Source organism: Arenibacter troitsensis (assembly GCF_900177645.1).
GTDB classification, from domain to species: domain Bacteria; phylum Bacteroidota; class Bacteroidia; order Flavobacteriales; family Flavobacteriaceae; genus Arenibacter; species Arenibacter troitsensis.
Window position 1 is genome coordinate 519041 of the sequence record NZ_FXAO01000002.1, and the last position, 57671, is coordinate 576711.

The 57671-nt window shown below is 40.3% G+C and carries 29 protein-coding genes (2 of these 29 running past the window's edge); 18 read left to right on the forward strand and 11 right to left on the reverse strand.

Annotated elements, in window-relative coordinates:
- The 3 genes from B9Y87_RS06790 to B9Y87_RS06800 form a co-directional block, all read right to left on the reverse strand.
- Positions 1 to 272, reverse strand: partial view of a S9 family peptidase gene (locus B9Y87_RS06790; protein ID WP_085497414.1) — the 5' end (the start) only. The gene continues 1966 nt to the left of window position 1, outside the view; 272 of the gene's 2238 nt are visible here — the first part of the coding sequence; its start codon is at positions 270 to 272; the stop codon falls past the left edge of the window.
- Positions 273 to 504: 232 nt separating this feature from the next.
- On the reverse strand, positions 505 to 1371 hold the full coding sequence (locus tag B9Y87_RS06795) for an AraC family transcriptional regulator (RefSeq protein ID WP_085497416.1): 867 nt from the start codon (positions 1369 to 1371) through the stop codon (positions 505 to 507).
- Between the two features lie 39 nt (positions 1372 to 1410).
- Complete coding sequence (locus B9Y87_RS06800; protein WP_085497418.1) at positions 1411 to 2292, reverse strand: AraC family transcriptional regulator; 882 nt, start codon at positions 2290 to 2292, stop codon at positions 1411 to 1413.
- A gap of 219 nt (positions 2293 to 2511) precedes the next feature.
- Here B9Y87_RS06800 and B9Y87_RS06805 point away from each other — a divergent pair, with 219 nt between their 5' ends.
- From B9Y87_RS06805 to B9Y87_RS06860, 12 genes are all read left to right on the forward strand, one after another.
- Complete coding sequence (locus B9Y87_RS06805) at positions 2512 to 4098, forward strand: L-serine ammonia-lyase, iron-sulfur-dependent, subunit alpha (protein WP_085497420.1); 1587 nt, start codon at positions 2512 to 2514, stop codon at positions 4096 to 4098.
- Positions 4099 to 4622: 524 nt separating this feature from the next.
- A complete protein-coding gene (locus tag B9Y87_RS06810; RefSeq protein WP_085497422.1) occupies positions 4623 to 7976 on the forward strand; it encodes a SusC/RagA family TonB-linked outer membrane protein in 3354 nt (1117 codons plus the stop codon).
- Between the two features lie 40 nt (positions 7977 to 8016).
- Positions 8017 to 9468, forward strand: coding sequence for a SusD/RagB family nutrient-binding outer membrane lipoprotein (locus B9Y87_RS06815; RefSeq protein WP_085497424.1), 1452 nt, complete (start codon positions 8017 to 8019; stop codon positions 9466 to 9468).
- Positions 9469 to 10409: 941 nt separating this feature from the next.
- A complete protein-coding gene (locus B9Y87_RS06820; RefSeq protein ID WP_085497426.1) occupies positions 10410 to 13031 on the forward strand; it encodes a M60 family peptidase N-terminal accessory domain-containing protein in 2622 nt (873 codons plus the stop codon).
- A gap of 155 nt (positions 13032 to 13186) precedes the next feature.
- Positions 13187 to 15649, forward strand: a complete 2463-nt coding sequence (locus tag B9Y87_RS06825) for a glycosyl hydrolase family 95 catalytic domain-containing protein (protein ID WP_085497428.1) — start codon at positions 13187 to 13189, stop codon at positions 15647 to 15649.
- A 756-nt stretch (positions 15650 to 16405) separates the two neighbouring features.
- A complete protein-coding gene (locus B9Y87_RS06830; RefSeq protein WP_085497430.1) occupies positions 16406 to 18868 on the forward strand; it encodes a glycoside hydrolase family 95 protein in 2463 nt (820 codons plus the stop codon).
- Entirely contained in the window at positions 18865 to 19902 is a 1038-nt protein-coding gene (locus B9Y87_RS06835; protein ID WP_085497432.1) for an L-idonate 5-dehydrogenase, read from the forward strand. The genes B9Y87_RS06830 and B9Y87_RS06835 overlap by 4 nt, the downstream gene beginning before the upstream one ends.
- 6 nt (positions 19903 to 19908) lie before the next feature.
- On the forward strand, positions 19909 to 20871 hold the full coding sequence (locus B9Y87_RS06840) for an aldo/keto reductase (RefSeq protein WP_085497434.1): 963 nt from the start codon (positions 19909 to 19911) through the stop codon (positions 20869 to 20871).
- Positions 20872 to 20877: 6 nt separating this feature from the next.
- Positions 20878 to 22491 (forward strand): sodium:solute symporter, encoded by a 1614-nt coding sequence (locus B9Y87_RS06845; RefSeq protein ID WP_085497436.1) that lies wholly within the window; start codon positions 20878 to 20880, stop codon positions 22489 to 22491.
- Positions 22492 to 22577: 86 nt separating this feature from the next.
- Positions 22578 to 24107 carry a sulfatase family protein gene (locus B9Y87_RS06850; protein ID WP_085497582.1) on the forward strand — a complete coding sequence of 510 codons (1530 nt, stop codon included), beginning with the start codon at positions 22578 to 22580 and terminating at the stop codon, positions 24105 to 24107.
- Between the two features lie 19 nt (positions 24108 to 24126).
- Positions 24127 to 25677 carry a sulfatase family protein gene (locus tag B9Y87_RS06855; RefSeq protein ID WP_217807494.1) on the forward strand — a complete coding sequence of 517 codons (1551 nt, stop codon included), beginning with the start codon at positions 24127 to 24129 and terminating at the stop codon, positions 25675 to 25677.
- Positions 25678 to 25780: 103 nt separating this feature from the next.
- Positions 25781 to 27289: an alkaline phosphatase D family protein gene (locus B9Y87_RS06860; RefSeq protein WP_085497438.1), complete on the forward strand. Its 1509-nt coding sequence runs from the start codon at positions 25781 to 25783 to the stop codon at positions 27287 to 27289.
- 92 nt (positions 27290 to 27381) lie between these two features.
- Here B9Y87_RS06860 and B9Y87_RS06865 read toward each other — a convergent pair whose 3' ends face one another.
- The 8 genes from B9Y87_RS06865 to B9Y87_RS06900 form a co-directional block, all read right to left on the reverse strand.
- Positions 27382 to 29829 carry a glycoside hydrolase family 95 protein gene (locus B9Y87_RS06865; protein WP_085497440.1) on the reverse strand — a complete coding sequence of 816 codons (2448 nt, stop codon included), beginning with the start codon at positions 29827 to 29829 and terminating at the stop codon, positions 27382 to 27384.
- Positions 29826 to 32273, reverse strand: a complete 2448-nt coding sequence (locus B9Y87_RS06870) for a glycoside hydrolase family 95 protein (protein WP_085497441.1) — start codon at positions 32271 to 32273, stop codon at positions 29826 to 29828. The genes B9Y87_RS06865 and B9Y87_RS06870 overlap by 4 nt, the downstream gene beginning before the upstream one ends.
- Positions 32274 to 32298: 25 nt before the next feature.
- The gene (locus B9Y87_RS06875; RefSeq protein WP_085497444.1) at positions 32299 to 34788 is read right to left on the reverse strand and encodes a glycoside hydrolase family 2 TIM barrel-domain containing protein; all 2490 of its coding nucleotides are present in this window, start codon (positions 34786 to 34788) and stop codon (positions 32299 to 32301) included.
- Between the two features lie 141 nt (positions 34789 to 34929).
- Complete coding sequence (locus B9Y87_RS06880; RefSeq protein ID WP_085497446.1) at positions 34930 to 36609, reverse strand: RagB/SusD family nutrient uptake outer membrane protein; 1680 nt, start codon at positions 36607 to 36609, stop codon at positions 34930 to 34932.
- Positions 36610 to 36620: 11 nt separating this feature from the next.
- Positions 36621 to 39947: a TonB-dependent receptor gene (locus tag B9Y87_RS06885; protein WP_085497448.1), complete on the reverse strand. Its 3327-nt coding sequence runs from the start codon at positions 39945 to 39947 to the stop codon at positions 36621 to 36623.
- Between the two features lie 161 nt (positions 39948 to 40108).
- Positions 40109 to 41164, reverse strand: a complete 1056-nt coding sequence (locus B9Y87_RS06890; protein WP_085497450.1) for a FecR family protein — start codon at positions 41162 to 41164, stop codon at positions 40109 to 40111.
- Between the two features lie 405 nt (positions 41165 to 41569).
- Positions 41570 to 42160 (reverse strand): RNA polymerase sigma-70 factor, encoded by a 591-nt coding sequence (locus B9Y87_RS06895; RefSeq protein ID WP_085497453.1) that lies wholly within the window; start codon positions 42158 to 42160, stop codon positions 41570 to 41572.
- 88 nt (positions 42161 to 42248) lie between these two features.
- Positions 42249 to 43832 carry an arylsulfatase gene (locus B9Y87_RS06900; RefSeq protein ID WP_085497455.1) on the reverse strand — a complete coding sequence of 528 codons (1584 nt, stop codon included), beginning with the start codon at positions 43830 to 43832 and terminating at the stop codon, positions 42249 to 42251.
- A 520-nt stretch (positions 43833 to 44352) separates the two neighbouring features.
- Between B9Y87_RS06900 and B9Y87_RS06905 the strand changes: the two genes are divergently transcribed.
- The 6 genes from B9Y87_RS06905 to B9Y87_RS06935 form a co-directional block, all read left to right on the forward strand.
- Positions 44353 to 45903: a sulfatase gene (locus B9Y87_RS06905; protein WP_085497586.1), complete on the forward strand. Its 1551-nt coding sequence runs from the start codon at positions 44353 to 44355 to the stop codon at positions 45901 to 45903.
- 293 nt (positions 45904 to 46196) lie between these two features.
- On the forward strand, positions 46197 to 47654 hold the full coding sequence (locus B9Y87_RS06915; protein WP_217807495.1) for a sulfatase: 1458 nt from the start codon (positions 46197 to 46199) through the stop codon (positions 47652 to 47654).
- 24 nt (positions 47655 to 47678) lie between these two features.
- Entirely contained in the window at positions 47679 to 50255 is a 2577-nt protein-coding gene (locus B9Y87_RS06920) for an SGNH/GDSL hydrolase family protein (protein ID WP_085497458.1), read from the forward strand.
- Positions 50256 to 50270: 15 nt separating this feature from the next.
- The gene (locus tag B9Y87_RS06925; RefSeq protein ID WP_085497459.1) at positions 50271 to 52883 is read left to right on the forward strand and encodes a sialate O-acetylesterase; all 2613 of its coding nucleotides are present in this window, start codon (positions 50271 to 50273) and stop codon (positions 52881 to 52883) included.
- 82 nt (positions 52884 to 52965) lie between these two features.
- Positions 52966 to 55515 (forward strand): family 78 glycoside hydrolase catalytic domain, encoded by a 2550-nt coding sequence (locus B9Y87_RS06930; RefSeq protein WP_217807496.1) that lies wholly within the window; start codon positions 52966 to 52968, stop codon positions 55513 to 55515.
- An 83-nt stretch (positions 55516 to 55598) separates the two neighbouring features.
- Positions 55599 to 57671, forward strand: partial view of a hypothetical protein gene (locus tag B9Y87_RS06935; protein ID WP_139827176.1) — the 5' portion only. 330 nt of this gene lie beyond the right edge of the window; 2073 of the gene's 2403 nt are visible here — the first part of the coding sequence; its start codon is at positions 55599 to 55601; the stop codon falls past the right edge of the window.

Sequence of the window (57671 nt, forward strand, 5' to 3'; positions counted from 1 at the left end):
TGGGGTATTAATTGAGCTGCGGAAACCAAAACCGACCTAGCCCCACTTTTTGCATCATATTTAACAATATCCCTGCCCCCTATCTCTTTATTGGCCTCTAGGGTAGAGTATCCTTTGTTGTCCTTCATCCAGCGCACTGGACCAAACCCCTTTTGGCCGTAAATACTATTCCTGTATATATCATGTAACTGTAAAGTAGATCCAGTCTGTGCCAGACCATTCCCAATAAAAAACAAAAAGCACAGTATGCTTCCCAAAATCCCTTTTTTCATAATCCTTATTATTTTCTAAATACTATTCTCAGTAACCCGAACCAAAAATTACAGTTCCATAAAAATCTTACACGTTCGGGAACAACAATATTACAAAGTCCCATGGCAGCACATATTGCCCAAATTAGCAAATAGTGATACTATTTGAGCGGTGAATTTTATGAAATTATTGAACGGCCCTCTTATAAAAGGATCAAACAAAATATGAGGCTGCAGATTTTAACCAAGGCGTCTAATTATTATTGATATTTGACCTATATTCCATGGGGGACATCCCGGTGTATTTTTTAAATTGTTTATGAAAATTGGATAGGTTGTTAAAACCACTACCATATCCACAATCCGAAATACTATAATCGGCATCATGTAGCAGTTCACATGCGCTACCAATTCTCACCTCGGCCAAATATTGCGAAAACGTCTTCTTGGTCTTGGATTTAAAAAACCTACAGAAGCCCGTAGGGGACATATGGGCCAAATCCGCTATTTCAGAAAGCGTTATCAAATCCCTATAATTATCCTTCACAAAAGCACAAATCTTTGCAATTTTAGGATCATTTTCAACCCCAATTTTACTGGGCGCGGCCTTAGGAGATAATAACATTACATTATTATCCCTAGAAGCCACATTGAGCAATTTTAAAAACAATATAAACTTATTTAGACCGGAACTCGTAGTAAGTTCTTCAATATAATCCGTTAAATACCTTGCACTATCCCTGTTCACTTTAATTCCATAATGCGAAGATTCAATGAGCTTATTGATCCTATAGGCTTCAGGTACATTTCTGAAGGATTCCTTGATTTTATCTTGATCAAAAAACAATGAAATAGCCTTGGAGCCACTACGTGAATTCTCCATAGACTCATTATTAGTCTTTAAGGCATGAGGCAAATTCCTACCAAAAAAATAGACATCACCCTTTTCATAGGGAACAACTTTGTCCGAAACAAAAAGAAATCCACTTCCCTCCTGGATCATGGTAATTTGAAATTCCTTGTGAAAATGGATCTGCTGATAAAACTTGTTTACATTCCATTTTTCAACTACAGGCGTACCGCTTTCCGGTAACAAAACATTATAAGGATGTGCGTTCATATTATATGGATTATAAAAATTATCTGTAAAAATATTTGTCTAATTGAAATTGGATGAAACACGCAATTTATATTCCGTAGGGGTCATACCTTTAATAGATTTAAAATGTCGATGAAAACTGGAGATATTGGTAAATCCGGAATTAAAACAACTCTCCGTTGTATTATGGGTACCGGACCTAATAAATTCACAAGCTTTGGTTATCCGTAACTCAATTAGAAATTGTATATATGTTTTTTGTGTTCTGGACTTAAAAAACCTACTAAATGTGGGAGGCGTCATTTTAAAATGACCAGCCACATCGGCCAACGATATCCTTTTCTGAAAATGTGCTTCGGTAAAAGCAAATACCTCATTGATCTTATGAATATCCCCATCAATCAAATCCGCCCCTACTGCCTCACAGGCAGAAAGATAATTGCCTTGGGCGTCCTTGGAAATGCAATCCAAAATATCCAGCAATTCAAGTACTTTATCAAAATCGTCCACATTACGCAACCGTCCTATTTTAGAAAGAATTTCCTGGGAATTTCCTGCACTTAACTTATAACCTAAAGATGCATAATCCAGTAAATTCTTTATAGAGCTTGTTTCGGGATTCTGCTCAAACAGGGATTCAAAAACATTCCGATTAAAAAAAACACTGATCCTTCTAGCGCCGGTTACCAATTCGTCCCCTCCATTTCCACCCTCTGTTTTAAATCCATGAGGCAAATTACTGCCAAACAAATACACCTCCCCAGGCGTAAAATTAAAAGTGTTGGAACCTGCCAGAAGACAACCACTGCCTTGCATAATACAGGTGAGTTGACATTCCTCATGAAAATGGACCAAATCGTAATCATGATCGCCATCACATTCTTCAATGCGAATCGACATATTTTTCTGCATGGGCACCTTAAAAGCAACTACATTTGACATAAAATCACTTTCTAATATTAAATTAAAAAGTTAATTTACAAAAAAAGTCTTAACTTCAGCTATAATAATACATGAAAAAATATCAACGAATTGATAGATTTGAACAATAGATAAATAACTATGATCAAGTTTAACAAATTCTAGATTTCGGAATACTAAACTAAGAATATAAAAAAGCGCAAAACTACCATTTAGCTTAAGCTCTTATACATTACATTTATGAAAACATATCCTAGTATTTTTAATGACGTAATAGGCCCGGTAATGAGGGGTCCCTCCAGCTCCCATTGTGCAGCAGCACTGCGGATAGGACGAATTTGCCGAGATTTAATGAACAACAGTATTGAGGAAGTTTATATAGAATTTGACCCCAATGGCTCCCTGGCCACGACCCATTCCGGACAGGGTTCGGACATGGGGCTTTTTGGTGGACTATTGGGCTGGAATGCCGATGATGAGCGGCTAAAGGATTATGAAATGCACATTAAGAATGCGGGCATTAAAATAGATATAGACATTCACCCCATAGGTGCCAGCCATCCCAACACCTATAAAATTACCTTAAAAAACAAGAAAGAGACCCATCAAGTTATTGGCCTCTCTACAGGGGGTGGAATGATCGAAATAATAGAAATAGACCAAAGCCCGGTATCTTTGATGGGCGATTTTAACCTAACACTGATTTATAGTGATTCGGCTCCAGAACTTTTGGAATCAATTTCCAAAATGAACCTTGGAGAAGCATCGCTTCATTCTGGCACCATCAATTTTCTATTGGTCCAATCCAACGAAAAGGAACAAAGGCAACTCTTGGCGCATGTATCAGCAATGAAAATGCAATTAAAAATACGGACCTTAGATCCCGTACTCCCCATAAAATCAAGAAAAAACCTTACCGTTCCATTTATTACAGTGGAAGAGCTATTGGAATACAACAAGGACAAAAACCTAAATCTTTGGGAGCTGGCCGCCGACTATGAGAGCCAAAGGGGCAACATCTCCAAAAAAGAGGTTATGGACAAAATGGGACGTATTGTAGACATCATGGAAAACTCCATACACCTTGGCCTAAAAGGCACACATTACCAAGACCGTATTTTAGGAAGTCAATCCCTTATCTTCAAAAAAAATAAGGAAGAAAAAAAACTGGTACCCGGCGACGTTTTAAATAATTCCATAATGTTCACTTCGTCTATGATGGAAATAAAAAGTTCTATGGGGGTTATAGTGGCCGCTCCTACGGCAGGCTCCTGCGGAGCATTGCCCGGAACTATTATTGGCACCGCTACTACTTTAGGGTTTTCCAGGGACCAAAAGGTACAAGCCATGTTGGCCGCAGGATTGATCGGAGTATTCATTACGGCCCACGCCACCTTTTCAGCAGAGGTTGGAGGTTGTATGGGGGAATGCGGATCTGCCTCAGGTATGGCAGCCGCAGGGGTAGTTGTATTACAGAACGGAAGTCTTTCGCAGTCACTTGCGGCAGCCTCTATGGCACTACAAAGCTCATTAGGTTTAATATGCGATACCGTAGCCGACAGGGTGGAAGCGCCTTGTTTAAACAGAAACGTGATGGCCGCCTCAACAGCCATCTCCTGCGCAAACATGGCCCTATCCGATTATGACCAGGTAATTCCGCTTGATGAGGTAATAGAAACCATGAAAAGGGTCGGGGACGCAATACCCCACACCTTAAGATGTACAGGTCTTGGAGGGCTGGCCATAACAAAAACCGCAAAAAAAATAGAAGCCGCCCTTCAGAACAACAAAGTGGTCACTGGAGCAGTATCTTACAAGTCTTGTTAAATAAGTATACGCAAAGTCATTAGACGCTAATAAGGTTCCAACCATTTTTTCCTTTAAAATTATTTGTAAGGGGCTTAACTTTTGTACTATTCAAAGTTTTGCCCCTATAATTTTTACATAAAGCAAATATTGGAAGGTACCTTTTGCCATCCCTACAAATACATTGTTTATCAGGGTATTACTTCCAATAAAACCCTTCTTAACCTTTTGTTAATATAGTACATCAATACGCTAAGATACCGCCCTTTTTATTGGATTTAAAAAATTAATTTTATCCTATTATTAATAAAGGTTTAATAAGATTTTATTTTTACTTATACCAAACTGCAATTAGGAGCAATATAGCATTATAATATGTCTATTTATAAAGGTAATATGGTATTCCAACCCCAAGGATCCGTTGTACCATGCCTCCTAAACATTGGTCTAGGTATTAAACTATAAACTTGTTGAACCAAATAAAGCTGAAATGCAGCGATTCTAACCAACAACAGAACATTATCTAACATTAAACATTTCATGTAATGACAAAAAAAAACAAACTTAGGCAAGAACTGCCCCGGAAGTTTAAATTTGACATGGTGTTAAAGCCATCCTTAACACTTATATTAAGTGCCATGGTGACTTTACCAAGTGGTATTAATTATGCCTCTGAAACAATAGCGAACAATGCGTTAGAAAATTACAAGACCACGACTTTTTCCAGCGGCCTGACCAATCCACAACAACAAATCACCGGAGTGGTTTTGGACAGCAATGGACTTCCATTACCTGGAGCCAACATTTTGGAAAAAGGAACAGCCAATGGTACGCAAACAGATTTTGATGGGGCATTTTCCATTTCTGTATCCAATCCAAACGCCGTTTTGGTTGTTTCCTATTTAGGATTCGTCAGCAAGGAAATAAATGTTTCCGGACAATCCACTATATCAGTAGCCCTGGAGGAGGATGCCTCCCAATTGGAAGAAGTAGTTGTTACCGCACTAGGTATTACTAGGGAGAAAAAGGCTCTTGGATATGCAGTACAGGAGCTTTCCGGGGACGATATTAAAAACACCTCCGAGACCAATGTCATTAACGCTTTGGCCGGAAAGTCGGCCGGGGTTTTAATCAACAATTCCAATGGTAACGTTGGAGCTTCATCGAGAATTACCATTCGAGGAAACCAGTCGCTTACCGGCAACAATCAACCACTGTTTGTGGTAGATGGCATACCAATCGACAATACGATTGTATCTAGCACCCGAGGAGGTTACGACTTCACGGATATGGGTAATGGGGCAGCAGACATCAACCCCTCCGATATTGCCGAAATGACCATTCTTAAAGGTGGAAATGCCGCTGCACTTTACGGTTCCAGAGGAGCCAATGGCGTTGTATTGATCACCACTAAAACTGGAAAAGGAAAAGGCTTTTCTGTAGCAGTAGAGAATACCGTTACCCTTAGCAGCCCATTTTTACTTCCTGATTACCAGAATGAATACGGCCAAGGTGGTGGACAACAATTTTGGTATAAAGACGGTCTAAATGGAGGCAGCAATGACGGTGTAGATGAAAGTTTTGGTCCCCGTTTGGATTATACGGTCCAAGCCGAAGACATTGCTCCAGGCGGGAAATTATACTGGGCAGTAGAGGCCGGTTTTCCACAAACCCCTGGAGAAATTCTATCCCTACCTCAATTTAATTCCCCCATAGACCCCACAACCGGGGAACGTATACCAACCCCTTGGGTTTCTCACCCCAATAACATAAAGAACTTTTATGAAACCGGAATTACAAGAATTACCAACGTGGCTCTAACCAATGGTGGTGATTGGGGAAATATGCGCCTTTCCATAACCAATTCGGATCAAACAGGGATGGTACCAAATACCAACCAGGTTAAGAATACCATTAATTTTTCCGGTAATACCAATTTAACGGATAAGCTTTCATTTGAAGCCAAAGGTTCCTATATCAATTCCAATGGTAACTTGAACGGAGCAGGTTATACTTTTAACAACATCGGTATGCAGACCATATGGACAGCAAGGCAAGTGGATTGGGACTATATGAAAAACAACATAGAAAATCCCGATGGAACCCAAATTAGCTGGATCAACAGATGGCATAACAACCCTTATTGGATACAGTATAAAAACTTAAACCCACAGACCAAAAACAGACTTATTGGTTCAAGTTCCCTTAAATATCAATTTAATGACTGGTTAAGCCTATCTACGAGGGCGGGTATTGATTATTCCAATGAACAAGTGGAACTTATAAGAGCATATTATGGTAACAATGACCCAGAAGGACGATACGGTGTAAGTAATTACTTTAGACAGGAAATAAATGCAGATGTATTGCTTTCTGCCGTTAAGAACATCACAGATGACATATCATTGAACGCCAACTTGGGTGCCAATATCATGAACAACCAATATAGACTACAAACTTCATCCGTAGATAGATTGGTGGTACCCAATATATATTCCTTGTCCAATGCCAAGGAAACACCGACTACCACTTACTATCAAAGGGAAAAGGAAATCCAGAGTGCCTTCGCTTCCGTTTCATTAGGTTACAAGAGCCAGGTATATTTGGATTTGACCGGAAGGAATGATTGGTCCTCTACTTTACCCAGTAGCAATAGCTCCTACTTCTACCCCTCGGCCACCACGAGCTGGATATTTTCCGAAACCTTTAATACGGATAGGAACATTCTTAGCTTTGGTAAAGTAAGATTAAGTGTAGCTCAGGTCGGAAACGATACGGATCCATACAGATTAAATGCCACCTACAGCGCCGCAACACCATATGGAGAAAACCCTACCTTTAGCCTTAGCACTGCAATGCCCCCTGCCGATTTGGTAAATGAGCTAATTACCTCCAAAGAACTTGGATTGGATCTAAAATTCTTCAACAATAGATTGGGAATTGACGTAACCCTTTATAACTCGGTTGCAAAGAATCAAATTTTAAGCGCTCCTGTATCCCCTACTTCCGGATATAACACACAGGTTATCAATGCCGGTCAGGTAGACAACAAAGGAATTGAGGTAGTTTTGAACGGAACCCCAATACAGACCAAAAATTTCTCATGGGATTTAACCGCCAATTACGGCTCCAACACAAGTGAAATTGTTGCGTTAAATGGTGATATAAAACGCTTGGAACTGTTCAAAACGGAAGGTAATCAAATTAATGTAGTAGCAGATGTTGGTGGTTCTTATGGTGATATGTATGGAAAAGGATTTGTATACCATGAAAACGGAAAACCCATTGTGGATGCCAATGGTGTACCACTTACCAGTGAAATAAAAAAATTGGGAAATCTTATGCCCGATTGGATAGGTGGACTTAACAATTCCTTTACTTACAAAAACATCAATTTAAGTGTACTCATAGACGCTAAAATTGGAGGCGATGTATATTCAAGAACCAATCAAGATGGTTGGGCCACAGGAGCTTTGACCAGTACCGTAGGATTAAACCCTAATGGAGTAGACGTAAGGGACCCTCTATCAGATGGGGGCGGATATCTTTTTGATGGTGTATTTGAGGACGGTACCCCAAACAACGTGTACAAAGACTTGGATGGTTTTAGATGGAATTCCTTTGCTAGGGCGGAAAGATGGTTATATGACGCCTCTTATGTAAAACTAAGACAAATTACATTGTCTTATTCACTGCCCAGAACCTTGATCAGTAAGATTGGTCTTAAGGGTATGGATCTTTCTATATTTGGAAGAAACCTTGCGCTACTCTACAAAAAGAACGAAAATTTTGACCCAGAGGTAGCCAATAAAGATGCCAGTCTATCTTCCCAAGGGTCGGAATTTGCTTCTAATCCATCGGCAAGAAATATCGGATTCAGGGCAAAAATTACCTTCTAAAAATTAAATAAACTAATTGTAATCTTAAACTGAAAATGAGATGAACATACATATAAAATTAATATCAGCAATTATTCTAAGTTCTTTGATCTATGGTTGTACAGAGGATTTTGAAGAAATGAACACCAGTCCAAATGATTTGACATCGGTACCCTATAAAACCTTGATTACCAATGCCGAAATCAGTATCATAAAAACGTACAATCCAATACTTAATTTTGAGGTAAGTTGGGCCCGATATAATGTACGCGATGTATACGTTCAAAACGACCGTTATGAGCAAACCGGTGCCGGAACAAATTTTAACGTATATAGCGGACACCTAAAAAATCTACAGGTAGCTATTAATTTAGCCGAAGAGGCGGAAGATAACAATGCAATTGCCGTAGCTCAAATACTGAAAGCATATGCCTTTCAGAATATGACGGATTGGTATGGCGATATACCTTACTCCGAAGCGCTTATGGCTGATAATAGTGAAAGTCCGAACATATACCCAAAATATGATTCCCAGCAGAGCATATATATGGACATCATTGCCCAATTGAAGGCTGCCAACGCCATGATAGATACCTCTAAAAGTATGGGTACCGCAGATGTAATATTTGATGGTGATATGACCATGTGGAAAAAATTCACCAACTCTCTGCTATTACGTGTATATATGCGCATGTCATTGATAGACCCAACAACGGCCAAAGGCGGAATAGAGGAAATTATGGCCAACCCCAGTACCTTCCCTATTATAGACTCCAACAACAGTGCTGCCTTCAAATATTGGCTACCTGAGGATGCCACCTACCGTAGCCCTTATTATATGGATCCAACCCAAGCTGCCAAACAAGAAAACGTAACATCAGCTTATTTGGTAGATTTTCTAAAAACAAGAAACGATTTAGGCAGGCTTGCCGTTTATGCTGAGCCAGCTGCCACTAGCGGAGAATACGTGGGACTTCCCCTTGGAACACTTGGTCAGAACACTCCTGATCTCTCCATCATGGGAGTTGAGGAATTTCGATCTGCCGATTCGCCCACTAGAATTATGAGGTATTCAGAAGTACTTTTTATACTAGCTGAAGCCGCCTTAAATGGCTGGAATGTTGGTATGACAGCAGAGGAAGCCTATGAAGCAGCTATTACCGCCAGTTTTGATGAGTACGGTCTGGAAGTTGGGACCTATCTTTCGGAACCACTTGTAGATTTCAATGGAGGTGTTGATCAAAGGGAGTTGATCGGAGAACAAAAATGGTGCGCTCTTTACCCTGACGGTAACCAAGGTTGGGCAGAAGTACGTCGTACAGGCTACCCGGTCTATGTAGCCACTACAGAACCTGTAGAAACCTTGTATCCAGGAAAGGGTACTATTGTTAGAAAACCCTATCCACACAGTGAAGCCATATCCAATCCAGACGGATTTAATGGTGCCATAAGTGCCCAACCAGGAATCATAGAGGAAAAATTTGGCGCTGGTGTCTGGTGGGATGTTGATTAAACATAACCTCAGATAAACAATGTTGAGCTAACATTGCAACTCTATAAAAATAAATTATACAAGTTGAATTGAATTGAGTTTTTCAAAGCATTGAATTTACAAAGAGTAGCAATAGATTTATTTCTATGCTACTCTTTTTAATTTAAAGGACAATCCGTTACGGTGCTTAAAAATTATATCAGATTACAAAATCCTTAATATTGAAGATTAACAAAAGGTATTGAACCTTAAGGCTAGCCCTTAAACCAATAACAGGAATCGAACCAAGGGTCGAGGTACTGAACCTAGATTCCGCCAAAAAAAAAAAAAGGCGGGCTTGGTTCAACCTGCAATTTTAAGTGCGTTTTATTAACTTTTCAAAATTGAGGTTCACTAATAAATTTACACCTACAATGGTTCTTGTATTGAACTCCTTATATTGTCTGTATATGGCTAGGAAAAGGAATGGAAAAATGAACTTTTACTTTAAAGCCTGTTTACTGCCAGGGACACCCCTTCTAGCGACAGTAGAAAAATGAACGATTGGAAATATGTAAGAATATGGGCAACATCAATAGAGTTGGGAGGAGAATAATGTAGATTACAAAAGCAAAGAACGGAATTTAAACAATGGTTCAATTCAAAGGACCACCTTAGGGAAATGCCCAATTTAGCAAGTGAATACGAGAGCTCCAAAACTCTATTTGTTCCTGGGCCTGAAAAAATAATGACAAAAAGGATTTTCATAGAAATTATTAGAAATACAACTATTTATAAAAACGGTAACCTCCGTGAATTCTATTTTATTGAAATAGTATAGTATTGTGCCAATAAGTTATGCTTGTTTTATATCTTATAATTATAATATTGTACCTCTAAAACACCAAGGATTTTCTATAACGGAAGTTATTTAATAAACCAATTGTAAGCTTCTTAATCCATAATTTAAACAAAGCTTAGATATGCAAAACAACCTATGGCTCAAACAGTTGTTAACTTTGCACCTGTTTGCACTAACAACATCAATTTTTGCTCATGACTTGTTATTGGAGAAGGCCCATAGCACAGCAAACACATTCGGCCCATTGGCAAACATGGTCATTCTACCCGCAAAAACAGGGAATAGTTCCAATTCTTTGTGGACCAACAATAACAAGGTAAACCACGACACCCTTGAAGATCCCTATTTACTTGGTGCACCCATTTTTAATACACCAGACAATACTGGACTTTTAGTTGAATTAAAAAAAGTCAAAAAACATCTTTTAGGTAAAACCATATTATCGACAACCAATTTGGAATCATTGGGCAGTGCTATTGCCAAGGAAAGTGAATTATTTACTGATAATATTAAGGTTATCAAATTAGCCTTAGACGCAATTGCACTGTACGAATCCAAATACGGCGGTCTATTTACTACAAATAATAGAACTAAAGGAGGTTTTGACAGAACAGCATCGGGTTACGAACTTGAGAACTTAATGTTGGTAATTATGCAATCTGTCATTGATTACTCGTACACCGAAGCCAACCTAGTGGCATATCCCCAATTATTTAACAATAGATTATTTAAAACCTCTTCTTATTTCCCAGGATCGGTTGCACCACCTGCTGATGCCTTTAAAAGTTTCACTATTAAAATTAATGGAACCCATGTGCGTAAACCTGGTACACCGGCCAATTACGAAACCGAAGATGCAAGGAGACCCACGGGTTGTTATTTGGCACCGGGAAGTATTGCAAAAGTAACCGTACCATCGTCTTTGGTTGGTATTGGAGCCACCATTTTGGTAGGCGCCCACACTTGGGATCTAACAAAAAAACCTACCATTAAAAGAATGGATCGCGTAACAACGAAATACGAAATAAATAGCACCACAACTACCATTGCCAATCCGTTGGGAGGAGGTGTATATATCAATGTACCGTATCAACACCATTTGGGCATCCTTAATATTACCCTAGAAAATGTGGTTCGTTCCCCATATTATGCTAGAACCGTAGCCAATAAGACCAGTTTGAGCGATTGGCTGAACGTTGAACGATTGCATGCAGCCCCATGGACAGATATTGAAACTGACAAAGTGATGATGCAGGTGCCAACATCATGGATTTATGCTTTTGATGGCATTGAAGCTACTATGAATGATTGGGATATGGCTATGGATGCCATTTCAACACTTCTAGGTCGGCCACTTCTAAGATCCAAGACGGTTATCTACATGCAAGTGGACGTCATAAAAAGAGGCAATGCAAACTTCCCCGGATATCCACAATCAAATGTAGATTATGATCCTTACTTTGATTACAAGGGGTATCACAGTAGTTATTTAACTGATGGCCCTAGAAATGAAAGGGGATATCTAACCAACGTATTGTTCCACGAACAAGGTCACGCTGAAAAAATCTATAAGTTTAAAGGTGAAATTGAATCTATGATCAATTTCCTGTGGGTAGCCGTCCATAACAAAAAGTTTGGAGTAGAATTGAACAAGGCTTTTGAAGAATCATTTAATGGCTACGGAATATCCCACTCTATTGAAGAAGCAGCTATTAGTTGGATGATAACCGAAAACTTCAGAACAGGCAACCCCATGAGTTCCCAAACCGGAGAATACCGTCAGGAATTCTCATACCAACCAAGAGGGCACGCAAAATATGCAGATTTAGTGCGACTTTTTAACTGGGAAGCTATTGAGGATTTTTATGCAAATACAAGTAAAATGTGGGACAGGGGAGAAATAAATTATTCCTTCCCCAACCGCGTTAACGAGATTCCTACAGATGACAGGATCTTAAGAATGTCCCAAGCTGCTGGCTATGATTTGCGACCGCTTATTCATTTTTGGGGTATTCATCCAATTGATTCCAAAAACTTGGAAGCTGAAATACAAAACAATAAATTAAAAAAATCTACTGCAATTTACGATCAGTTATCATATTACAAAACCATCGTTCCTATGGACAACACTGCCTTTAGGAATTTTGGATTGGAAGACTTTTCTGAAACTAAAATTCAAAAAAGCTCCTATTACGATCATGTTTCGCAAAGTTATTACCCGGGCTTCCTTAAGAAATGGTGGAATGATTACGATGCTGCAGAAGGACAGGCAGCCGTAAATCAAATACAAAATATTTTGGATTTATACTTTCCTGATGGAAGACCGGAAGTAGACAATACCTCCTGTTCTGAAGTCACCCCGCTTTCAGTGAAATCCAGTTCCACAACAGGCCCAGAAAACACTTTGGATGATAACCCTACTACGGCGTGGGCGTCCAAAGGTGATGGAGAATACCTGCTTTACGATTTAGGAGAAGTTTATGATCTATGTGATTTTGAGATTAACTTTAAAAATGGGCAGACAAAATTAAATTATTTTGACATAGAAGTTTCCAGGGACAATCAAACCTTTATGGTTGTAAAACAAGGCTTGTCCAGTACCAAAACTACAACTACATATGATACCTATTCAATTTCTAGAAAAGCCCGTTATGTTAAAATTATTGGACGTGGAAATGAAACCGATGACTGGAACAATATCAGTGATGTAAAATTCTATTTTAAACAAGGAAACAACTTATAGAACAGTATAAAACAAGGGGCGTAACGGCCCTTGCTTTATACTGTTCGAAATGTAGCCTACAAATTGATTGGCCGGCAAGGGCCTGGAAAATATATCACATTAAAAAAGCTAGTGGTTCAACATAATTGAACAGCGTTAATTAACAAGTACATATTATGGATTTAAAAAAATTAATATTCTGCGCATTTATCCTTTTCGGGAATTTTTTGATTGCCCAATCCGATACAGATCAAGACCCCCAGCCTACAACCGAACAGGCTTCTTTAGACCCTGCAACGGTACTCTGGTACAATCAACCTGCAAGCAAATGGGAAGAGGCCCTGCCGGTGGGAAATGGACGCCTGGGCGCTATGGTATATGGTAAATATGGGGAAGAGATTATACAATTCAATGAAGACACCTATTATACAGGAGGCCCCTACAACAGCGTTGTAAAAGGAGGCTACAAGCATCTTCCTGAGATTCAGCAACTAATTTTTAACGGCGAACCCATTAAAGCCCATAAGCTATTTGGACGCACCATGATGGGGTATCCTGTGGAACAAATGAAATACCAGTCCATGGCCAACTTACATTTGTTTTTCGGAAATGACAGTGTTGAAAACTACAGAAGGTCATTGGATCTAAAAACCGGTATTGTAAAAGACACTTACACCGTGAACAATGTAAACTACACCAAAGAGGTATTTGCATCAGCCATTGATCAAACTATAGCCATCCGCATTACAGCCGACAAACCCGGTAGTATTTCATTTGATGCCGAACTTCGTGGGGTCCGAAATTCCGCCCACTCCAACTATGCCACAGACTACTTTCAAATGGACGGTATTGGAAACGGTCAATTAAGACTCACAGGAAAATCGGCCGATTATCTTGGTATTGAGGGAAAACTTAAGTATGAGGCTCAGATCAAGGCCTATCCCGATGGTGGTATCATGGAGATGGACGACACTATTCTGAGTATAAAAAATGCAGATGCCGCAACCCTGTATTTCGTGGCCGCCACAAATTTTGTGAATTACAAGGACGTAAGTGCCGACCAAAAGGCGCGAGTTGCAGAAGTGCTGACAAAATTGGATCAAAATACATACAGCAAAATCAAAGAAGATGCCTTAACCGATTACAAGAGTTACTTTGACAGGGTTTCATTAACACTGCCTACTACCCCAAGCTCTTTATTACCAACCGATGAACGTTTGACCAATGCCCAAAATAACCCGGACCCACAGTTAGCCTCCCTTTGTTATAATTTTGGAAGGTACCTCTTAATATCCTCATCCAGGCCCGGGACACAACCAGCCAATTTACAGGGGATATGGAACAATGACATGAATCCTGCCTGGGATTCCAAGTACACCACCAACATCAACATCCAAATGAACTATTGGGCCGTTGAATCAGGGAACCTCTCCGAACTTTCAGAGCCTTTGACCACCATGATAAAAGAATTGACGGATCAAGGTTCCCAGGTTGCTAAGGAACACTACGGTGCTAGCGGCTGGGTCTTTCATCAGAACACCGATCTATGGAGAACTGCCGCGCCAATGGATGGCCCAACATGGGGTACTTTTACCGTTGGGGGAGCTTGGCTTACCACCCACATGTGGGAACACTACCTCTATACGCAAGATGAGGAATATTTGAAAGAAATATATCCGGTGATGAAAGGCTCTGTTGAATTTTTCATGGATTTCCTTGTGCAGTATCCCGGTAAGGACTGGTTGGTAACCAATCCGTCCAATTCTCCGGAAAACCCGCCAGAGGGAAAAGGATATAAATACTTCTATGATGAAATAACAGGAATGTACTACTTCACTACTATTGCCGCAGGATCTACTATAGACATGCAAGTTTTAAAAGACCTGTTTAGCTATTACGGATCTGCTTCGGAAATCCTGGGCAAGGATGCTGACTTTGCAAAAAAGGTTCTTGAAGCAAGAAAACGCCTGGTACCCTCTCAAATTGGCAAGGACGGAACCCTTCAGGAATGGACGGAAGATTATGGCCAAATGGAAAAAAATCATAGGCATGCCTCCCACTTATATGGTCTATACCCCGGAAAGGTAATTTCGGTGAACAAGACCCCGGAACTGATAGAACCTGTAAAAAAAGTGCTGGAATTGAGGGGTGATGGCGCCTCAGGATGGTCAAGAGCATGGAAAACCAACCTATGGGCACGATTGGGAGATGGTGACAGAGCCAACAAGGTCTTTAAAGGCTATCTAAAGGAACAGTGTTTTCCTTCACTATTTGCCATTTGTGCAAGGCAGTTTCAAGTGGACGGTTCTTTGGGCGTAGCTGCAGGAATTACAGAAATGCTACTACAATCCCATGAAGGGTATATAGATCTGTTACCCGCTCTTCCCTCTGAATGGGACAACGGACATTTTGATGGCGTATGTGCCCGAGGAGGTTTTGAACTCGATTTTAGCTGGAAGAACAAAGCTCTGACATCCTTGGAGATTTTATCCAAAGCAGGGTTGCCATGCAATCTAAAAACCCAAAAAAAAATAAAAGTATATTCGGATGGCCAGCAAATCCAGGTAAAAAAACTTAAGAACGGAATTGTAGGATTTAAAACTACGAAAGGAAAAACCTATACTGTAGCCGGACTATAAACAGTCTACACTAGTTTAATCCTAGGCAACAACTTTAATATAAAAGAGAATGGTCCTAGTGGAAATTATCCTGGAGGACGATTCTCTTTTATTAACAATATACCACAGATCCTCCTAAAAGTATCTTTGCCCATTCGACAAACAATCTATTATCTTATTCAAAAGATAAAACAATAAATCCTTAATAATTCTCAACCCACGCAGCAACTTATTTATATTATATTAATAAGAATGAAGCCTTTTATCCATTCAAATCAGAATAATACAACCTAACTATCCAAATGGTTATCAATAATGTAATTCCTTATTACACTTGCCTTAATCATTCAACTTCGCTTTAAAAGCAATACCTTGTTAATATAGTACAGTTTAAAGCTAATATTATTGGCAATATATTATATTATAATCTTTAACTTTACAAAAGTTATTAAATCTATATTAATAACATTGAATACAAGAGTTTTCTATTTTCTGAGGTAAAGGCTTTTAACCTAATGGATTAAAAAGAAGGATAATTGCAGAAATGATATTCATCAAAAATGAATACTGCAAGAGAACTTAAATATTTTGTTTATTGAGTTAGTTTGAGTTAGTCATGGAGTAGCAGAACATCATACGCTGCTACTCCTTTTTTTTTTGATAATCCTCTTACTACAAAAATTTAAAGAAAAAGGAATCCGGCATAATCGCACAATAAAGTATCCACTAATAACATTTCGAAAAATTCAAAAAAACACTACTTATAATTCTATCCATATGAAAATAAAATCGAAACTATTCCTTTCAATTCTTTTTGTGGGAGTTCAGCTTATTGGCCAATCTCCTGGGATTTCAACTACAGGCCTACAAGCAAATAACCAAAAAATTGACCCCGCAAATATGTTATGGTTTGATGAACCTGCCTCTATATGGGAAGAAGCCCTTCCTGTTGGCAATGGTCGGCTGGGCGCAATGGTTTATGGAAAACATGGAGAGGAGAAAATTCAGTTCAATGAGGAGACCTATTGGACAGGAGGCCCTTATTCCACAGTAGTAAAAGGAGGCTACAAGGAACTTCCCAAAATACAGAAATTCATTTTTGAAGGTAAACCTATAGAAGCCCATAAGTTATTTGGTCGCGCTCTTATGGGATACCCCGTAGAACAACAGAAGTATCAGTCCATGGCCAACTTACATCTCTTTTTCGGGAAAGATAGTGTCACAAATTACAGTAGGACCCTTGATCTAAAAACGGGAATCGCTACCGTGAAATACAAAGCCAACGGTATTAATTATACACGGGAAATAATAGCTTCGGCAGTAGACCAAACCATTGCCGTTCACATATCCGCAGACAAAGCGGGGAGCATTTCCTTGGATGCCGAATTAAGGGGGGTAAGAAACAACTCCCATTCCAACTATGCCACAGATTATTTTCGAATGGACGGCTTGGGCAACGACCAATTAAAACTAACCGGCAAGTCGGCCGATTACCTAGGTGTTGATGGTCAATTAAAATACGAGGCTAGGATCAAAGCCATTCCCGAAGGAGGCAGTATGACCCTAAAAGGAAGCAGACTAAAGATTGAAAATGCCAATGCAGTTACTATTTATTTTGTAGCCGCAACCAACTTTATCAATTATAAGGACGTTAGTGCAGACGAACATGCCAGAGTAGAGGAAATGATGGCCCATTTGGAAGGCAGCTCCTTTACAAAGGTGAAACAAAGCGCCGTTGAGGACCACAAAAAATATTACGATAGGGTTTCACTGACGCTCCCAACCACTAATAATTCATACCTGACAACGGACGAACGTATGTCCAAAATTCAAACAGAGCCAGATCCACAATTGGCCACCCTCTGCTATAATTTTGGAAGATACCTTCTAATAGCTTCCTCAAGACCTGGTACACAGCCCGCCAACCTTCAAGGAATTTGGAACAATGACATGAACCCCGCCTGGGATTCAAAATACACTACCAATATAAATACCGAAATGAATTATTGGCCAGTTGAAACGGCCAACCTATCCGAACTTTCGGAACCTTTAATTACCATGGTAAAGGAACTTACCGATCAGGGTGCAGAGGTAGCCAAGGAACATTATGGTGCCGGGGGATGGGTATTTCATCAGAACACGGATTTATGGAGGGTCGCTGCCCCAATGGACGGACCAACCTGGGGAACCTACACCGTTGGGGGCGCATGGTTGACCACGCATTTATGGGAACATTATCTGTTTACTAGGGACAAAGAATATCTTAAAGAAGTATACCCAATCATCAAGGGGTCGATAGATTTTTTCATGGATTTCCTAGTGGAATACCCCGGAAAGGACTGGTTGGTTACCAATCCCTCCAATTCGCCCGAAAATCCACCTAAAGGTGAGGGTTACGAATACTTTTATGACGAGGTTACCGGAATGTATTATTTCACCACCATTGTAGCCGGTGCCACAATGGATATGCAAATACTAAAAGATCTATTTGCCTATTATGGAGAGGCCTCGGAAATACTGGATATAGACCGTGATTATGCCAAAACGGTACTTGCAGCTAGAGATCGCTTTCCTCCCTCCCAAGTAGGCAGGGACGGTATGCTACAGGAGTGGACGGAGGATTACGAACAAATGGAAGACAAACACCGTCACTTTTCACATTTATACGGCCTCTACCCCGGTAATGTAATTTCTCCCAACCGTACCCCTGAATTCATAGGGCCGGTTAAAAAAGTATTGGAACAACGTGGTGACGGTGGCACAGGTTTCTCCAGAGGTTGGAAAATGGCCCTTTGGGCCCGTTTAAACGATGGGGACAGAGCCAACTCAATATTCAAGGGATATTTAAAAGAGCAGTGCTACGCCTCACTTTTTGCAAAATGTGGAAAACCTTTGCAGGTAGATGGCTCTCTAGGAGTTACTGCCGGAATTACGGAAATGCTCATCCAATCCAATGAAGGATACATAGAACTATTACCCGCACTTCCTACCGAATGGTCCGAAGGCGAATTCAAAGGTGTTTGCGCCAGAGGAGGATTTGAGCTCGACTTCAGTTGGAAAAACAAGGAGCTTATCTCCACCGAAGTACTTTCAAAAGTAGGTGAAAGGTTTAGATTAAAAACCAACAAAAAGGTAAAGGTATTCCAAGATGGCAAACCAGTCAGTGTTAAAAAACGTGCAAACAAAATTATCGAATTCAACACCGTAAAGGGCAAAACATACACCATCACAGAAATATGAAATCATATTTATTGTACGGAAAAACCGATATGCGGTTTTGTGATATCCCCTACCCTGAAGATACTAACGAAAATGAAGTTATCGTCAAGGTAAGATCGGTGGGCATTTGTGGTTCGGATATCCATTATTATAAGGATGGCAAGATTGGGGATTTCATTCCCAAAGCACCCTTTGCCCTGGGACATGAACTTTCCGGAGAAATAGATAAAGAATCTCCCTTATATCCTGAATTGAAAAAAGGGACCAGGGTAAGTATTAATCCTTCCAGGCCCTGTAAAACCTGTGTCCATTGTAAAGCTGGAAAACAAAATCTTTGCCCTTCCATGAAGTACTTGGGATCGGCCAGTGTTTTTCCCCATCTCAATGGAGGCTTTTCAGAATACGTTAAAATTCCGGCCGCGAACTGTGTTCCCTTAAAGGATTTTATCAGTTACGAAATGGCCGCATTGTTGGAACCCCTCTCGGTGGTACTACATGCACTCACCATAGCTGGGGACCTAGAGGGAAAATCTGTGCTTATTACCGGTGCAGGTACCATTGGACAACTATGCCATATGGCAGCATGCCTATACACTTCCAAACCCGTAGTAATAACGGACATAAGGGCAGCTGCATTGGAAAAAGCATCCGAAATAGGGGTCACTGCTGCTCTAAATCCTTTGGAGCCCAATTTTGAGGAAGGACTGTTTTCCTTGGCCCCCAACGGATTTGACATTTTGTTGGAGGCATCCGGTGCCAGTACTATTTTGACGAATACCGTGAAGTTTGTAAAAAAGGGTGGAAAAATAGTTCAATTGGGCATGCACCATGACAATGCACAATTTCCTTTCGCCGCTTTCATGAAAAATGAACTTACTTTTCAACCCTCATTTCGCTTTAACCAAGAATACACCTTGGCCCTAAAACTTTTGGAGGATCAAAAAATAGACTTAACAAAAATAATTACAAAACGATTTCCTTTTGACGAAATACCTGAAGCCATGAAAAAAGCTTCCAATTCCAATGAAGACATAAAAATCGTAGTACAAAATTAACCAAGTATGAAGTACAATACCTTAGGTGAAACCAACATAAAATTAAGTGAATTGGGCTTTGGTGCTTCGGCAATTGGCGGTATGTTCAATGGGGTGGAAAAAGATGAGGCCATAAAGACCGTGCATGCTGCATTTGACAGGGGCATCAACTATTTTGACACTTCCCCGGCATATGGCAGAAGCACCTCAGCCTATGGGCCAGTTACCTCGGAAACCTTATTAGGTAAGGCATTAAAAGATTTAAAGCGTTCGGAAATAATCCTTTCCACCAAGGCTGGAAAAATATCATCTTTGCCCCCTGAGTTAAATTTTAGCTACCAAGCCATATTGAAATCGGTAGAGGGCAGCTTAAAACGGCTACAGACCGATTACATAGACTTACTTTTTTTACACGACATTGAATATAATAAAGGAAAGCATTTGGAAATGGCTTTAACCGAAGGCCTTGAAGCACTAAAAGATTTGAAAAAGTCAGGAAAAATTAGGGCCGTTGGAATTTCCTGCTATTCTATGGATGTGCTCAATAAGGTTATTCCCAATTATGTTCTGGACACCGTATTGGTACACAACCACCACACACTTATAAATGATGAGCTTCTAGGTTTAATGCCTAAAATTAAGGCCAAGGGAATGGGTCTTGTTAGTGCTTCTCCGTTCGCAAGTGGATTGCTGACCCGGCAAGGTCCTCCGGATTGGTATCCAATTAATAATAAAGATTTGTATGTGATAAACAAAACGCTTAATTTTTGTACGGAAAACAATGTCCCAATTGAAAAACTAGCCATTCAATACGCTATAAGCCACCCAGAAATTCCAACTACCCTATTTAGTTGTAACGAAAGAAGTCTTTTAAACAAAAATATTGATTGGATCGAAGAGCCGGTAGCGCAAGATATGATTGAAAGTGTAAGACAATATCTTAAACCCCTTAAGAACAAGGATTTCGATTTTGGAGCATATAACGACTAAACCTCTATGAGCACAATTGATCTAATTATAATCTTGTTATACCTTGTGGGTATCCTAGTTCTTGGAATAATGTCCACGGGAAAGACTAAAATGACGTCTGACAATTATTTCCTGGCCGGACGTAGTTTAAATTGGGTTATAATTGGAGCCGCTTTGTTTGCCAGTAACATTTCCACCATACATTTGGTAGGTTTGGCAGCTTCGGGCTTTGAGGACGGATTGGTCTGGGGTAATTTTGAATGGATGGCCTCTGTGGTACTTATTTTCCTTGGGCTTATTTTTGCCCCCTTTTACTTCAAGAGTCAAATTTCCACATTACCGGAATTTTTGGAAAGAAGATATAGTTCCCCCTCTAGATCATTCTTGGCCTTTATGGCCATATTGGGGGCACTATTTGTGCACATTGGAATGAGCCTTTACGCAGGGGCGATAGTATTTAAATCATTTTTTGGTATCGATGTATATGTTTCCATCATAATAATATCGGTCATTACAGCCACCTATACTATCCTAGGCGGATTAAAGGCAGTGGTAATTACTGAAACCGTTCAAACGGTCGTATTGATTATTGGTGCTGTAATACTGACCATATTTGCCATCAATGCACTGCCTGACATTGGAGTACATACCTTAACCGAATTTAAGGATAGAATAAAACCAGATCAACTAAGCATGCTTAGATCTGGAGATAATGCTGGAGATTCTGGGCTTTCATGGTACGCTATATTCCTGGGTTATCCAATTTTAGGACTATGGTATTGGTGTTCGGACCAAACCATTGTGCAACGTGTATTGGCTGCAAAAAGTGAAGACGATGCCCAAAAAGGACCTATTTTTGCTGGCTTTTTAAAAATCCTTCCCGTATTTATTATGGTTTTGCCAGGAGTTATTGGCTACGTTTTGTTTAAGGACAAAATAACCAGCAGTAATGAAACTTTACCCGTACTGATCAATGAACTGTTGCCCATTGGGATAAAGGGCATTTTTGCAGCTGCGCTGCTCTCCGCCCTTATGAGTACTATAGCCGCTGCCCTTAATAGCTGTTCCACTTTGGTAGCTATCGATATAGCCAAAAGGCTTAAACCATCCCTGTCCGATAAAAAACAAGTACAAATAGGAAAATATGTAGCAGTGGCAGTCATGATTTTAGCCATGGCCTGGTCTACCCAAGGAGGAAGATTCAATAGTATATTTGAGGCCATCAACAAGATTGCCGCCGCCTTGGCTCCTCCAATCGCTACAGTATTTCTATTTGGAGTATTCAGTAAAAGGGGTACCAAGGAAGCCTCCCTGGTTACCTTGATTTTTGGGTTTATTCTTGGTATTAGTGCATTTGCCGCCGATTTTATCCCTACCCTATATGGAAAACCAAGTATAATTACGGAAACCTGGGGAATACCCTTTATGATGCAGGCATGGTGGCTCTTCTGCATTTGTTCTGTGGTTTATTTTATAATCAGCTATCTAACACCTAGACCAAGTACGGACCAGCTTCAATATACCTGGGACAATCCTTGGCAATTTATAACGAATAACGAATTTCAGGGAATCAAGGATGTCCGACTGTATGCCGGCGCATTACTAGTAACCCTTATTATCCTTTATATCATATTTCAATAATCAATCTTAGTAATTACAGTTCCCAAACCAATAGCTCTAAAAAAACGTTGATGTTCCCAAAATATACTTCTAAAATAGTGCCCATAATGAGAAAATCAAGTTCACCGATTTTACAAATTTTCACCCTTTCATTGCTTGTTCTTTTTTCATCCTGTAAAGAGAAGACACCGCAAAAAGAAGAAGAAAAGAAACCCAACATCATTATTTACCTTACGGATGATCTTGGGTATGGGGACTTGGGTTGCTATGGAAGCCCCATTATCAAAACCCCTTTTATAGATAAATTTGCTTCGGAAGGGGTATTATTGACCGACTGCCATTCGGCGGGAACGGTATGCTCCCCATCCAGGGCAGGTTTGCTAACGGGGAGAAACCCTTATAGAAGTGGTTTTTATTATATTCAGGGAGCCTATGGAGCTTATTTGAAGAAAGATGAAGTTACCATAGCCGAACTGCTAAAGTCCGGTGGCTATGAAACCGCCTTTATGGGAAAATGGCACTTGTCCAGATTGGAAAAAAGTGAAAAACATGATGAACCCGGTCCTGGAGACCAAGGCTTTGATTATTGGTTCGCCTCTACCCATAATGCTTTTGGAGGTCCCAAAAATTTTGGGAAATTTATCAGGAACGGGGAAGCTGTAGGGGAAGTAGATGGTTGGTATTGTGATGTACTTACCGAGGAGGCCACCAATTGGCTTAGCAATATCAGGGACAAATCCAAACCGTTCCTACTCATTGTTTCTACACACGAACCCCACACTCCAATTGCACCTCCCGAAAAATACAGCGAGATGTACAACAATGCCGAGGTGGACAGTTTAGAAAAATCGATCAGTTATGGCGGGGTAGCGCGACCAGAATATGATATTACCCAAAATAAAAAAGAATATTACGGCACCGTTTCACAATTGGATGACGCCTTTGGTAATTTGATGAAAACGGTTGATAAAGAAAATTTGGCTAACAATACCATGGTCATTTTTACAAGTGATAACGGCCCTGAACACCCCGTAAACTTGGAAGAATCAAAAGGAGAATGGGAAGATCCGATTCGAGATATGTCCTTTGGAACTCCCGGAATTTATAAAGGCATGAAACGATATCCTTATGAAGGTGGACACAGGGTACCTGGTATAGTACGCTATCCTGGTAAAATTCCCGCCGGAACCACTAGCGATGAATTTGTAGTAGGGACAGATTTTATTACTACCGCCGTCAAACTAGCCAATGTAAATACCTCTAGCGATATAACTTTAGACGCCATAGATGCCTTTCCAGCATTTCTCGGTGAAAAAACGAAGCGGGACAAGCCCTATTTATTTCTTTTTCCAACTCATGAGGACACCTATTTCAGAATGCCACATATGGCCATGCGCTATAACAATTACACCCTTCTAGGTTGGTTTCCTGAAAACAAAGACGGTAGCAACCTCATTAATTGGATGAAGTCGTCCGTTCCCGAAAAATTCGCACTCTATGATCTATCTACCGATCCAGAACAAAAAAATGACTTGGCCGTATCACAGCCGGAAATAATAAACCAATTAAAACCCCTGATGTTGGAACAATGGAAAGACATAAGGGATGAAGGTCCTGATTGGGGAAAGTCCAAGTAAAGTTTACAGAATAACCGTTATGCAGAACCTACACAAATTGATGATGAAAAGGATAAAATTAATTAGCGGCATATTTCTATGTGCAACCGTACTTATGGGTTGCAAATCTAAAAATGAACATACTTCTACAGAAAAAGCTTCAAAACCCAATATCATTATTTATTTGACCGATGACATGGGTTACGGGGATTTGGGCTGCTATGGCAATCCCATAATCGAGACCCCTGCAATAGATAAGTTTGCCTCGGAAGGGGTTTTGCTTACCGATTGCCATTCTGCCGGAACTGTTTGCTCCCCATCCAGAGCAGGGCTTTTAACAGGTAGACATCCCTATAGAAGTGGAATTTATTACCTACAGGGTTACAAGGGCGCCCATCTAAGGGATAGCGAAACCACCATTGCCGAAATGCTAAAATCTGGAGGATATGAGACCGCCTTTCTGGGAAAATGGCATTTATCAAAATTGGAAAAATCAGAAAAGATCAAAGAACCCCATCCCGGGGACCAAGGCTTTGATTATTGGTTTGCCTCAACCCATAACGCTTATGAGGGACCTAAAAATTTTACAAAGTTCATTAGAAACGGAGAAGCGGTAGGTGAGGTTGATGGATGGTATTGTGACGTACTGACCGAGGAGGCTATAGACTGGCTCACCAATAAAAGGGACAAGAACAAACCTTTCCTTCTCATTGTCTCTACACACGAGCCACATGCGCCCTTGTCGCCTCCGGAAGAATACAGTGAAAAATATAATAATAGTACCGTTGATTCTTTGGAACACGCAATTAATTACGGAGGTATAGCTAGAACAGAGTACGATATAAGTCAAAACAAAAAGGAGTACTACGGTACCATTTCACAATTGGATAATGCCTTTGCCAATTTAATGAAAACGGTAGATCAGGAAAACCTGAAGGACAATACTATGGTTATTTTCACCAGTGACAACGGTCCGGAACATCCGGTAAACCTTGAGGAGTCCAAAGGAGAATGGGAGGCGCCCACTAGGGACTTTTGCTTTGGCACTCCGGGTAACTTCAGAGGTATGAAAAGATATCCTTATGAAGGAGGCCATAGGGTTCCCGGTATAGTACGTTTTCCTGGTAAAATTCCAGCCGGAACCACAAGTGATGAATTGGTCGTGGCCACGGATTTCATGATTACCATAGCCAACTTGGCCGAGCTTGAAACAACAAAAAACAATATCTTGGACGGTACTGATGCCTTACCGGCGTTTTTAGGTAAAAAAACAGCTAGGAACAAACCCTATTTATGGGTATTTCCCACCCACGAGGACACCTATTTTAGAATGCCACATATGGCAATGCGTTATAACAATTACACCCTGCTGGGTTGGTTTCCCGAAAAATTGGAAAATGAGACTTTAATGGACTGGATGAAGTCTTCCGTTCCTGTAAAATTTGAACTATACGACCTGTCCAACGATCCTGAACAAAGAAACGACCTAGCTTCGATAAAACCAGAATTAGTAGATATGATAAGGCCTTTAATGTTGGAACAATGGATTGAAATTAGGGATGAAGGTCCTATTTGGGAGAATATGAAGTAGGTTACTCACATCATTACTCCAAAATATCACCCTTTCTTGGCCAACTTTATAATCAAGAAAAAATTACCGGTGGAATTCCGTCCACCCAATTAAATATAAATAAATGCAGCGTCGTAATTTTATAAAATTATCAGGAGCTGGAGTCACCGCCTTGTCGTTTAAGCCCTCCTGGGAATTTTTGGATTCCAAAACCAAAATCTACAGTTTTCCACAAATGACAGGGGAAGTTACCCAAACCTCTGCCATTTTGCAGACTAGATTAACCGCTACCAATAAGATGCCCGAAAATGGATTTGATACTGCGGAGGCGCTTTTGGCCTTCGACATTGCCGGTGTAGAGGGAACGGCCAAATTTGAAATAGCCGATAACCCCAAGTTCAAGAATTCAGAAGTATCACCATGGCTACTAGCTACTCCGGATCGGGATTTTATAATTAAGTATCGGATCAACGGACTCAAGGCAGATACCCAATATTATGTTCGTGTACATTATGGTCCCACTACCTCCCGTACCAAAAAAGGACCTGTAAGTCAATTTAGTACCCTCCAGCCCTTGGATTCGGAAAAACCGACCTCCTTTGTAGTTACTTCATGCCTAAATCTGGGCAAATTCTTCTTGGGAGGAGGTTTGCAAAGAGCCGGTAGTAAGAGTAGGGCCGCTGAAGGTGAAGACCGAAAACTGGGGTATCCTGCCTTGGAGGTCATGAAAAATCTTAAACCTGCCTTCTGGGTACAGACAGGTGATACGGTCTATTACGATTACCCCAATAAAGGAATCGCCAAAACACTTCCTGAATTGAGATCCAAATGGCACCGACAAATGGGTATGCCCCGTATGGAGCGTTTTTTACGCCAAGTACCCGTCTATTTAATGAAGGATGACCACGAATACAGATATAATGATAGCGATAATGTAGAGAATGGCATAGCGCCTTCCCCACAGACCGCCAGGGCCACTTTTTTGGAACAAGCGCCAATTGCTGATCCTGCAGATGAAAACCCAGTTACCTTCCGTACCCGACAAGTCAACAAACACCTCCAGATCTGGATGCCCGAAGGGAGGGATTACAGAGATGCCAATGACAAACCCGATGGCCCCCACAAATCTATCTGGGGCAAGGAACAACTAGAGTGGATAAAGCAGTCATTATTGGCTAGTGAGGCTACCTTTAAGCTGTTTATTGTGGCCTCTCCCCTTGTTGGGCCGGATGATGCCTCCAAACACGATAACCATGTTAGTTATGGTGGTTTTCAAAACGAACGTGATGCCTTTTTCTATTGGCTGAAGAAAAATAATCTAGATAAGAATTTTTATATCATAACTGGTGATCGTCATTGGCAATATCATACCATACACCCGGCTGGTTTTGAAGAATTTGGCACGGGTTCCATAAATGGACAGAACTCCAGACCCGGAAGAAAACCTGGTGACCCCAATTCTACAGACCCCTTAGGATTAATAAAACAACCTTATATTCAGGAAGAGCCTACAGGTGGCTTTATCTTCGTGAAGGTTGCTCCATCGGAAAACGGAAAAGTGGCACAAATTGCCTTCGAGACCATTGACGAGGAAGGAAATACCCTGAACTTAGAGGTAAAAGAAGCAAAATAAAAAAAGGGACTGTCCGAAATGACAGTCCCTTTTTTGTTTAAACACTTTTAAAAAAGCCCTTTCTAAGACTTTTAAAACACATATCCCACTAATTATTTATGGTTTCGAAGGTCAAATTCCTTTTTCTCTCCCGCTTTCAATGTTACCTTCATCAAATCATCCCCCGCTTTTACACTGCAAGAGCCTCCATTCTTTGAATACAACAATACAGAGGTCAATGTACCATTGCTCCACTCCATATCTACCTCAAAATTCCCTCTAGCTTTTAAGCCGGAAACCTTACCATTGGACCATGCTTTGGGAATCGCGGGCAATAGGTGAATAACATAGTTGCCATTTTCATCTTTCGTATGGCTTTGAATCAACATTTCGGCAATACCGGCAACAGCTCCCAAATTACCATCTATTTGAAAAGGCCCTATCGTATTCATCAAACTGGACTTATTGCCCCTGGAAAGCAAGGTTACAACACTCTTATGTGCTTTCTCCGCTTCCAATAATCTTGCATGCATCAGCAATGCATGGGCATAGGCCCATCCCATTCCTCCATGACCGTTTTTCTCCCTCCATGCCAAACTCTCACTTGCCGCCTCGTAAAGTTCCGGGGTTACATTGGTGATCAGTGTAAAAGGATGTAGGCCTAATAAATGGGAAAGATGTCTGTGTCCAGGTTCCTTTTCTTCCAATGGCTGACGCCATTCCATTATCCTACCGTTATTGGAATCAATAGGTATTTTCGGCAAGGCAGCTTCAGCTGCAAGAATACGTTCCCGCTGTTCGTTACCCACACCCAAGATGGAACCGGCCTCCAAAGTCGCTTTAAAAACCGCTTTGATGATGGTCAAGTGATAGGTAGATGTGGAAGTAATTCGCATCATTTCCCCAGTCGCAATGTCCCTATATTGATTTTCCGGAGAGGAGGACGGCATAAAATGCAGCACCCCTTCAGAATCGGCTACCAATACATCCAGTATAAATTCACTAGCTCCAGACAACAATGGGTAAAGCCTTTCCTTTAGAAACACCTTGTCCTGACTAAACTCGTAGTGATCCCATAAATTCATTGTCATCCAGGCCCCGGGAAGGGCATCCAAAACTCCATTGTTAAATTGGGAATCGAAGGAAGAAGCAGATGGAGTTACCCGCCCGAACGGATTTGAGGCATGATGTGAAAACCATCCGTCCGAACCATACATTTCTTTTGCCAAGGGCTTACTGGTTTCGGCTATCAGCTCAAACCAATTTACCAGGGGATCCAATGTCTCAGGAATATTGGTAACATCCGCTGGCCAATAATTCATCTGTAAATTCACATTTAAATGGTAATCTGCTTCCCAAGGTGCCCACATTCTTTCACTCCATATCCCTTGTAGGTTTGCTGGAAGAATGGCATCGGCACGTGAACTGCCCATCAAAAGATATCTTCCAAATTGAAACAATTGTGCCTCCAAGCCCGGATCTTGCCCTTCCTGCTTGTACGCCAATAATCGCTGATCTGTAGGTAGGGAATCTTTTGGAGAATTCCCAAAATCAAGTTCCACGCGGTCAAACAAATTTCTATGGTCTTCCACATGAGCCTGTTTGGATGCCGACCATGAGGTAGCTATAACCTTATTTAGATTTTCATTAGCTAAAACCGCTGGGTCTATAGTGCTGTCAAAATCTAATTTGGACAAATTATAATCAGTAGCGGCAGTTAACTTAATTATAAGCTCTTCCGCATTCTGCACTACCAACCTATCTTCCATGGCTGTAATGCTTCCACCAGTGACTTCACTTTTCACTCGTGCAGCAAAACGCATATGCTCTCCTCCTGCTCCTGATCCACCGGCATTTTCATCCCTGGCCATTGGTGCTTCAATGTCCACTATCTGGCCATCCATATGTAACAGGCCATTGGGAAGCGCCTTAATGATAGCGTCTTTAGCACGTTCCAATCCGATACTACAGTTTATCTTCCTCCCACCATTAGTAGTTATCCGCACGTACAAGGCATTATCCACCGCAGAAATAAAGGATTCACTAATTATTTTGGAGCCCATGTCACTATAGGTTACCCTATGTAAGCCCTGCGACAAATCCAATTCCCGCTTATAATTTTGTACAGAATCCCTATTATCAAAGGATATCAATAAATCGGCCAAAGGTTCATAGGACCTAAAGGAGGCAGGTGCTGCAGTCATGTTTTCAACTCCATATTTATTGGCCTCCTTGATCTTTCCTTCCAAAATCAAGCTCTGGACTTTTTTCAGCTTGGCGTGGTAATCTTGGGCATAAGGATTGCTGGGGCTTCCTGCCCACAACGTTTTTTCGTTCAACTGAAAACGTTCCACATCGGTACCTCCAAAACACATGGCTCCCAACTTGCCATTACCCAAAGGAAAGGCATCTGTCCACTTTTTTGCAGGGGACTGATACCACAAAACCATTTTATTGTTTTCAGCCACTTTTTCCTGCACCTTGCATCCCACCAAACCAAAAAGTAGAAAAACAGCGATGAGCGCACCAATTTTTTGGCCTGTCATTTTAATATATATCATTTAAATTCTGTTATTGTTTGCTTACTTCCGGCGGACACCTCAACACTCATGGTGACATCCCCAATTTGCAACTTACACGTTTTGTCTTCTTTGGACATTATAGATACGGACTCCAATGCCCCGTTTCTCCATACCACATCCACTTCAAAACCTCCCCTGGCCTTTAATCCGGAAACACTCCCTGTTGGCCATTCCGAAGGCAAAGCAGGCAAAAGGCGAATGATCGTGACACCACTTTCATCAGTTTCATGACTCTGCATCAAGGTCTCCGCTATACCAGCGGTTCCGCCAAAATTTCCATCTATCTGAAATGGAGGGTGGTAATCGAACAAATTCTTAGCTGTAGATTTAGCCAAAAGCGCCTTAATATTTTCATAGGCCTTTTCTGAATTGCCCAAGCGCGCATAAAAATTAATGATCCATGCCCTACTCCATCCGGTATGTCCACCACCATTGGAAAGACGGTATTCTATACTCCTGTTTATAGCATCTATATAATATGGAGTCTTGTTCTCTGTAAATTGATTTCCTGGATAAAGACCGTACAAATGACTCAAATGACGATGTCCCTTGTCCACTTCTTCAAACTCTTGGGACCATTCCATTAAACGACCGTCCGATCCAATTTTTGGCAGGGAAAGATTGGCGAGCGCCTCCTTAACCCTTTCCACAAATTCATCCTCTATTTTAAGAATCTCTGCCGCTTCCAACACATTGGTGAAATTGTCCCATATAATTTCCTGATCCATGGCATTGCCCATGTCCAAATTAGCAAACACTTCTGGGTCCTTTGGGGTATAGAATTTATTCTCTGGTGACGTGGAAGGACCTGATACTAGCTTACCAGAGCGTGGGTCTTTGGTTAACCAATCCAAAAGAAATTTCGCCGACTCTTTCATAATGGGGTACGCATGATCTTTTAAGAATGCCCTATCCCTGTTAAAATTATAGTGTTCCATAAAGTGGCGTGTACACCATGCACCGCCCATTGGCCACATTCCGTATTGCACCTTTCCGATGGGCGAGGTCCAATGCCATACATCTGTGGTATGATGAACCACAAAACCATCACTGTTATATACCTCCTGGGCTGTCTTCTGTCCCGCGATAACCAAACTTTCTATAAAATCGAAGAAAGGCTCATGGCACTCCGAAAGATTGGTCACCTCTGCAGGCCAATAATTCATCTGCATATTTATATTGGTGTGGTAGTCACTATTCCAGGGCGCAGCCAAATGATTGTTCCAAATACCTTGCAAATTAGCAGGCAAACTCCCAGGCCTGGAGGAGGAAATCAACAAATAACGGCCATATTGAAAATACAAGGCCATTAAGGCAGGATCATCTGCCCCGTTAGCTACGGCTTCTAAGCGTTTGTTGGTAGGTCTAACAGACTCCTTTAAGCCCCCTAAATCCAGGGCTACCCTATTGAAATAATTTTGATAATCGGCAATGTGATCTTCTTTCAATTTATTGAGGGACCTTTTTGCCGCCTTCTTCAATTTAGTAGCGCAAACGGTACTTAAATTTTGGGTCAACGGGGAAAAAGGCGCTGCTGCATTATAATCCGTTGCGGCCGAAATAAAGAGCACTAGAGAGTTGGCATTACTGATGGAAATAGTACCATTTCCGGATTTTATGTCGCCCCCTTTAGGCAAAGCCATAATTTGAGTTTCATACTTCACTCCCAAATGCTTGCCTTTCTGACTGGCCTGTCCCCACATTTTTAATCTATTCTTACCTACGTTGGCCACTTCAAAATCTGCCTCGCGCTGCATTTTCAATTCCAAAGAAATGGAATTACGTTTGTCCGCGGTCAACACCACCACTATGGCATCATCTATGGCACTACTAAAATATTCCCTCGTAAAATTTACACCGTCTATCGCAAAACTAGTTTTTGCAATGGCATAATTGATATCCAGTTCCCTCCTATAATTTGAAGGAACACCTTGCAATTTAAAATCAAGGATCAAATCACCCAATGGCTGATAGCTTCTTGGGGCTATCCGCGGCCCCATAACATCGTCCTGAACCAGTTTATCCGATTCGGCATAATCGCCCTGAAAAATTAATTCCCTGGCCTTTTCAATGGACTTATATGCCCCTATCCTATTTTCGGGTATTGGTGGACCGGCCCAAACCGACTCCTCATTGAGTTGAAGTTTTTCCTGTTCAACACCCCCAAAAACCATGGCTCCAATTTTGCCGTTACCAATAGGAAGTGCTTCCATCCAATCGGAGGCCGGCTCTAGATACCATAATTTATTGTTGTTTTCCACACCACTCCCAGTTCCCGAATTGGACGTCTGGGCCATAGCGTTGTACTGGAATAAGAAAAGTAAATAAAAGCATATGGCTATTGCCTTGCTATTAGCGGTACTTTTCCTGGCTATACTTGATCTGTTTTTCTTTCTTATTTGAAATTGAAAAGCTTCTTTCATCTAACTTTTTATTGTGAACATGCAATTAAATTGATTTCGCCACTACTTGGGCACCTTTCAAGCCTTCTCCTTCGGCCGTTATGGTAATTGGTCCACCCTTTTTTGTGGCCTTTACAATGATGATACATTTTCCGTTAAAGGCCTTTCTAGTGTCGCCCACAAAACTTTCCTCACTTTTTGGATCTCCGTTATCCACGGCTAAAATGGTTGCCTCCCCTTCTACCGTGAATTTGATCTGATTGAAAGCGTCCGGAACAAAATTATTGTTGGCGTCCAAAATATTCACCTCTACATGTACCACATCCTGTCCGTTGGCATTAATGACTTTGGTATCCGCCAACAATTCTATTCTAGCAGGTGCGCCAGCGGTGGTGATTACTTTCTCACAAACCATCTTACCATCTTTAAAGCCCTTAGCTATTATGGTTCCCGCTTCATAGGGAACTTTCCACATTAGATCCATAAGATCTCCCATTTCCTTTTTGCCAAGCGACTTGCCATTAAGAATCAGTTCAACACTATCGCAATTGGAGTAGGCCACAACAGGAATTTCTACGCCTTCCTTACCCTCCCAATTCCAATGGGGAAGAATGTGTACCATAGGCTCCTCGGTCCATTGACTTTGATAGAAATAATAGGTATCCTTAGGAAATCCACACATATCTATTATACCAAAATTCCAAAGTTTCGCAGGCCATCCAAACATGGACTCCCCTAAATAATCGAAACCTGTCCATCTAAATTCCCCGGCCATATATGGAAAATCCCTAGTACGCCTCCATGAATCCCTAGCAGAAATACGCACCATGGAATTATCGTAGGATGAGCTGTAATATTTACTGATTTCACCAAATACTTCCTCTTCCGTTAGGTCTGGAACTTCCATAATACCACCTAATGGATTTTTTCCACGGACCCATGATTTACTTTGGTAAACACCACGTGTCTGGAAAGTATGTGGTACCTCGGTGGCTACAAATTTTCTCTCAGGGTAGGTTTCCTTGTCCTTTTCGTACATAAAAGCAGAACCCCCGCCTCCATTGTAACCTGTAACATCCAAAAGACTGGCAAATCCACTCTCGTTGGCCAAATGCATGTGTGTTATACCGCAAGTGATAGGTCTTGTAGCATCTTCACGTCTAACCACATCCATAAGTACCTTCAAACGTTCCGTTCCTTCTTCAAAGCAGGCATCGGGTATTTCATTACCTACACTCCATAGAACAATGGACGGGTGGTTGCGATCCCTTCTAATTAATTCTGTAAGGTCCTTTTCCGCCCATTCCTCAAAATACAGGTGATATCCAAACTCAGCCTTACCTTCTTTCTTTTTATTTCCAAACGGCCAGGATTCTATCCATTCATCAAAGGCCTCATCCATAACCATAAAGCCCATTTTATCACATAAATCCAACAACACTGTACTAGGAGGGTTATGCGCGGTACGGATGGCGTTGCACCCCATCTCCTTTAATATTTTAAGTCTTCTTTCCAAAACCTTATCGTTCATTGCAGCACCTAAGGCCCCCAAATCACTATGGTTGTTAACTCCTTTTAATTTAATATTTTCTCCGTTTAGGAAAAAACCTTTATCTGCTGTAAACTTAATACTGCGTACCCCCATATTGGTAGACACCTCGTCCACTACCTCATCATTGAGCCTAACCTCTGTTTTTAGAGTGTATAGATACGGATTCTCCGGGGACCATAAATTAGGGTTGCTTATCGTTAAGTTCTGAAGGATTTTCTGTTCCTTGTTCCCTAAGATGTTAGCTTGGGATTGATGCTCGGCTACCAATTGATTATTGGCATCGTATACTTTATTGACCAAGGTAAATTCCTTGGAATCTTCCAATCCATTTAGAACCTGCGTGTTAATCTCCACAACGGCATTGTCCTCGGTAATGGAAGAAGTTGTTACATATACCCCATATCTTTCAACATGAAGTTTATTGGTTTTCACCAGCCAAACATGTCTGTAGATACCGGAACCCGTAAACCACCTTGCACTAGGTTCCTTGGAATTGTCCACCCTGACGGATAGTACATTTTCTCCCCCGAAATTTAGATAGGGAGTTAAGTCGTAATTAAAACTAATATAACCATAAGGCCTCTTTCCCAAATAATTTCCATTTATCCATACCTCACTGTTCATGTATACACCTCCAAACTCAATAGTGACCTTGGAATCCTTATCGGATTTGTCCAAAGTGAAATTTTTTCTGTACCATCCAATACCTCCAGGAGCATATGCCCCTACATTCCCTGCTGGATTTTCCTTTAAAAAAGGCCCTGCTATACTCCAATCATGAGGCACATCTACGGACTCCCATTGACTATCGTTGAAAGTTAATTCTGCCGCTTCTGGAAAATCGCCCTTAGTAAATTTCCAATCAAAATCGAATTTAATTTTTTGCCTACTTATGTCTTCGGATGAATTCGTAGTATTACATCCAATAAATACTATTGTGGAAATAATTAAATAGACCCTTAAAAAAGTAATGGTTTTTATCATGACATAATCCTGATTAACTTAGCGAAATAATATTTACTTGTTGTGGTTTACAATTCCTTCGTTCGTAATAAAAAAAATAGAGGGCAGAACAATTTTAGCCCTGCCCTCTAGTACAATTACTTTAATTATAAACCTTGTATTTTAATTGGCATATCCTGGGTTTTGCTCCAATACCGCCTCGGTATTTCTTTCTATTTCCTGCTGGGGTATAGGCCATAGGTTATGGTAGTCTTGAATAACAAAACCTGTATCATAAGTACCATTGTAATATGGATTATGATCGGTAACACGTTCAACCAACTTCCCGAGTCGCTTAAGAGTCAACAACCTGTATTCCTCAAAATGAAGCTCCCTAGCCCTTTCATCCAAGATAAAATCAATATCAATATCGCTTGCAGAAACCAATGGTGCCTGAGCTCTTTTTCTCAACTCGTTGATATCATCTGCTGCTAGACCCGTCTGGTCCTTGCCCAAGTAGGCTTCCGCTCTTAATAAATAAGTCTCGGCCAAACGCATTTGGTAATGATCTCTAAAGGTTTGGGATGCATTTCTTGTTACTTCACCAGTTTCAAAATCAACAAACAATTCTTCAGGGAAATCATTGATAGGAGTAGTTTTAGCAAAAATAGCCGTCCATTGCCTTCTATAAGTGTCTATACTTTTAATGGCATCACTTTCAACCATTTTTTGACCATAGTAGACAGATTCAGGATTATCCACAACCAGATCTCGTATAATATTATACTCAGAGTTTCTCATATCTCCGGGTACGCTTTCCCATACATCGTTCAACATAAAATCTGAAGGTGCAAACCAGCCTATACCGCGTCCACCGTTTTGATTCGTTGGCCCTATAAATAAATTCTTGTTATCAGCCTTCCCTTGCAATAAATAATACTGAGGCCCCAAGTATTGTGTAATTATACTTCCCCTACCTCCACCGGTAACATTATACTCGTATTGAGCTATCCATAAGCCCTCAGTATTTCCTGAACTACGATTTTGGTTCCCTCTTCTAAAAAGGTCACCATATACGTCGCCATCCTCATTTAACTTGCTTCCAAAACGCTCTGTCATCAAGGCATAGTTAGGATTGTTGATTACACTGGAAGCACTGGCAATAGCCTTATCATAATCTCCAACAATTATGTAGAGTTCCGCCAAAAGGTGATTGGCGACCGCATCTGTAATCCTAGCTTCGCTACCCAACTCTGAAACGTCTGGTAAATTAGCTACAGCAAATTTTAAATCCTCAATACATTGGGCAAAAACTTCTGCTTGCGTAGCTCTTACATAATCCCTTCTTGGAACGGTAACTTCTTCCAATGATAAGGGTACCCCTCCATATAGAATACCAAGATATCTATACGTAAATGCTCTAAAAAACAAAGCTTCAGCCTTTAGTTGGTTTCTTTTTTCCTCTGAAGAAAATTCTGTATCCTCACCATCTATTCTGCCGATTATAGTATTTGCCTGAGCTATTATCTCATAAGACCTTTCCCAGGGGGTTCTTACCCTTACATATTCTGGTGTTAACCTATCTTCGTATGAATTTAGTTCACTATTAGGGCCAATTGCATTATAAGCAATATCCGTAGTATATTGGAAAATAAAGTGGGAAGTGGCACCACCCCAAACTGTGTATAAATCCGTTAAATTATACAGACTTGCAACGGCCTGATTAAACTGACTTTCTGTTCTAAAGGAATTATCAGCACTGTAAAAATCGTAGGCCTCCTCTTTTAACCATTCTTCTTCATTACAGGAAGAAAAACCTAAAAAAAGAACCGACAATAAAATTATATATTTATTAGTTTTCATAATCTTCTTTTTTAAAATTCAACATTAAGACCTACTGTGTAATTTGCCAACAAAGGAGTCCCTTGAGTATAGCCTTGTCCCGTTTCAGGATCCCATCCTCTCCATTTTGTAAAAGTGGCAAGGTTCTTACCGCTTACAAATAACTTTAAATTACTAAACCCTGTCTTTTTCAAGATATCCTTATCAAGGGTATAGGACAAACTAACATCCTGGATACGTACAAAATTTCGTTGCAAGTAACGGTTGGGCTCATAAGTTCCCGGACCTTCCAGCCCTCTGAATCTAGCATCAGGGTTATCCGGGGTCCAATAATCCCAGCCTCCCTTAAACACATTTTGGGAAATATAGCGTTCGTTTTGTGTATTGGTCGCTCCAAAAATCAAAGCATCCGTACCGTAGTAATAATCCTTACCACCCTGAATACTATTAATAAAAGTATATAGGCTAAATTGCTTGTAGGTAAATGTATTGGCTATACCAAATCTGTAATCAGGGTCTGTGTATCCCAATATCTTTTTATCGAAAGTTGCAGAATAATCCCCGCTCTCATCCAAATCGGCAATTTTATATGTTCCAGGGAAAAATCCGTTTGGAATTACATCCGCTTCCTCGTCTGCCTCTTGCCACATGCCAATAATTTCGTAATCGAACACCACCCCGGTAGGCTCACCGATAAACAATCTGTTGGCTACCAAATCGTCCTCTATTCCATCTCCGTCATCATCGGCCCCAAGAATAGACACGATTTCATTTCTATTTCGTGAAAAACTAAAAGATGTTTCCCATTTAAAGTCGGGACTTTTTACGATCTGTCCGGTCAATGAAACTTCCAATCCGTGATTCGCAACTTCTCCAATATTGGTATTAATAGTAGTAAAACCTGTAATATATGGAATCTGGATGGCATATAGGATATCCTTGGTGGAATTGTCATAGTACTCCACATTACCTCTTAATCTTGAATTTAAGAAAGCAAAATCTACGCCTACATTTAATCCCGTGGTAGTCTCCCATCCTAAATTATTATTGGCCAATGACTCTATATTTTGGGTTTGCGTTGGAGTTAATCCGTCGCCAAATACATAACCAAAATTTCCGGCAACGGTGGAGGTTACGGTAGCCTGGGTATCATATCTACCCACAGCCCTTCTACCTGTTGATCCATAGGAACCTCTAAACTTTAAATAATTTAACCAGTTATCGGTGCTATCCATAAAGTTTTCTTCAGAAACAACCCAACCTGCTGCAATGGAAGGGAAAACACCAATTTTTTCGTTGGTTCCAAATCCGGAGAAACCATCCCTTCTAATTGTACCTGTTAACAAATATTTATTGTCAAATCCATATTGTAGGCGTCCCATAGTATAAAGACTCTGTTCCCCTTCTTTCCCCGTATTGATAACATTCAAGGTTGGATCACCAGATTCCAATGCATTATAGCCCAAAATATCATTGGTAAAATTTTGTGCATTGGCATTTGTAAAAGATGTTGTTATTTCTTCCACACCGTATACCAAGGTTGCATTGATGTTATGGATATTGTTGAATGATTTGGTATAAGTTAAAATATTATCCAATGTCCAATTGTAATTAATTGAAGAATTTTTATATCCATATCCTGTAAAGTTTGCCCCATTGGGATCAAAACTATCATGATTGGTTGTTCTATAGTTTTGAGAGAAATTTACCCTATAATTTAGGCCATCAATGGGCAACTTTACATCCGCATGAATATTGGCAAACAAATTCAATCTTTTATCATTATCCAAAGTCTCTAAATCCAAAAGAGGATTGGTCCATGTATTTTGTAATATTTGTCTTGGAGAACCATCTTCTTCATATAAGGGAGTCCAAGGCATGACCAATAAGGATAAATCAGACCTTGGAGAAGCACCGGAGTAATCACTGGTAGTAACAAAAGCCTCGGTACCTACACTTAACCAATCGTTGATTTTGGCATCCAAATTCATACGATAGTTAATTTTCTTAAAGGTATCGTTTATAATAAAACCCTTAACGTCGGTAAAACCACCAGAGAAAAAATACCCAAAATCTTCCGATCTACCTCTAACACTAATATTATGATTATTAATATAACCATCTCCAGTTATAATATCCCACATACCATTATTATAATCATTGGCATACCCATCTCTCATTTCTTGGGTATTCAATAATGATTGCACATCTTGTCCCGGATAAGCATCATCCAAGAAATCTTTTAATTCAGCAGACTCCATAGGCTCCAATGCATTGCTTGTAGGAGTTTGCACTGTATAACTTGCCGTATAATTGATTACTGGCTTCCCAATAACTTTTCCTTTCTTGGTAGTAATCAACATTACCCCATTAGCCGCCTGAGAACCGTAAATAGCAGCAGAACTGGCATCTTTTAAAATATCTACTGATTCTATATCAGCCTTGTTCAAGTCTACCAGATTGCCACGATAGATTATTCCATCCACTACAATTAAAGGTTGATTCGCCGCAGCACCACTGGAAAGCGAATTTTGACCTCTTATAGAGATAGTCGGATCCTCCCCGGCAGCATCTACCGCACCCACGTTCAAACCCGCTACAGTACCTTGTAAGGCCTGTAATACCGAAACATTAGGGATTTCAGATAATCTTTCGATATCAGCGCTTACAACAGCTCCCGTTAAGTCGCTCTTTTTGGACACCCCATATCCTACTACCACAAATTCTTCCAGCCCCATAGCATCGGGCTCCATATTGATGTTTACAGTGCTACTTCCTCCCACAGTAACCTCCTGAGTTTTCATACCTAAATACGAAAAGACCAAGGTCTCACCTGAAGATGCAGTAATAGTATACTTTCCATCAAAATCGGTAACAGCACCTTTAGACGTCCCTTTGACCATTACGGAAACTCCAGGCAAGGGACCATCAAATTCATCAACAACAACACCGGCAACCGTGTTCTGCATAGCATTCTTTACGCCCGCCATGTTCTTTGGTGAAATAATGATCTGCCTATCCATTAGGGAAAAGACAACTTCATCATTTTCGAAAATCGCATCCAGGATTTTGGAAATCTTCCATTTGTTTACATCCAGACTTATTTTTCTTTCAACATTAACCAAGTTATTGTTATACACAAAGTAAAACTCACTGTTTTCTTCTATTTCCGTCAACACTTGCTTAATGGAAGTATTCGCTACCCTAAGCGAAAGCTTGGTATCCTGCGAATAACTTGAGGCAGGAATAGCCGCGAATGACGACAAGCAAATAATTAGTACAAATAATTTCATAATGAGGAACATTTTGGAAGGCGGAAACACCTTAAAGGCTTTCCCGTCCATTAACTTTTTTTTCATAATTTTGGATTGGTATTAAATTGATACTATTATACTACCTGAATTCTCAGTTCAGGGAAATTTTAGACAGGGAAGTGCGTCAACACTTTCCTGTTTTTTTCAATCATCTCATCATAGGCAAGAAGTTTAAGTTGTTTTTATCAGAGTTGTTGTTAATGCTTTTATTTTTTAATCGACAAAATTACCTGCCTTCTACTAAAGCTATCGTCGTTCTGTTTTGTTGATGCAACAATGTTATACTCCATTGGTGAGGATAGACTTAATAGTTTAAGGACCTGCTCTAAAGACTCATCATTAAATGTTGCTGTAAACCGGTAATTCTCCAAAGCCTTGTCTCTTATTTCAATATCCACGTTGTACCATTTTTCCAAGCGGCTTACAACCTTAGCTATTGGATCTCCATAAAAAATCATTTGCCCGTCTTTCCATGACGTATACTTGTTCATCTTGGAATCGCTGATCCTGGACAATCTTTTTTCACTTATATTGCACTCTACCACATCATTGGGATTGAGAACCATATACTCCTTTCTATCTCCCTTAACTCCTTGGACTAGACTTACTTTTCCTTCCACTAAAGCCACTTCCATGGAGTCGTATTCCTCATAAGCGGAAACATTAAAGGATGTACCGTACACCTTTACATCCAATCCGGAGGTATTAACAATAAACGGCTTTGATTCATTCTTGGTTACATCAAAATAGCCTTCGCCATTTAACTCCACTGCCCTTTCCTCCACATTATCAAAATCAATCGGAAACTTAAGTGTACTCCCTGAATTGAGCCAAACATTGGTTCCGTCCGCTAGAATTAACTTGGTACGGGTGCCATAGGACGCCCTTACCTCTTGGTAGACTATTTGGGGTGTACCATCAATTAAATCGTTGCCTCCTAAAAGGTAATTGATTAGGAATCCAAGACCCATGGCAAGAATAAATACTGCAGCAACCCGAAAATTACCAAAACGGGTTCTTCTTTTAAATCGAAAATCCGGTATACGTTTTTTGGTTTTTAAGAGTGATTGCTCAATATCTATCGTATTGGACAACAACAACTCTCCAGATCTTTTCCACAATTTTTCGTAAATCCCAAATTTCCTTTTGTTCTCCTGCGACATGGAAATCCATTGATCCAAGAAATCCTGTTCTTTAGAATCCAGTTCGCCTTTAAAGGACTTGGCTATGATACGTTCAATCTTATTTTCTACCTTTTCCAATTGCTTTTTAGATATGGTTCAACTAAATGACGAGCCAAAACAAAGCATACCCTACGTTTATGTAAAAAAAAAGTTAAATTAATGTTGTGTATTAAATGTGCAGATCAAGAAAGGAATGACTCCGACACCCTTCTTCCCCAGTAAAAACAAGACTTAAGACGTAGGTAAAAAAAACTCTACATCATGAATATTAAATGTAAAAAAGTGTTGCCAACCCATCATTTTTTTTCCAAATCAAATAAATATTATTTTTAGAATAAGGGCAGATAAGATTTCAGAAAATGATGGAAAATGCTGCAGTGTAACGAAGAAGTTTATGAAAGCCTTATTATTTTCCAAAAGGATATCTATACAAAATCAATATAGGGAAATGAATTAAACTTGTCGTTAAATAAGTTGATTTAGCTACAATTTTGACATCCAAACCACAACTGCAACTATAACTACAGTAAAATAAGGCTGCAAATCTTTACGCAATAGTTTTAAGGCCCTACTTAAAAGAGCTTCGACCGCCTTACTTGAAATGTTCATTTTAACCCCAATCTCCTTATAGGTAAGATTCTCGAACCTACTGTATTCAAAGGCCATTTTACTCTTTTTGGGCAGGGTGGAAATTGCTTTGACAAGAAGCTCCTCGAACTCACGGGACAACAAAGAATTCTCTGCGTTGGTCACAAACTCCTCCAATTCTAATTTTTCATGCAACTTGTCCAACGACTTCACCTGCCTAATATGATCTATACATCTGTTTCTGACCATGCGCGACAGATACGCTGGTAAACTTACTATACTATCCGCTCTATCACGGTTGTCCCACAGCTTCACAAAGCAATCCTGAACAAGACTTTGAGCTTGGTCCAGATCGTAAACATAATTGGAGGCATAGGCGCAAAGTCCTTTGTAGTACCTTCGAAAAATACAATCAAAAGCCTCTTCTTTGTTATTTTTTAATTCAGATATTAAGAATTCGTCGGGGGTTTGTTCCTTAAATCTCATTACAATAAATTAATTCATTATCCCATACACCTCTAGCACAAAACCTACGGCAATTAAAATGGTGTGCCTATTTAAAGATCCTCCGCAATCAAGACCTTATATACGGTAAAACACTACTTTTCACCTTGAACCATCCATTGTTCAAATCGCCGTCACATTCTTCTATCAATATTTTTTTCAACCTTTCCGCTATCTCCGTATTATCCTCATAAAGGTTCTTTTCTTCCCTATAATCATCTGGCAGATAGTATAATTGAAAAATATCGTCAGCAGCAAAATACCGTAGTTTCCAACCTTCTTTGGATACAATGGCAGGCCCCAAAAAAGAAGAATACACCACATAATCGTGTTCTTGTCCTTCTAGCCCCAATAACTCGGGCAGGTAGGATACCCCGTCCTTACTCTCAGGGATTTCAACATTCACTAAATCGGCCATAGTAGCCATAAAGTCATAATTGGAAACCAAGGCATTCGAAGTTGTTCCTGGTTTTATTTTACCGGGCCATCTGGCAATTAAGGGCACTCTAACCCCGCCTTCCCAATTACTTCTTTTAATTCCCGCCATACCATCATTGCCATCAAATACATCTCCAGCCAATTCACTGTAATATTTGGTATTTACATCGTCAAAGAACTCCCCGGTTGCCATATTCCTAACCGGTTTCAATATTCGGCCTTCCTTGGAGTAATATATTTCATGCCCATTATCAGAGGTAAAGACTACCATGGTATTATCATCAATTCCAAGGGTCTTCAACTCATTTATAATGACACCCACATGATCGTCAAGCATTTTCACCATGGATGCGTACTCCTTTTCTATTTGGGTCAACCTATCATCATTGACAAACTCATGGTGCACACTGGGAATTGCAACAGGACCGTGGGGCAATTGGGTAGGATGGTAAAGAAAAAATGGTTTATTCTTATTACTTCTAATAAAAGTCAATATTTTTTCCAAGAAAAGGTCTTGGGAATAGGTCGTCTTACCTTCCATATTCCATCTTTCTTCATAGGCCTTTTCAGTTTCCCGTTCCATGGTCTTGCCACAGTTCGCCAAGGTATTGCCTTCAATGTTGATCAAATTTCCATTCTCGAACAAGAAAGGTGGATAAAACCCATGACAACGTACATGGTCCAAAAATCCGTAATAATAATCCCAGCCATGTCTTTTCATCTGCTTGTCTGTAGTTGAAAAGCCATATTCCAATTTACCAACTTCCCCAGTAACATATCCTGAAGATTTAAACACTTCTGCCAAAAACACTTCATTTTCCGGAATTTCACCCAATTGATCATTCAGCTTCTGTTCAATTTCCGCTTGATCCATGGTCCCTCTGGAAATATTTAGGTACAAACCGCCGGCAGTTATTTTCCACTTATCCTTTTGGGCATCGTGATATCCCGTAATAAGACTGGCCCTTGCCGGGGCACAGAACATGGCACCATAGGCATTTTCAAAACGCATACCTTCATTGGCCAAACCATCAATATTAGGTGTCTTAATTATGCGCTGTCCCTCAACAGAAAGTAGACCCCTCCCCAAATCATCGGCATAAATAAGTATAACATTGGGCTTGGTACCAACATTGCCCTTTTCCTTTTTAGCTTCCGAACAACCTACAATGATCAACATTGCAGTTAACAAACCAACCGAGTTCCTAAAACCCATATTCTTACTCTATAATTAATTATTCAACTACCAAAAATCTTAACCCGCGCAATATCAGACTAACAACAACCAAAAAAAACTTGCTGTAAATTCCGAAATATTCATTTTAAACACTTATTAATGCTAAATTAATATTATTAAAAAATACAGAAAATCAATACGAAGGAATAATTTTATAAATATAGAAAAATATCTACAAAACCATAAACCATAAATTCAAGTAAAATCAAATTATAAACACATAATATTGATTATCAACTAATTAAAATAAAATAAATCTAATAATAACATTAAATCGTTTCCGATTTCCCTCAAAAAATTCAGAATTTATTTGCCAAATCACCTTATTAGATTACTTTTAAAACATATTTTATAAAGTATATCCACAAGATGATTTGTTATTTTAAAAAATTAATTAGGCCCATTTTATAGATAATTAAAAAAGAAATTGAACTGTTTAAGCATATAAATCAATTATAACTTCTTGAAAAAGAAATATTCAAAATTGCCCAGCATAGAAATGAAACATATTACCCAGTTAACACTTGTAGGATTGGCCGCGCTCTGTTCTACCTTTTACTCATGTGAAGAAAACATGGCCACGACCGGAAATGCTGCACCCAATATTCTTTTTATACCGGTAGACGATTTAAGGCCGGAATTGGGATGTTATGGCAACCCCTATATTAAAACCCCAAATATTGATGCATTGGCCAAAGAAGGAGTGGTATTCACTAGGACATACTGCCAACAAGCGGTCTGCAATCCTTCAAGAGCCAGTTTATTAACAGGTTTACGCCCAGACTCCATACAAGTTTGGGATCTGGCTACAAAATTTAGGGACATACTTCCAGACGTGGTTACCCTACCACAATACTTTAAACAAAATGGCTATACTACAATCGGCTTGGGAAAAACTTTCCATAATGACATACCTGATTCTATAAGCTGGACAGAAAGACCTCATATAAAGGGGTTCCCATTTGATCCGGATGCGGTATACGCCTCCAAATTGAACCTGGACATACAAGAAGCTAAAAAACAGAAGTTGATCGCCGAAGGAAAAAATAGACTGGATCCATTGGGCCATTGGTACCTCAAAGCAAATTCCGTTGAAAGTGCCGATGTCTATGACGACGCCTATTATGACGGAGCACAAACTACCTATGCCATTCATAGATTACAGGAATTGGCCATAGACAAAAAACCGTTTTTCCTTTCGGTAGGCTATTACAAACCGCATCTGCCGTTTAATGCCCCTAAGAAATATTGGAACCTGTACCACAGGGATTCCATACCATTGGCCAACAACCAATACCCTCCCAAGGGCAGTCCATATTATACCGTACATGGAGATCAGGAATTAAGATATTATGACGATAACCACAATCTACCCAAACCTTCGGAACAACCATGGGATATAGGTCGGCAACGGGAAGTGAAACATGGGTACTATGCCAGTGTTTCTTATACCGATGCGCAAATTGGTAGAATTATGGATGAATTAAAGAGATTGGACCTTTTAAAGAATACCATTGTGGTACTTTGGGGCGACCACGGATGGAAACTAGGGGAACACAATGGTTGGGGAAAAATGTCCAACTATGATATTGATGCCCATGTACCTATGATTATTGGCGGGGCAAAAATTAAAGCCAAGGGCGAAAAAAGCAAGGCACTTACAGAACTAGTGGATATTTATCCCACATTATGCGAATTGGCCGGACTGCCTGTTCCTGCCCATTTACAAGGTAAGAGCCTAACCCCATTATTGGACAAACCAGAAACAGAGTGGAAAACAGCTGCTTTTAGTCAGTTTCTACTCGGAAGATTTGGTCCTAAGGAAACCAGGGACCAAGAACGCATGGGATATTCCATAAGGACGGATCAGTATAGGTACATAAAATGGTATAGTTGGGACAAAACCTCAAAAAAGAGAGGTGAATTTTTGGACCATGAACTATTCGACCATTTTAGCGACCCACAGGAAAATGTTAATATAGCGGACAAAGGTGAACTTAAGGAGAAAGTTGCTAATCTAACTGAACAATTACAAAATCACTTCAAATAAAAGCCTCTTAAACCTCCCTCAATCATGAAGCTGCTTAAATGTAGAACTTGGAAAATATAATCAAGATTGCTTGCCTTTATCAAAAGTTTTAGGCAATTTCCTTAAAATATCTATGGGGATTATTATGGGCAAAGCCATTATTATTCTAAAAACAAGATGACATTAAAAGGAAAGACACCGTATTTCCGAAAAATTTAACTTTCCCTAACAATAACATAGGGTAAGCCCTTTCCAAATTCGTCACCTTTATTAGAGTAACACTCTTACTTATAACAAAATCAACACCATTAACCATGATATCACGCCAATTAACAAGAAAATATTTATTGTTGTTTGGAATTTTCATCTCTTTGAATGTTCATGCCCAAAACAAAAAACCCAATATTGTGTTTATCCTGGTGGATGATCTAGGATGGATGGATATTTCTGTCAACGGCAGTTCCTTTTACGAAACACCCAATATAGACGAGCTGGCCAAAGAAGGAATACGTTTTACACAGGCCTACGCCGCATCGCCAATCTGTTCTCCCACCAGGGCTTCCATTCTAACGGGAAAAAACCCTGCAAGAATGGAACTGACCCAATGGATAGGAGGTCCCGGAAATCCCGAATATAAAAGAAACCTTCCTTTAGAGGAGGTGTTGTTTCCAGAATTGCTCCAAGAGGCTGGCTATAAAACCGCCTTTATGGGAAAATGGCACCTAAACAATGTAGCAGGAGAAGAAACCTTTTGGCCTGATAAACAAGGGTTTGATATTAATGTTGCCGGGCATTTTAGGGGCGGCCTATATATTAAGAACAAATACTTCTCTCCATGGGACATTCCCAATTTGGAGAATGGTCCTGAAGGGGAATATATGACAGACCGCTTGGCTAAAGAAGCGGTCAATTTCATAGACCAATACGGAGACGACCCATTTTTGCTATACTTTTCTCTGTATTCAGTACACGCTCCTTTTGATGCCCCTGCAGATAGGGTTGAGAAATACAACAAAAAGAAAGAAAAATTGGGTCTGACCGATGCAGACAGATTTGCGGAAGAAACCCAAGGAGACCTAACATTTACCTATAGAAAGACCCAAGATCATCCCACATATGCGGCAATGGTAGAATCTATGGATATGGCAGTAGGAAAAATACTTAATAAAATAAAAGATCAGGGCATAGCGGATAATACTGTAGTAGTTTTCTTTGCGGACAACGGTGGCCTTTCCACTTCAGAAGGCATTCCCACGGCCAACACTCCTTTAAGGGCAGGAAAAGGTTGGTTGTATGAAGGGGGTATCAGGGAACCGGCCATAATAAAATGGCCGGGAAATATAGAACCAGGAACCGTTTCTGATGCCATTATTACCAGTAGCGACTTCTACCCTACCATTTTGGAAATGACCGGGCAACCATTAAGACCGGATTTGCATATGGATGGAAAAAGTTTAGTACCCTTACTAAAGGGAGATACTCAGAATATTCATGAAGCCACCTATTTCCACTACCCACACCAATCCAACCAAAAAGGTAGTCCAAGTAGTGCCATTAGGGATGGGGATTACAAATTGATCTTATTCCTAAATGATTACAGGATGGAACTTTATAATATTAAAAATGATATAGGGGAAAGGAACGATTTAGCTTCCGAATTACCGGAATTAAGGGATCATCTATACAAAAAATTGTATACCTGGTGGGACGAGGTAGATGCCAAATTTCCTATGGAATTTACAAAAAAAAGAGCCGACGAATTAAATCGCTGATACCTTAGTAAAACTCAAACTCAAATGAAGCAATTCAAATTTATACTTCTATTTGTCTTCTTACTTCCGATTGCCAAGGTTAATGCACAAGAAGGCACAAAAATCAAAGTAGCCTGTATTGGAAATAGTATCACCTTTGGTTACGGAATAAAGGACCGGATCAAGGACGCCTATCCCGAACAATTGGCACGTATGCTTGGGGAAGGATATGAAGTGAAAAACTTTGGGATTAGTGGTAAAACCCTATTATCCAAAGGCAACGCCCCCTATATTGAAACCCAAGCCTATAAAGACGCCCTGGCCTATAATCCTGACATCGTTATCATTAAATTGGGCACCAATGATAGTAAGGATTTTAACTGGGTCTACAAGGATGGGTTTAAAGCCGATTATCTTCGGCTCCTTGAATCCTTTCAAAATATAGCATCCAAGCCAACCATTTATCCATGTTTGGCCGTTCCCGTTTACGAAAAAGGCAGAAAGATCAGTGCCGAAATTGTGACCAATGAGGTAAACCCTAAAATAAGGGAAATTGCCAAAGAGCAGGGTCTAAAATTAATCGACCTCTACACCCCTATGCTCGGAAAAGGCAAACTATTTCCAGACGCTATACATCCCAATGGCGAAGGGGCGGGAGAAATTGCAAAAATTATCTACGAAAACCTTAGTGGTAAAAAAGCTGTTTTGGTAGATCAGCGTTTTCCTGGCAAAAAAACCGAATGGAAAGGATTCACACGATTCGACTTTGAATTTGATGGAAAAAAGGCATTTGTTATAGAACCAACAAAAGCCATACCTGGCAAGCCCTGGGTATGGAGGGCACGTTTCCCTGGTTGGCACACCGAAATGGACAGCATTTTACTTTCAGAAGGTTTTCACCTTGCCTATTTGAACACCAACAACCAATTTGGAAGTCCAAAAGCCATGAAATCTTGGGATAGATTCTACAAGTACCTTATCAGGTCTCATGATTTTAGTAAAAAAGTAGCTCTAGAAGGTGTTAGTAGAGGAGGTTTATTTGTCTATAACTGGGCAAAAATGCATCCTGAATTGGTTAGTTGCATCTATACGGAAGCCCCGGTATGCGACTTTAAAAGTTGGCCCGGCGGATTTGGTAGTGGAATAGGCTCGGAAAAGGACTGGAAAACCTTGAAGGAAGAATATGGGTTTAAATCGGATGCCGAAGCCAAAAAGCACGACAATAACCCCATGGACAACCTTGAAGGTTTGGCAAAAGCCAAAGTTCCAGTTCTGCATATGATAAGTCTTACAGACTCCGTGGTTCCTCCCAAGGAAAACACCTTTCCGTTAATAAACAAATATTTGGAGCTTGGGGGAATCGCCACAGTGGTAACTTGTACCGAGGGAAAACAAACCCTTCACGGGCATCATTTTCCTATTGAGACGCCGAGATTGGGTGCCGATTTCATTAAGTATTACAGCAAATCGGAAGCTAAACCTCTTGATCCATCGGCCTACCATAACCTGAGAAATGGACTCCAAAACAGCCAGATTAAATTTGAACATGAAAAAAAAGGTAGGGTAGCCTTTTTGGGTGGATCCATTACTTATAATGGTGGATGGCGCGATAGTATTACGAATTATTTAAAAGATAGATTTCCTGAAACCCGGTTCGAGTTCATTGCCGCGGGAATTCCCTCTACAGGTTCAACCCCAGGTGCATTCCGTATGGAGCGCGATCTATTTATTAATGGGCCGGTAGACCTATTATTTGAAGAAGCCGCTGTAAACGATGCAACCAATGGTAGAACGGATGAAGAGCAAATAAGGGCCATGGAAGGTATTGTACGCCATGCGAGATACCAAAATCCGGCAACGGATATAGTAATCATGCATTTTGTTGACCCCGGTAAAATGAAATTATACCGTCAGGGAGAAACCCCCAAGGTTATCCTTAACCATGAAAAAGTGGCCCAGCATTACGGCATTCCCACTATCAATCTGGCCAAAGAAGTAACGGAACGCATCGACGCCGGTGAATTTACCTGGAAGGACGATTTTAAAAACTTACACCCATCCCCTTTTGGGCAAGGGGTTTATGCACGCTCCATGATAGCATTGCTAGAGAATTCTTGGCTAGGACCTGCTGCCGAAGACGATAAAATAAAAAGTCACAATTTGCCCGAGCCTTTGAACGAACTAAACTATGATAATGGGACGCTAGTTGATATAACTAACGCCAAAATAAGCGGAGATTGGAAGTTGGTGCCTAACTGGGAACCCCAAGATGGCAAAGGCACTAGAAATAACTACACCAATGTACCCATGCTGATTGGCGAGAAGGCCAACAAGGGAAAAGCAAGTCTTGCCTTTGAAGGCAACACTGTGGGAATAGCTGTAGCAGCCGGTCCCGATGCAGGATTTATCCAATACAGGATAGACAAAGGAGAATGGCAAAAATTGGACCTATTGACCAATTGGAGCAGAAGCCTACACCTGCCTTGGTTCTTTACCCTTGCCAGTGGACTGGAAAACAAAAAACACACTTTACAGATTAAAATAGCAGAAAAAGAAGACCCAAAACGAATTGGCAACACTTGTAGAATACGGTATTTCTACATCAACAAAAAAACCCCTTAATATTAAGATTACCTAATGATCAAACAATCAAAGAACAACCATTTCAATATACTACCTGTACTACTAATACTGGCATTGGGTCTATGCCTAAAATCTAATGCCCAACAGCCAATTAAGGTCTTTATACTGGCCGGACAATCCAATATGCAAGGTCACGGAGAGATGGAAAAAGGGGATAAAGGCAACCTGAGGTGGTTGATCAACAATGACAACGAAGGTGTATATCAACACTTGGTGGATGAGAAAGGGGAATGGTCAGAAAGGGATGACGTGTTTATCTATACGTGGGATAAATTCAACGCTATTAAAACAGGAAAATTAAGTGCAGGTTATGGTGGTTTTGATACCACAATTGGGCCTGAACTCGGCTTTGGCCATGTTACAGGAAACCATTATGAAAACAAAGTACTCCTTATAAAAACGTCTTGGGGCGGCAAAAGTCTGGCCGTGGATTTTCGTCCACCCTCTGCAGTCAGTGAATCGGGATATAACCGTATTCCCTCCCAACCCAAGGACACCGGATACTATTATGTGCAAATGCTATCTACCGTCCACAAAGTATTGGACAATTTGCAGCAATATGTTCCCGATTATCAGGGAGAAAGTTTTGAACTTGCAGGCTTTGGTTGGCATCAGGGCTGGAACGATCGGGTTACCAAAACGGCAAACAAATACTATGAAGAGAATTTAGTTCACTTCATAAAGGACATAAGGAAAGATTTGGGAACCCCTACTTTACCCTTTGTAATTGCCACCACAGGCATGAAGGGATGGGCAGACAAAGACCCAAGGGCAATATCCCTTATGAATGCACAAATGGCAATGACGAACTATCCGGAATTTAAGGATAATGTATCGGTTGTTGATACAAGGGATTTTTATATAGAGACCGAAGATTCCCCATCAAAACAATTTTATCACTGGAATAGAAATGCAAAATCCTACCTTCTTATAGGAGAGGCTTTAGGCCAGGCCATGATAGATCTAAAGAAAAAACAAGCTGCCAACAATATTCATCAGGAAATTAGAAATGTCCCCAGCTATGATAGTAAATATTTAACCCCTACCCCTCCTATGGGCTGGAACAGCTGGAATGCCTTTGAAAAAGACATCGATGAAAATAAAATAAAGGAAATTGCAGACATCATGGTAAGTTCCGGAATGCGTGATGCTGGTTATAAATATTTGGTTTTGGACGATGCCTGGATGGCTTCGGAAAGAAACGAAAATGGACAATTGGTTGCCGATTCCATAAAGTTTCCTGGAGGAATGAAGGCTATTGGAGATTATATACACAGCAAAGGTCTTAAGTATGGCATATACGAATGTAGGGGCGATCTAACCTGTCAGAACCTACCCGGAAGTTTTGAACATGAACAAACGGACATGGATTCCTTTGCAGAATGGGGCGTGGATTACATTAAATTGGATGCATGTTTCGCTAGAAAAAATGGAAGATTATCAACGGAAGACTTTGATGTTTATCATAAGGCCATCCTTAAAACAGGAAGACCTATGGTTTTAAGTATTTCAGATTTTGGTAGTGGAGCCTGGGCCTGGGGAGGTAAAGATTATGGGCAACTTTGGCGCACCTCCATGGATATCTATCCCAGAATACAATCTGTTTACCGCTGTGCGGAAACCTCTGGTGGCAACGGGGCCATTCACCCAGCATTTAAAGGTTTATGGCAATTTGCAGGTCCAGATAGTTGGAACGACCCGGACATGCTTCAGGTGGGCAATTTAAAAAACACTATTGAGGACAAGGCCCATTTTAGTCTATGGAGTATTTTGGCCGCTCCTATTATGGCAGGAAACGATCTACGCTCCATGTCGGATGAGGTTAAAAACATCCTTTTGGCATCTGAAGTAATCGCAGTCAATCAAGATTCAAGGGCACACCAAGGGTTTAAAGTGTATGACAAGGATAGCCTTGAAATATACAACAAGCCATTATCCGATGGAACTACGTCCGTATTAATGCTCAATAAAGGTGAAAAAAGATCGGATATCACCGTGCTGTGGGATCAAATCAAGGTATCTGGCCCGCAAAATGTAAGGGACCTTTGGCTCGGAAAGGAGCTCGGTAAATTTAATGGTTCATTTACCGCAAAGAATCTTGGAAAACACGAACATCTTTTACTTAAAATAGGAACTATTGGAAGTACCCCTGTTGCCGGCCCAACACCCGTAGCGGAAGAAAAATACACCATAACCCAAGAAGGGACTACTTACCTGAGCGATATTTATTATCTGCTCAAAAAGGGAAATGCACCTGTAGAGGACAAAAATTTTCATGGAAAGCCCTTAAAAGTTGGTGGCAAAAAATACGAAAAGGGACTAGGGGTAAAAAGCAATTCGGAAGTAATGTACAGGCTTAACGGAAAAGCACAACGTTTTCGGGCAGTAGTCTCCTTAGACAAAAGCTCGTCAAAAGGTGCCTCTGGTAGGTTTCAAATTATGGTGGAGGAAAAATTTGGAGGCCGTGTCATTTTTGATAGTGGCAATATTAAAAAAGGCAAAGTTAACATTGATATAGACGTAAGTGGCCTAGACTTTATTCTTCTGGACTTTTCAGGAAAAAAGGTATTTGGCAATTGGGGAGATGCAAAGGTAATATCCCAATAATCAACTAGAAACACATGGGTACCTTGATGGTTAACCTCCTAGGTAGAAATTTATAAGCCAAAATTAATATTGAATATATATTATGACCAAAAACAACCTAAAATTAAAAATCAAGGATCTTAGATACAACCTGATCCTAATGATAACCATCTTGGTAGGCTGTCATATTGCCTTATTTGGCCTATACAATTCCTCCGATCAAAACAATGATCACAGTGGAGAGCTGGCTGCAACGGATTATAAGGATATAGAAAACAGTCCCCAACTTAAGGAAAACGAGTTTTTAACACTGAACACCAAGGATTTTGACAACGCCCTTTGGATTACGGATAATCGTAGTCTACCAAAAAAGGATTCCCTTTTCTACCTTGACCACCCTGCACCCATTTTTAGAAAGGAATTTAAAGCCCAAGGCAAAATTAAAAAGGCAACTCTTTATATTACCTCAGCAGGCTACTACAAAGGAAGCATTAATGGTGAGCCCATAGGTAAAAACGTACTGGACCCGGCTTGGACGGACTACAGCAAAAGAACCTACTACACGGAATACGATATCACCTCACAGATCAAAAAAGGCAAAAACAGTCTTGGGGTTAGTTTAGGAAACGGATTTTACAACCCACTTCCTTTGAGGAAATGGGGCAGAAGAAATTTAAGGAAAGATCTTAATGTAGGCAAGCCAACGTTTATCGCCAATCTTGTATTGCAATATCAAAATGGCGACAGTCAAAGTATCATTACAGACAGTTCATGGAAATATTCTTACGGTCCAATAATTAGGAACAGCGTTTATTTGGGTACGGTCTACGATGCAAGACAGGAAATAAAAGGCTGGCAACTACCCGGCTTTAAAGATAATTCCTGGAATTCCGCAATTATAGGCAATAGCCCTGGCGGTGACTTACAAAAGGCATTTTTCCCACCTGTACAAGTCACCAATACCATAACCCCTATAGCGGTTACATCTCCAGAAAACGGAGTTCATCTCGTGGACATGGGGGTAAATTTTACGGGGACCTATAAAATTAAACTATCAGGAAAAATAGGGGACACCATTAAGTTCAGGTTTGGGGAGCGTATTTATGAAAATGGCACCCTAAACCCAATGACCACGGTAATCGGTCAGATAAAAAGAAAAGGCGTTGGCGGACCTGGAGCACCTGAAATTGCTTGGCAAACGGACACCTATGTTATCGGAAAGGATAGCCCTACCTGGTTCGAACCTGAATTCACTTATCACGTATATAGATATATGGAAATCAAGGGTCTCCATAAAGCGCCTGAAATTTCAGATATTCAAGGCCTCCCAATACATACCAACGTTGAAAACGCCGGAGATTTCACAAGTTCTTCCGAACTATTAAATAAAATTCAAGAGATTACCGAAAGAACCTTTTTGGCCAACCTGGTCAGTGTCCAATCCGATTGCGCTGCTAGGGAAAAATTCGGTTATGGGGGAGATTTAAATGCCACTAGCGAATCCTATATCAACAACTATGATATGAAAGGAATCTACCGTAAAACCGTATATGACTGGTTAGACGCTATGAAAGATTCCTCTTTTGTGGATACTGCCCCATTTGCTGGAGTACAATATTGCGGTATTAGTTGGGAGTCCGCATATCTTACTACACAGTATTATCTATACCTCTATTATAATGACACCGATTTTGTAAAGGAACTTTATAAAACAAATATTAAATGGATGGAAAAAGTGGCCAAAATACATCCAGAAGGAATGGTAAACAAAGGCCTAAGCGACCATGAATCCCTAGAACCCGTGCCAGTACAATTAACGGGTACTGCGCATTATCTACAATGTGCCGAAATAATGGAAACCTTTGCCGAAGTGATGGACGATAAAGAAAACAAATCCAAATATGGCCAACTTGCAGATCACTTAAGAACGCTTATCAAAAATGAATTCTGGGATAAGCCTGTAAACGGGAAGATAAACCGCCAAACCCTGTTTTCCACCTTGTTATATCACAACATTGTACCTAAAAATGAACTTGAAGCAGCCAAGGACTCTCTACAAAAAGCTTTGTACAGCGGTCCCAATGGTCATCTTAATACTGGAATTTTCGGAACCAAATACGCCCTAGAGGCCATTTCCAAACATATTTCCCCAGAAGTGGTTTACAAGGTAGTAAACAGTAAGGAATATCCAGGTTGGGGCTTTATGGTAGACAATGGAGCTACCACCATTTGGGAGACCTGGAAGGAAAGTGATGGTGTTTTTTCCAACAGCCACCCCATGTTCGGATCTGTTTCCGAATGGTTTTACCGCTGGCTTGGGGGCATACAGCCAGACCCTGAGAATCCAGGATTCAAAAAATTTGTGCTATCCCCCTCTACCCCTGCCGGCCTAGAGTTTGTGAATACAAAATATGAATCTCCTTACGGAACCATTGTATCCAATTGGAAGAAAGAATCCCTGGGCATCTACCGCTATGATATGACTATTCCCAAAAACAGCATCGGTATGGTTAATTTAAGGGAGGTTGCATCCAAAAAAATAAGTATCACTAAAAATGGTGTACCGCTTAAAAACAACAGCATAAAAAACCTGGAAACAGGAAAGTTCGAACTCAATGAAGGGGATTATTCCATAGTTGTATCACCAAAATAATAACCATAATATGCTATTACCTTAATACAATTCTTTAAACCAAGAAATGTATTTTAACAATAGTTAAGACACCAATGATTACCATGAAATTACATAATTCTTCCATTAAAAATTACATTGTATATAGCTTATTGTTTCTCCCACTTTTTACCTTAACGGCCCAAAACAATATCTCTGCGGGTGCAGATGAGCGAACCCCATCAAAGGCACAATATTTTAGTTGGATCAACAATACCAACGAAGGTGCCACGGCGGAACATACCAAGATCAATCTTGAATTTTTTGGTTGGCTTAAAAAGGAATATGGGATGCAATTGGACATTTATGCCTTGGATGCAGGGGCCATAGATGGCAAGAATTTTTATGGCAGCATATATTCTGATCGGTTTAAAAAGCAATTTCCGGATGGATTTGACCCTATTTACGCACAAGCTAAAAACTTGGACATACGATTGGGGGTTTGGGGAGGACCTGACGGATTTGGGGATACGCCGGAGGAAGAAAAGGCTAGAATAGATCAAATGGTAAAACTATGTAGGGATTATGATTTTGCCCTGTTCAAATTTGATGCAGTTTGTGGGCCTTTGCGTCCGGAAAAAGAAGATGCCTTCATTACTATGATGGAAGAAGCCCGTGAACATAGTCCTGATTTAATTTTATTAAACCACCGTCTGGGTCTTGATAAAGCCAAACCCTATGCCACTACTTTTTTATGGGGAGGCAATGAGACCTATATTGACGTTCATATGGCAAATACAATGACAGCACCTCACCATAGGGCACAGGCAATGTCTAGAGGGCTTGTTCCGGACTTACAGCGCCTAACGGAAGACCATGGTGTTTGTATCTCCTCCTGTTTGGATTATTGGGAAGATGATTTAATATTACAATCCTTCAACAGGAGTTTAATTCTCTCTCCAGAAATTTATGGAAATCCTTGGCTATTGAATGACGATGAATTTTCTAAATTGGCCCATATCTATAACCTTCATAAAAAATACAGGGATATATTGGTCGATGGAAAAGTGCTAAGTGAATCTTATGGTCCCAATGCCGTTTCAAGGGGGAATGGCAAAACCCAAATATTAAGTCTTAGAAATTTAAATTGGGAAAAGGCCACCTATTCCATAAAATTAAATGAAGAGATAGGTCTTAATACTGATGGGGATATAACCCTGATTCAATTACATCCTACCGAAAAATTGATAGGTACTTTTTCCAAAGGCGAATCAATTCCTGTAGATGTCCTCCCCTTCAGATCTGGACTGTTTTTGGCCACCACAGAAAAATACGAAGCTCCCCTTATAGCTGGGGCAAACTTTCAAACCATAAAAAATGTTTCCGATGCCCCAACTGAAATGGAAGTTTTAGGAATGCCGGGAACTACAGCCAACATACAACTCCTAAATGGGAAACAATATACCTCAGCGGAAATCAATGGTAAAAGTGTTCAACAATTACTGAAAGGAAAAAAATTAAAACTGAAATTTCCCGGAAAGGAATTAAAACAAAACTTTCATCGCAAACTAAATCCGTTCACAGAAATAGCTATTCCGGAAGATGTGGAAACCCTATACGAAGCTACTGTATTTGCCGCCGACAACAATGCTTTGGAAGTACGCTCCCTGCTGCGGTCGGGAGAAACCAACATTCCCGAGGTGAAAGCTGCCCGGGATGCATTTTTTGATCAAGAGGCTTTTGTGAATAGAGGAGTTTGGGACAAGAATTTATTTGATGGCAATTTGGAAACCGGATTTTGGCCACAAAAAAAATATCGATTGGATACACGTATCGAAGGAGGTACTTTAAGATTGGATTTAGGAGAAATCACCTATTTGGACAAACTCGTAATCACTGTTCCCAATGAATTTGCCTTACAGCCCTTACTTGTTGGGGAAGGTAATTTTGTGGAAATCTCTACCGACTTAGTACACTGGGAAGAACTAACATATTTGGCTGCCAAACAATCCGAAGTGAACGTAGGAAAAAAAGTACGCTATCTCAGGTTTAAAACTTTCCCCCAGCAAATCGTAGAGATAGAAGGTTGGGCCAAAGGACAAAAATTGGATAGAAGTTTATGGAAGGCCTCCAACCTATTTGCCTATCCTAGTACGAAAAAAGCGCAAAAAGTATGGAAGTCCAAAATAGTATTGGAT

Bases quoted from the DNA above. Each gene is read 5' to 3' on its own strand.
- B9Y87_RS06885 (WP_085497448.1), bottom strand. From the start codon at position 39,947: ATGAAAAAAAAGTTAATGGACGGGAAAGCCTTTAAGGTGTTTCCGCCT.
- B9Y87_RS06815 (WP_085497424.1), top strand. From the start codon at position 8,017: ATGAACATACATATAAAATTAATATCAGCAATTATTCTAAGTTCTTTG.
- B9Y87_RS06925 (WP_085497459.1), top strand. From the start codon at position 50,271: ATGATCAAACAATCAAAGAACAACCATTTCAATATACTACCTGTACTA.
- B9Y87_RS06865 (WP_085497440.1), bottom strand. From the start codon at position 29,829: ATGATATATATTAAAATGACAGGCCAAAAAATTGGTGCGCTCATCGCT.
- B9Y87_RS06870 (WP_085497441.1), bottom strand. From the start codon at position 32,273: ATGAAAGAAGCTTTTCAATTTCAAATAAGAAAGAAAAACAGATCAAGT.
- B9Y87_RS06835 (WP_085497432.1), top strand. From the start codon at position 18,865: ATGAAATCATATTTATTGTACGGAAAAACCGATATGCGGTTTTGTGAT.
- B9Y87_RS06800 (WP_085497418.1), bottom strand. From the start codon at position 2,292: ATGTCAAATGTAGTTGCTTTTAAGGTGCCCATGCAGAAAAATATGTCG.
- B9Y87_RS06875 (WP_085497444.1), bottom strand. From the start codon at position 34,788: ATGATAAAAACCATTACTTTTTTAAGGGTCTATTTAATTATTTCCACA.
- B9Y87_RS06900 (WP_085497455.1), bottom strand. From the start codon at position 43,832: ATGGGTTTTAGGAACTCGGTTGGTTTGTTAACTGCAATGTTGATCATT.
- B9Y87_RS06880 (WP_085497446.1), bottom strand. From the start codon at position 36,609: ATGAAAACTAATAAATATATAATTTTATTGTCGGTTCTTTTTTTAGGT.
- B9Y87_RS06795 (WP_085497416.1), bottom strand. From the start codon at position 1,371: ATGAACGCACATCCTTATAATGTTTTGTTACCGGAAAGCGGTACGCCT.
- B9Y87_RS06920 (WP_085497458.1), top strand. From the start codon at position 47,679: ATGAAGCAATTCAAATTTATACTTCTATTTGTCTTCTTACTTCCGATT.
- B9Y87_RS06825 (WP_085497428.1), top strand. From the start codon at position 13,187: ATGGATTTAAAAAAATTAATATTCTGCGCATTTATCCTTTTCGGGAAT.
- B9Y87_RS06905 (WP_085497586.1), top strand. From the start codon at position 44,353: ATGAAACATATTACCCAGTTAACACTTGTAGGATTGGCCGCGCTCTGT.
- B9Y87_RS06915 (WP_217807495.1), top strand. From the start codon at position 46,197: ATGATATCACGCCAATTAACAAGAAAATATTTATTGTTGTTTGGAATT.
- B9Y87_RS06930 (WP_217807496.1), top strand. From the start codon at position 52,966: ATGACCAAAAACAACCTAAAATTAAAAATCAAGGATCTTAGATACAAC.
- B9Y87_RS06850 (WP_085497582.1), top strand. From the start codon at position 22,578: ATGAGAAAATCAAGTTCACCGATTTTACAAATTTTCACCCTTTCATTG.
- B9Y87_RS06840 (WP_085497434.1), top strand. From the start codon at position 19,909: ATGAAGTACAATACCTTAGGTGAAACCAACATAAAATTAAGTGAATTG.
- B9Y87_RS06830 (WP_085497430.1), top strand. From the start codon at position 16,406: ATGAAAATAAAATCGAAACTATTCCTTTCAATTCTTTTTGTGGGAGTT.
- B9Y87_RS06845 (WP_085497436.1), top strand. From the start codon at position 20,878: ATGAGCACAATTGATCTAATTATAATCTTGTTATACCTTGTGGGTATC.
- B9Y87_RS06860 (WP_085497438.1), top strand. From the start codon at position 25,781: ATGCAGCGTCGTAATTTTATAAAATTATCAGGAGCTGGAGTCACCGCC.
- B9Y87_RS06820 (WP_085497426.1), top strand. From the start codon at position 10,410: ATGCAAAACAACCTATGGCTCAAACAGTTGTTAACTTTGCACCTGTTT.
- B9Y87_RS06810 (WP_085497422.1), top strand. From the start codon at position 4,623: ATGACAAAAAAAAACAAACTTAGGCAAGAACTGCCCCGGAAGTTTAAA.
- B9Y87_RS06895 (WP_085497453.1), bottom strand. From the start codon at position 42,160: ATGAGATTTAAGGAACAAACCCCCGACGAATTCTTAATATCTGAATTA.
- B9Y87_RS06855 (WP_217807494.1), top strand. From the start codon at position 24,127: ATGCAGAACCTACACAAATTGATGATGAAAAGGATAAAATTAATTAGC.
- B9Y87_RS06805 (WP_085497420.1), top strand. From the start codon at position 2,512: ATGAAAACATATCCTAGTATTTTTAATGACGTAATAGGCCCGGTAATG.